At 62.9% G+C, this 53,119-nt stretch carries 68 protein-coding genes and 2 pseudogenes (1 of these 70 cut by a window edge); 32 read left to right on the top strand and 38 right to left on the bottom strand.

What is annotated here, in order from left to right; translation table 11 throughout:
• On the top strand, positions 1-219 hold the final stretch of the coding sequence (locus NKI25_RS29890; RefSeq protein ID WP_352634581.1) for an RNA polymerase sigma factor. It extends 1,038 nt beyond the left edge of the window; 219 of the gene's 1,257 nt are visible here — the last part of the coding sequence; its start codon lies beyond the left edge, outside the window; it ends in the stop codon at positions 217-219.
• Positions 220-501: 282 nt separating this feature from the next.
• Here the strand turns inward: NKI25_RS29890 and NKI25_RS29885 are convergent, their stop codons facing one another.
• A complete protein-coding gene (locus NKI25_RS29885; RefSeq protein ID WP_352707342.1) occupies positions 502-930 on the bottom strand; it encodes a type II toxin-antitoxin system VapC family toxin in 429 nt (142 codons plus the stop codon).
• Positions 927-1,169, bottom strand: a complete 243-nt coding sequence (locus NKI25_RS29880) for a type II toxin-antitoxin system Phd/YefM family antitoxin (protein WP_352468031.1) — start codon at positions 1,167-1,169, stop codon at positions 927-929. Before NKI25_RS29880 ends, NKI25_RS29885 begins: the two co-directional genes overlap by 4 nt.
• A 193-nt stretch (positions 1,170-1,362) precedes the next feature.
• Between NKI25_RS29880 and NKI25_RS29875 the strand changes: the two genes are divergently transcribed.
• The 6 genes from NKI25_RS29875 to NKI25_RS29850 all read left to right on the top strand — a co-directional run bounded on the left by NKI25_RS29875 (position 1,363) and on the right by NKI25_RS29850 (position 3,840).
• Positions 1,363-1,686 carry an ArsR/SmtB family transcription factor gene (locus NKI25_RS29875; protein WP_023716560.1) on the top strand — a complete coding sequence of 108 codons (324 nt, stop codon included), beginning with the start codon at positions 1,363-1,365 and terminating at the stop codon, positions 1,684-1,686.
• Complete coding sequence (locus tag NKI25_RS29870) at positions 1,683-2,093, top strand: SRPBCC family protein (protein WP_353000164.1); 411 nt, start codon at positions 1,683-1,685, stop codon at positions 2,091-2,093. Before NKI25_RS29875 ends, NKI25_RS29870 begins: the two co-directional genes overlap by 4 nt.
• Before the next feature lie 71 nt (positions 2,094-2,164).
• Complete coding sequence (locus NKI25_RS29865) at positions 2,165-2,557, top strand: VOC family protein (RefSeq protein WP_352707337.1); 393 nt, start codon at positions 2,165-2,167, stop codon at positions 2,555-2,557.
• A gap of 87 nt (positions 2,558-2,644) precedes the next feature.
• Entirely contained in the window at positions 2,645-2,875 is a 231-nt protein-coding gene (locus NKI25_RS29860; protein ID WP_023716563.1) for a hypothetical protein, read from the top strand.
• Between the two features lie 4 nt (positions 2,876-2,879).
• Positions 2,880-3,350, top strand: a complete 471-nt coding sequence (locus NKI25_RS29855; protein ID WP_352451013.1) for a DUF1801 domain-containing protein — start codon at positions 2,880-2,882, stop codon at positions 3,348-3,350.
• Positions 3,351-3,459: 109 nt separating this feature from the next.
• Entirely contained in the window at positions 3,460-3,840 is a 381-nt protein-coding gene (locus tag NKI25_RS29850; protein ID WP_353000162.1) for a DUF1801 domain-containing protein, read from the top strand.
• Here the strand turns inward: NKI25_RS29850 and NKI25_RS29845 are convergent, their stop codons facing one another.
• Positions 3,841-4,749 carry a dihydrodipicolinate synthase family protein gene (locus NKI25_RS29845; RefSeq protein ID WP_352707334.1) on the bottom strand — a complete coding sequence of 303 codons (909 nt, stop codon included), beginning with the start codon at positions 4,747-4,749 and terminating at the stop codon, positions 3,841-3,843.
• 10 nt (positions 4,750-4,759) lie between these two features.
• Positions 4,760-4,987: a hypothetical protein gene (locus NKI25_RS29840; RefSeq protein WP_352707332.1), complete on the bottom strand. Its 228-nt coding sequence runs from the start codon at positions 4,985-4,987 to the stop codon at positions 4,760-4,762.
• Positions 4,988-5,013: 26 nt separating this feature from the next.
• Here NKI25_RS29840 and NKI25_RS29835 point away from each other — a divergent pair, with 26 nt between their 5' ends.
• The 6 genes from NKI25_RS29835 to NKI25_RS29810 all read left to right on the top strand — a co-directional run bounded on the left by NKI25_RS29835 (position 5,014) and on the right by NKI25_RS29810 (position 10,756).
• On the top strand, positions 5,014-6,111 hold the full coding sequence (locus tag NKI25_RS29835) for a Gfo/Idh/MocA family protein (RefSeq protein WP_352707329.1): 1,098 nt from the start codon (positions 5,014-5,016) through the stop codon (positions 6,109-6,111).
• A 10-nt stretch (positions 6,112-6,121) separates the two neighbouring features.
• Positions 6,122-6,781, top strand: coding sequence for a ThuA domain-containing protein (locus NKI25_RS29830; protein ID WP_352707327.1), 660 nt, complete (start codon positions 6,122-6,124; stop codon positions 6,779-6,781).
• Between the two features lie 152 nt (positions 6,782-6,933).
• Positions 6,934-8,133: a mannonate dehydratase gene (gene uxuA, locus NKI25_RS29825; RefSeq protein ID WP_353000160.1), complete on the top strand. Its 1,200-nt coding sequence runs from the start codon at positions 6,934-6,936 to the stop codon at positions 8,131-8,133.
• Positions 8,130-9,044: a PfkB family carbohydrate kinase gene (locus NKI25_RS29820; protein WP_352784064.1), complete on the top strand. Its 915-nt coding sequence runs from the start codon at positions 8,130-8,132 to the stop codon at positions 9,042-9,044. Before uxuA ends, NKI25_RS29820 begins: the two co-directional genes overlap by 4 nt.
• A 97-nt stretch (positions 9,045-9,141) precedes the next feature.
• On the top strand, positions 9,142-9,924 hold the full coding sequence (locus NKI25_RS29815; RefSeq protein ID WP_352623163.1) for an SDR family NAD(P)-dependent oxidoreductase: 783 nt from the start codon (positions 9,142-9,144) through the stop codon (positions 9,922-9,924).
• A 70-nt stretch (positions 9,925-9,994) separates the two neighbouring features.
• A complete protein-coding gene (locus NKI25_RS29810) occupies positions 9,995-10,756 on the top strand; it encodes a GntR family transcriptional regulator (RefSeq protein ID WP_352623164.1) in 762 nt (253 codons plus the stop codon).
• Here the strand turns inward: NKI25_RS29810 and NKI25_RS29805 are convergent.
• The 3 genes from NKI25_RS29805 to NKI25_RS29795 are packed head-to-tail and all read right to left on the bottom strand — an operon-like array spanning position 10,742 to position 11,288.
• The gene (locus NKI25_RS29805) at positions 10,742-10,930 is read right to left on the bottom strand and encodes a hypothetical protein (RefSeq protein WP_352623165.1); all 189 of its coding nucleotides are present in this window, start codon (positions 10,928-10,930) and stop codon (positions 10,742-10,744) included. The two genes, NKI25_RS29810 and NKI25_RS29805, sit on opposite strands and share 15 nt — an antisense overlap.
• Before the next feature lie 8 nt (positions 10,931-10,938).
• Positions 10,939-11,067 carry a hypothetical protein gene (locus NKI25_RS29800; protein WP_280952094.1) on the bottom strand — a complete coding sequence of 43 codons (129 nt, stop codon included), beginning with the start codon at positions 11,065-11,067 and terminating at the stop codon, positions 10,939-10,941.
• A gap of 5 nt (positions 11,068-11,072) precedes the next feature.
• The gene (locus NKI25_RS29795; protein WP_352623166.1) at positions 11,073-11,288 is read right to left on the bottom strand and encodes a DUF2934 domain-containing protein; all 216 of its coding nucleotides are present in this window, start codon (positions 11,286-11,288) and stop codon (positions 11,073-11,075) included.
• Positions 11,289-11,507: 219 nt separating this feature from the next.
• Between NKI25_RS29795 and NKI25_RS29790 the strand changes: the two genes are divergently transcribed.
• From NKI25_RS29790 to NKI25_RS29750, 9 genes are all read left to right on the top strand, one after another.
• A complete protein-coding gene (locus tag NKI25_RS29790) occupies positions 11,508-11,906 on the top strand; it encodes a hypothetical protein (protein ID WP_352623167.1) in 399 nt (132 codons plus the stop codon).
• The gene (locus NKI25_RS29785) at positions 11,903-13,123 is read left to right on the top strand and encodes an Nramp family divalent metal transporter (RefSeq protein WP_352623168.1); all 1,221 of its coding nucleotides are present in this window, start codon (positions 11,903-11,905) and stop codon (positions 13,121-13,123) included. The genes NKI25_RS29790 and NKI25_RS29785 overlap by 4 nt, the downstream gene beginning before the upstream one ends.
• Complete coding sequence (locus tag NKI25_RS29780) at positions 13,123-13,485, top strand: hypothetical protein (protein ID WP_352623169.1); 363 nt, start codon at positions 13,123-13,125, stop codon at positions 13,483-13,485. Before NKI25_RS29785 ends, NKI25_RS29780 begins: the two co-directional genes overlap by 1 nt.
• The gene (locus tag NKI25_RS29775) at positions 13,482-13,823 is read left to right on the top strand and encodes a hypothetical protein (protein WP_352824173.1); all 342 of its coding nucleotides are present in this window, start codon (positions 13,482-13,484) and stop codon (positions 13,821-13,823) included. The genes NKI25_RS29780 and NKI25_RS29775 overlap by 4 nt, the downstream gene beginning before the upstream one ends.
• A 34-nt stretch (positions 13,824-13,857) precedes the next feature.
• Positions 13,858-15,144, top strand: a complete 1,287-nt coding sequence (locus NKI25_RS29770) for an SDR family oxidoreductase (protein WP_352707320.1) — start codon at positions 13,858-13,860, stop codon at positions 15,142-15,144.
• Complete coding sequence (locus NKI25_RS29765; protein ID WP_352593714.1) at positions 15,144-15,617, top strand: DUF2269 family protein; 474 nt, start codon at positions 15,144-15,146, stop codon at positions 15,615-15,617. The genes NKI25_RS29770 and NKI25_RS29765 overlap by 1 nt, the downstream gene beginning before the upstream one ends.
• A 358-nt stretch (positions 15,618-15,975) precedes the next feature.
• Complete coding sequence (locus tag NKI25_RS29760; protein ID WP_352593713.1) at positions 15,976-16,614, top strand: hypothetical protein; 639 nt, start codon at positions 15,976-15,978, stop codon at positions 16,612-16,614.
• The gene (locus NKI25_RS29755) at positions 16,611-17,006 is read left to right on the top strand and encodes a phage holin family protein (RefSeq protein ID WP_352707318.1); all 396 of its coding nucleotides are present in this window, start codon (positions 16,611-16,613) and stop codon (positions 17,004-17,006) included. The genes NKI25_RS29760 and NKI25_RS29755 overlap by 4 nt, the downstream gene beginning before the upstream one ends.
• A complete protein-coding gene (locus NKI25_RS29750; protein WP_353000157.1) occupies positions 17,003-17,932 on the top strand; it encodes a hypothetical protein in 930 nt (309 codons plus the stop codon). Before NKI25_RS29755 ends, NKI25_RS29750 begins: the two co-directional genes overlap by 4 nt.
• Positions 17,933-18,227: 295 nt before the next feature.
• On the opposite strand, the gene NKI25_RS29745 is transcribed toward NKI25_RS29750, so the two are convergent.
• The 10 genes and pseudogenes from NKI25_RS29745 to NKI25_RS29700 all read right to left on the bottom strand — a co-directional run bounded on the left by NKI25_RS29745 (position 18,228) and on the right by NKI25_RS29700 (position 27,244).
• Entirely contained in the window at positions 18,228-18,749 is a 522-nt protein-coding gene (locus tag NKI25_RS29745) for a ferritin-like domain-containing protein (protein WP_352707404.1), read from the bottom strand.
• Between the two features lie 107 nt (positions 18,750-18,856).
• Positions 18,857-19,051 (bottom strand): annotated as a pseudogene (locus tag NKI25_RS36570) (c-type cytochrome); the annotation flags it as partial.
• 199 nt (positions 19,052-19,250) lie between these two features.
• Positions 19,251-20,135, bottom strand: coding sequence for a cytochrome c oxidase assembly protein (locus tag NKI25_RS29735; protein ID WP_352593709.1), 885 nt, complete (start codon positions 20,133-20,135; stop codon positions 19,251-19,253).
• On the bottom strand, positions 20,132-20,473 hold the full coding sequence (locus NKI25_RS29730) for a hypothetical protein (protein ID WP_352593708.1): 342 nt from the start codon (positions 20,471-20,473) through the stop codon (positions 20,132-20,134). Before NKI25_RS29730 ends, NKI25_RS29735 begins: the two co-directional genes overlap by 4 nt.
• 1 nt (position 20,474) lies before the next feature.
• Positions 20,475-21,080 (bottom strand): cytochrome c oxidase subunit 3, encoded by a 606-nt coding sequence (locus NKI25_RS29725; protein ID WP_352593707.1) that lies wholly within the window; start codon positions 21,078-21,080, stop codon positions 20,475-20,477.
• On the bottom strand, positions 21,077-23,053 hold the full coding sequence (gene ctaD, locus NKI25_RS29720; RefSeq protein ID WP_352707316.1) for a cytochrome c oxidase subunit I: 1,977 nt from the start codon (positions 23,051-23,053) through the stop codon (positions 21,077-21,079). The genes NKI25_RS29725 and ctaD overlap by 4 nt, the downstream gene beginning before the upstream one ends.
• On the bottom strand, positions 23,050-24,066 hold the full coding sequence (gene coxB, locus NKI25_RS29715) for a cytochrome c oxidase subunit II (protein WP_352707314.1): 1,017 nt from the start codon (positions 24,064-24,066) through the stop codon (positions 23,050-23,052). The genes ctaD and coxB overlap by 4 nt, the downstream gene beginning before the upstream one ends.
• Complete coding sequence (locus tag NKI25_RS29710) at positions 24,063-24,596, bottom strand: c-type cytochrome (protein WP_352707311.1); 534 nt, start codon at positions 24,594-24,596, stop codon at positions 24,063-24,065. The genes coxB and NKI25_RS29710 overlap by 4 nt, the downstream gene beginning before the upstream one ends.
• Position 24,597: 1 nt before the next feature.
• Positions 24,598-25,461 carry a substrate-binding domain-containing protein gene (locus tag NKI25_RS29705; protein WP_352593704.1) on the bottom strand — a complete coding sequence of 288 codons (864 nt, stop codon included), beginning with the start codon at positions 25,459-25,461 and terminating at the stop codon, positions 24,598-24,600.
• Entirely contained in the window at positions 25,442-27,244 is a 1,803-nt protein-coding gene (locus NKI25_RS29700; RefSeq protein ID WP_352593703.1) for a methanol/ethanol family PQQ-dependent dehydrogenase, read from the bottom strand. Before NKI25_RS29700 ends, NKI25_RS29705 begins: the two co-directional genes overlap by 20 nt.
• A 322-nt stretch (positions 27,245-27,566) precedes the next feature.
• Between NKI25_RS29700 and NKI25_RS29695 the strand changes: the two genes are divergently transcribed.
• The 5 genes from NKI25_RS29695 (at position 27,567) to NKI25_RS29675 (ending at position 30,126) form a co-directional block, all read left to right on the top strand.
• On the top strand, positions 27,567-28,397 hold the full coding sequence (locus NKI25_RS29695) for an SIR2 family NAD-dependent protein deacylase (RefSeq protein ID WP_502897040.1): 831 nt from the start codon (positions 27,567-27,569) through the stop codon (positions 28,395-28,397).
• 84 nt (positions 28,398-28,481) lie between these two features.
• On the top strand, positions 28,482-28,667 hold the full coding sequence (locus NKI25_RS29690) for a hypothetical protein (RefSeq protein ID WP_352623173.1): 186 nt from the start codon (positions 28,482-28,484) through the stop codon (positions 28,665-28,667).
• A 49-nt stretch (positions 28,668-28,716) separates the two neighbouring features.
• On the top strand, positions 28,717-29,307 hold the full coding sequence (locus NKI25_RS29685) for a LysE family translocator (RefSeq protein ID WP_352641024.1): 591 nt from the start codon (positions 28,717-28,719) through the stop codon (positions 29,305-29,307).
• A gap of 82 nt (positions 29,308-29,389) precedes the next feature.
• A complete protein-coding gene (locus NKI25_RS29680) occupies positions 29,390-29,887 on the top strand; it encodes a hypothetical protein (RefSeq protein WP_353000155.1) in 498 nt (165 codons plus the stop codon).
• A gap of 71 nt (positions 29,888-29,958) precedes the next feature.
• On the top strand, positions 29,959-30,126 hold the full coding sequence (locus NKI25_RS29675; RefSeq protein ID WP_352623176.1) for a hypothetical protein: 168 nt from the start codon (positions 29,959-29,961) through the stop codon (positions 30,124-30,126).
• Between the two features lie 159 nt (positions 30,127-30,285).
• Here NKI25_RS29675 and NKI25_RS29670 read toward each other — a convergent pair whose 3' ends face one another.
• Together NKI25_RS29670 and NKI25_RS29665 are read right to left on the bottom strand one after the other, a co-directional pair.
• The gene (locus tag NKI25_RS29670; RefSeq protein WP_023676145.1) at positions 30,286-30,579 is read right to left on the bottom strand and encodes a DUF982 domain-containing protein; all 294 of its coding nucleotides are present in this window, start codon (positions 30,577-30,579) and stop codon (positions 30,286-30,288) included.
• 125 nt (positions 30,580-30,704) lie between these two features.
• On the bottom strand, positions 30,705-30,908 hold the full coding sequence (locus tag NKI25_RS29665; RefSeq protein WP_023676144.1) for a hypothetical protein: 204 nt from the start codon (positions 30,906-30,908) through the stop codon (positions 30,705-30,707).
• A gap of 312 nt (positions 30,909-31,220) precedes the next feature.
• Between NKI25_RS29665 and NKI25_RS29660 the strand changes: the two genes are divergently transcribed.
• Together NKI25_RS29660 and NKI25_RS29655 are read left to right on the top strand one after the other, a co-directional pair.
• A complete protein-coding gene (locus NKI25_RS29660; RefSeq protein WP_023676143.1) occupies positions 31,221-31,784 on the top strand; it encodes a sigma-70 family RNA polymerase sigma factor in 564 nt (187 codons plus the stop codon).
• Positions 31,785-31,834: 50 nt separating this feature from the next.
• Complete coding sequence (locus tag NKI25_RS29655) at positions 31,835-31,963, top strand: hypothetical protein (protein WP_352569237.1); 129 nt, start codon at positions 31,835-31,837, stop codon at positions 31,961-31,963.
• 189 nt (positions 31,964-32,152) lie between these two features.
• On the opposite strand, the gene NKI25_RS29650 is transcribed toward NKI25_RS29655, so the two are convergent.
• From NKI25_RS29650 to NKI25_RS29605, 10 genes and pseudogenes are all read right to left on the bottom strand, one after another.
• The gene (locus NKI25_RS29650; protein WP_023676213.1) at positions 32,153-32,371 is read right to left on the bottom strand and encodes a hypothetical protein; all 219 of its coding nucleotides are present in this window, start codon (positions 32,369-32,371) and stop codon (positions 32,153-32,155) included.
• Between the two features lie 225 nt (positions 32,372-32,596).
• Positions 32,597-33,298 (bottom strand): annotated as a pseudogene (locus tag NKI25_RS29645) (class I SAM-dependent methyltransferase); the annotation flags it as partial.
• A 59-nt stretch (positions 33,299-33,357) separates the two neighbouring features.
• Positions 33,358-34,347, bottom strand: a complete 990-nt coding sequence (locus tag NKI25_RS29640; RefSeq protein ID WP_353000154.1) for a GNAT family N-acetyltransferase — start codon at positions 34,345-34,347, stop codon at positions 33,358-33,360.
• Between the two features lie 7 nt (positions 34,348-34,354).
• Entirely contained in the window at positions 34,355-35,419 is a 1,065-nt protein-coding gene (locus NKI25_RS29635; protein ID WP_352623177.1) for a glycosyltransferase family 4 protein, read from the bottom strand.
• A gap of 20 nt (positions 35,420-35,439) precedes the next feature.
• On the bottom strand, positions 35,440-36,372 hold the full coding sequence (locus NKI25_RS29630) for a glycoside hydrolase 5 family protein (RefSeq protein WP_352623178.1): 933 nt from the start codon (positions 36,370-36,372) through the stop codon (positions 35,440-35,442).
• Entirely contained in the window at positions 36,365-37,126 is a 762-nt protein-coding gene (locus NKI25_RS29625; RefSeq protein WP_352623179.1) for a TIGR04290 family methyltransferase, read from the bottom strand. Before NKI25_RS29625 ends, NKI25_RS29630 begins: the two co-directional genes overlap by 8 nt.
• A 2-nt stretch (positions 37,127-37,128) precedes the next feature.
• On the bottom strand, positions 37,129-37,929 hold the full coding sequence (locus NKI25_RS29620) for a nucleotidyltransferase family protein (protein ID WP_352623180.1): 801 nt from the start codon (positions 37,927-37,929) through the stop codon (positions 37,129-37,131).
• Complete coding sequence (locus tag NKI25_RS29615) at positions 37,929-39,032, bottom strand: CgeB family protein (protein WP_352623181.1); 1,104 nt, start codon at positions 39,030-39,032, stop codon at positions 37,929-37,931. The genes NKI25_RS29620 and NKI25_RS29615 overlap by 1 nt, the downstream gene beginning before the upstream one ends.
• Positions 39,033-39,046: 14 nt before the next feature.
• Positions 39,047-39,643, bottom strand: a complete 597-nt coding sequence (locus NKI25_RS29610; RefSeq protein WP_352623182.1) for a histidine phosphatase family protein — start codon at positions 39,641-39,643, stop codon at positions 39,047-39,049.
• Positions 39,640-40,743 carry an inositol-3-phosphate synthase gene (locus NKI25_RS29605; protein ID WP_352623183.1) on the bottom strand — a complete coding sequence of 368 codons (1,104 nt, stop codon included), beginning with the start codon at positions 40,741-40,743 and terminating at the stop codon, positions 39,640-39,642. Before NKI25_RS29605 ends, NKI25_RS29610 begins: the two co-directional genes overlap by 4 nt.
• 238 nt (positions 40,744-40,981) lie before the next feature.
• Here NKI25_RS29605 and NKI25_RS29600 point away from each other — a divergent pair, with 238 nt between their 5' ends.
• On the top strand, positions 40,982-42,727 hold the full coding sequence (locus NKI25_RS29600; protein WP_352641019.1) for a hypothetical protein: 1,746 nt from the start codon (positions 40,982-40,984) through the stop codon (positions 42,725-42,727).
• On the opposite strand, the gene NKI25_RS29595 is transcribed toward NKI25_RS29600, so the two are convergent.
• From NKI25_RS29595 to NKI25_RS29555, 9 genes are read right to left on the bottom strand one after another with little or no spacing between them, the layout of a single operon-like run.
• Positions 42,664-42,957 (bottom strand): hypothetical protein, encoded by a 294-nt coding sequence (locus tag NKI25_RS29595; RefSeq protein WP_031211608.1) that lies wholly within the window; start codon positions 42,955-42,957, stop codon positions 42,664-42,666. The genes NKI25_RS29600 and NKI25_RS29595 overlap by 64 nt on opposite strands.
• A 24-nt stretch (positions 42,958-42,981) precedes the next feature.
• The gene (locus NKI25_RS29590) at positions 42,982-44,028 is read right to left on the bottom strand and encodes a UDP-glucuronic acid decarboxylase family protein (protein ID WP_352623185.1); all 1,047 of its coding nucleotides are present in this window, start codon (positions 44,026-44,028) and stop codon (positions 42,982-42,984) included.
• A gap of 23 nt (positions 44,029-44,051) precedes the next feature.
• Positions 44,052-45,161 carry a CgeB family protein gene (locus NKI25_RS29585; protein WP_352623186.1) on the bottom strand — a complete coding sequence of 370 codons (1,110 nt, stop codon included), beginning with the start codon at positions 45,159-45,161 and terminating at the stop codon, positions 44,052-44,054.
• On the bottom strand, positions 45,158-46,252 hold the full coding sequence (locus NKI25_RS29580) for a CgeB family protein (protein WP_352623187.1): 1,095 nt from the start codon (positions 46,250-46,252) through the stop codon (positions 45,158-45,160). The genes NKI25_RS29585 and NKI25_RS29580 overlap by 4 nt, the downstream gene beginning before the upstream one ends.
• Entirely contained in the window at positions 46,249-47,379 is a 1,131-nt protein-coding gene (locus tag NKI25_RS29575) for a CgeB family protein (RefSeq protein ID WP_352623188.1), read from the bottom strand. The genes NKI25_RS29580 and NKI25_RS29575 overlap by 4 nt, the downstream gene beginning before the upstream one ends.
• A 2-nt stretch (positions 47,380-47,381) precedes the next feature.
• Complete coding sequence (locus NKI25_RS29570; protein WP_352623189.1) at positions 47,382-48,485, bottom strand: glycosyltransferase family 4 protein; 1,104 nt, start codon at positions 48,483-48,485, stop codon at positions 47,382-47,384.
• Complete coding sequence (locus tag NKI25_RS29565) at positions 48,470-49,762, bottom strand: TIGR04295 family B12-binding domain-containing radical SAM protein (RefSeq protein WP_352623190.1); 1,293 nt, start codon at positions 49,760-49,762, stop codon at positions 48,470-48,472. Before NKI25_RS29565 ends, NKI25_RS29570 begins: the two co-directional genes overlap by 16 nt.
• Complete coding sequence (locus NKI25_RS29560; protein ID WP_352623191.1) at positions 49,759-50,838, bottom strand: NAD-dependent epimerase/dehydratase family protein; 1,080 nt, start codon at positions 50,836-50,838, stop codon at positions 49,759-49,761. Before NKI25_RS29560 ends, NKI25_RS29565 begins: the two co-directional genes overlap by 4 nt.
• Entirely contained in the window at positions 50,835-51,941 is a 1,107-nt protein-coding gene (locus NKI25_RS29555; RefSeq protein WP_352623192.1) for an NAD-dependent epimerase/dehydratase family protein, read from the bottom strand. Before NKI25_RS29555 ends, NKI25_RS29560 begins: the two co-directional genes overlap by 4 nt.
• A 256-nt stretch (positions 51,942-52,197) precedes the next feature.
• Between NKI25_RS29555 and NKI25_RS29550 the strand changes: the two genes are divergently transcribed.
• On the top strand, positions 52,198-52,470 hold the full coding sequence (locus NKI25_RS29550) for a hypothetical protein (protein WP_352623193.1): 273 nt from the start codon (positions 52,198-52,200) through the stop codon (positions 52,468-52,470).
• 104 nt (positions 52,471-52,574) lie between these two features.
• A complete protein-coding gene (locus NKI25_RS29545; protein WP_352623194.1) occupies positions 52,575-52,904 on the top strand; it encodes a hypothetical protein in 330 nt (109 codons plus the stop codon).
• The last annotated feature ends 215 nt before the right edge of the window (positions 52,905-53,119 follow it).

Below are 53,119 nucleotides of genomic sequence, written 5' to 3'. Positions count from 1 at the left end.
ATGGCCTTCGGGCCCGAAGCGGGCCTGCGGTTGGTAGACGAGATTGCCGACGCCGCCGCCTTGCGCAATTATGCGCCATTGCCGGCGGCGAGGGGCGATTTTCTGTTTCGGGCCGGCCGGCTGGCCGAGGCCCGCGCCGAATTCGAGGCTGCGGCCAAGCTCACCCGCAACGTGCGCGAGGCGGCCTTTCTCCTCGCCCGCGCAGACGCTTGTGGTTGACAGCATCGCTCTCCGTGCCGGACACGCCGCTCGGCAACATCGAAAGCCGCCAGTTCGCTCCCGGCCAGCCCCCTTCAATGAGCGTGATCAGCTCGCAACGCGAAAGGGATTAACGATGCGCAAGCCTTCGTCGAGCGCCATTCCGTGCTGCATGTCCTCTGACCAGAGTGTATCGCAGCCAACGTGAACCGCCGCGGAGGCGATCATCGCGTCATAAGTGGAAAGGCCGTACCGCTCGGCGAGCCTCAATCGGTTTATTCATTTTGGAGGAGAGGGCCTCGATCATGCCAGCAACTGCGTCGGCACGCCGAGAATCGGTCCTGCCTCGGCGAGCCGCTGGTCGAGGGTCCACACCGTGGCGCCATGCTCCGATGCCGTCGCGAGGTGCAGGGCGTCGCCAGCACGAAGCCCGAGCATATGCTGATCGGCGAATTTCGCGGCGACCCGAAAATGCCCGCCCGTCACCGGCAGCACGGTGAAGCTCTCAGCGACAAGCTTATTGAACATCGCGAGCGCTGCCGCGCGTTGCTCCAGGTCGATCTGTCCGGTCCGAAGCTTGATCGCCATGGCGGAGGACATCTCGGTGATGGTCCAGTCGCTGATCACAAGTTGCGCTGGGTCCTGCTCCGCCAGCCAGCCCTGAACGCGCGCGGTCATGGCTTCGTTGGATAGTGCCGCGATGATCAGCGAAGTATCGAGATAGGACGTCAATAGCGATCGCCATCTCGCATCGATCGCACCAGATCGGCGGCAGCCTGGGCCTGCAGAGGCATGGTTGCGGTCAGGGATTGGAGCAGGACGGCGTCGATCCGTTTGCGAGGGCGGGCCACGGCCGTGAGCCTGGCGACGGGCTTGCCACGCCGGGTTATGTCGATCGAGTCTCCAGCCTCGACCCGGTCGACGAGCTCACTCAGATGTGCCTTGGCGTCCGCCAAATTGACCGCGTCCATCTCAGCTCCTGACCATGTAGATGGTCATGTAGCGTATAACGCGTGACAATTCCAGTGCAGAGCACGGCGAATAAGCAACTGGCTGCGTGAGCGAAGCAGGTGACCTGCAACGAGAATTATGCCGCTTCCCGCTTGACTCACACATATCCCGGTGGTTATACATCGATCAATAGCCGAAGGGTTATCGATCCCAATGCCAAACGCTCACGATGTACTCTTCAGAACGCTTGCCGATCCGACTCGGCGCGCTATTTTTGAGCGGCTGTGTCGCGAAGGAGAGCAGACGGTCGGGGCTCTGACGGCTCAGGCCGGGATCTCGCAACCGGCCGTGTCAAAACATCTCGGCGTTTTGAGGCAGGCCGGGCTCGTGCGCGACCGCCATGCAGGGCGACAGACCCATTATAGCGCGCAGCTTGCTGCGCTTGCCCCCCTGATTGACTGGACAAGCCAGATGACCGGGTTCTGGCAGAGCCGGTTCGACGACCTCGAAGACCTGCTCAAAAGGATGGATCAGTGAACGAAATGGCGACCGAAACGCTCTCCGTCGTTGTTGAACGGGAAATCGCTTATCCGCCCGAGAAGATCTGGCGCGCGCTCACGCAACCACACTTGATCGAGGAGTGGCTCATGAAAAATGACTTCAAACCTGTCGCGAACCACCGCTTCAATCTTCACGCAGACTGGGGCGCTGTCGAATGTCAGGTGCAGACGGTCGAGCCGAACAGAACACTGACTTACACGTGGGATACCAAGGATCTCAAGAGTATCGTCTCCTGGACCCTCACCCCCACGAGCACCGGAGCCCGCTTGCGCATGGAACAGTCGGGCTTCCGGCCGGATCAGCAGCCTTACTTCCGGGGTGCCAAAGTCGGCTGGCCGAGGTTCTTTGACGATCTGGAGCAGGTTCTGGCGCGGACGGACTGAGATCCGCTGGGCTATCCAAGCAAGGGCTCTGTTACAGAGCGACATCACGAGGCGATAATGGAGGCAAGCCAATGAAGATCAAGTTGGCCAAAGTATACGTGGACGACCAGGAAAAGGCACTGGGCTTTTACACCGAAACGCTCGGCTTTACCAAGAAGACCGATTTCAGCAATGGGCCGTTTCGCTGGCTGACCGTTGGATCACCCGACGAGCCGGACGGTGCCGAGCTGCAACTCGCGCTCAATGACAACCCCGCTGCAAAGACCTACCAGCAAGCCATTTTCCAGCAGGGCCAGCCCGCGGTCATGTTCTTCACCGATAACGTCAAGGGCGACTACGAGCGCATAAAAGCGCGCGGCGCCGAGTTCACGATGCCGCCGACCGAAGTAACCGGCTCGACCATCGCCCAGCTGAACGACAACTGCGGCAATCTCGTTCAAATCACCCAACTGGCGCGCTGGTAAAGCATGCGTTCAGTGGCGTGGCTGCCCGGCGGGAGTCGCCAAACGGGCCGCCCGATCCGCTTCGGTTCGTCTTCAGAGGAGGTCTCAATGGATTGGAACAAATGGGTTCGGCAGATCCACCGCTGGCTGTCGATTATCTTTGCGGCGGTCGTCGCCGCCATCTTCATCAGCCTGGGAGCAGGCAAGGAACCCGCCTACTGGGTATACCTCTTGCCGCTGTTTCCACTCGGCTTGCTCCTGCTTACCGGTCTGTACATGTTCGTGCTGCCTTACGCTCCCAAGTGGCGCAACGCAGGGGGCACCGGCGCATTGGAGTGAACGCATGGCCAACAAGACGTCCATCAAGTCAGCGGCGGTCGCGAAGAAGCCCGCCGCCAAGCCTGCAGCCGCCAAGCCGGTCCTCCTCGCAGGCGGCAACCCGCAGATCCCGAAGGGTGATGGTGACGCTCCTGTGCAGGCCTACATCGCGGCCATGCCGGGCTGGAAACGCGATGTCGGCCGCCGCCTCGACGCACTCATCGAGCGCAACGTTCCCAACCTGCGCAAGGCCGTCAAATGGAACTCGCCCTTCTATGGCGTAGAGGGTCAAGGCTGGTTCCTCAACTTCCATTGCTTCACAAAGTACATCAAGCTGGCTTTCTTCCGCGGCACGTCGCTGCATCCTGTCCCTCCAGGCGAGTCCAAGCACAAGGACGTGCGCTACCTCGACATCCGCGAGGACGACCAGCTCGACGAAGCTCAACTCACCGACTGGGTAAGGCAAGCCAGCCAGTTGCCTGGCGAGCGAATGTGAGTGGAATGCGAGTCATTCCCGCAAACCCGGTGCCGACTAGCGGTATTCATGTGACGGGCGAGCGGCAACAACCCTGGGGAAAGCGACAATGGTGATGAAGAGTGGCTCTATGGAAGGAAATGCAGAGAGCTCCCCCTCGCACCTGATAGATGCGAGGATCAGTGAGCTGGGCGATTGGCGAGGCAAGACGCTTTCCCATGTCCGCGCTCTCGTCAAGCAGGCTGACCCGGAAGTGGTCGAGGAGTGGAAGTGGCGAGGCGTTCCGGTGTGGTCGCACGCCGGAATAATCTGCACCGGCGAGACCTACAAGAACGTCGTGAAGGTGACCTTCGCAAAGGGCGCCTCCCTGCCGGATCCTTCAGGCCTGTTCAACTCCAGTCTCGAAGGCAACACCAGGCGCGCCATCGATATCCGTGAGGGCGAAGACATAGATGAGAATGCGTTCAAGGCGCTGATACGCGCTGCTGCCGCCCTGAACACGGCCCGATAGTCAGCTCCGGCCGATATGGTCGGCTAGCGGGCCGAAAGCGGCGAGCAAAGCTTCGCCGGTGGCTTGCGTCGCGTTCTCATGCGGCGCGCGCAGGTTCAGCCAGCGTCTGTCGCCGGACCGTACCGCCAGCACTGCCTTCATCGCGGAGATGAGGCCGGCGTCCTGGATGATTTTGCGGAACGCCTTGATGGCGGCATCCGCGTCAGTAATGTCCTCTCCCGCCAGCGCTGCGTCGTAGAGGGCCCGGATCGCTGCGGCATTCAGATTGACCGTCGCCGAGATGCACCCCGCAGCACCGTTGGCGAGGCCTTTCGTCAGCTGTGCTTCCGAACTAGGGAACACCGCGACCCTTGGGGCTGCCGCAATGACCGCCGCGGTGTTGTTCCAATCGCCGGCGCTGTCCTTGTAAGCCACCACGACATCCGGAAACGCTTGGCTCAAGCGGGCGGTCAGCGCCGGGCTCACCGATACGCCGGAATTCTGCGGGATGTGGTAGAGGATCATCCTCATCGCCGGGTTCGCCACCCGTTCGATCAGCTCGCCATAGTAGCGGGCCTGTCCGTTGTCGCCGGCGGCCGTATAGAAGAACGACGGCAGCACCATCACCCCGGCACAGCCGAGCCCGACGGCATGCGCCGTCAGCTCGACGGTCTCGGCAAGTGCTGTGACACCAGTGCCGGGCATCAGATGGCTTGGCGAAATGCCGGCCTCGACCAGCCACTCCAGCGCTTGCATGCGCTCGCGCAACGAGACGGACAAGGCCTCGCCCGTGGTGCCGAACGGCGACAGGAAATGCGCTCCCTGATCCAGCACCCATTTGGCGTGGGATATCCAGAGATCGCGGGCGATCCGGCCGTCGTTTTCGAACGGCGTCAGGATCGGTGCGATGGTTCCTTGTGGGCGGATCATGTGCGTCCTTCTACGGGTGAAAATCTGTGCTGTGCTCAAAGCCGGCATCAAAAATGTCGAGCAAGCTACATGAAGCAATGTTGCTGAGTACCGGCCGTTCGACCTCGAAAGCAAGCGGCTCGCGCATAGGCGCGCGATTGTGATCGGGCGGCGGTTCTGAGGCTCTCGAGGTATATCCTTGTACGGGATAACGTCGTCTGGCCGAAAGGGGGGTGACAAACGAGTTCTGCTGTTTCATCAATGCCGCCTTTTGAGGAGAAGCCCATGCGGAGGATCGGTGTCGGCATTATCGGCTGCGGCAACATTTCGGATGCCTATCTGAAGGCATCGCCACAATTCCCGGTGCTCGACATTGTCGGCGTCGCCGACGTCAACCGGACGGCGGCCGAGGCCAAGGCAGCGGCCTACGGCCTGGCTGCCATGCCGGTTGACGCGCTGTTGGCCGATCCGCGCGTCGAGATCGTGCTCAACCTGACGACGCCGCAGCATCATGTGCCGGTCGGCCTGCAGGCTGTCGGGCAAGGCAAGCACGTCTATTCCGAGAAGCCGCTGGCAACGACGCTCAGCGACGCCGAGCGGCTGGTCGCGGCCGCGCGCGAAAAGGGCGTGCGCGTCGGCTGCGCACCCGACACCTTTCTTGGCGGCTCCCACCAGACGGCGCGGCGGCTGGTCGATAAGGATACGGTCGGGACCATTGTCGCCGGCTCTGCCTTCATGCAGGTGCCCGGCCACGAACTCTGGCATCCCAATCCGGATTTTTACTATCAGCCTGGCGGTGGGCCGATGCTCGACATGGGACCGTACTATCTGACCTGCCTGGTCAATCTCCTTGGTCCGGTAAAATCCGTGACCGGGCAGGCGAAGTCATCCTACGCCACCCGCACCATCGGTTCTGGACCGCGCCAGGGCGAAACCATCCGGGTCGAGGTGCCGACCCATATTTCCGGCCTACTCGCATTCGAGAATGGCGCCGCGGTCTCGATCACCACCAGCTTCGACGTGTGGAAGCATGAACACAATCACATCGAACTTTACGGAACCACGGGCTCGATGATCGTCTCCGATCCCAACCAGTTCCAGGGCGACATCAGGACCAGCCAGCGCAAGGGCGACTGGACGGTAGCCGATCAGATCCATTCCTATGGCAACGGCAACTACCGGGGCCTCGGCCTTGCCGACATGGCGCAGGCGATCGTCTCCGGCAGACAACACCGCGCCAGCCTCGATCTTTCCCTCCATGTCCTGGAAATCATGGAATCGATCATCTCTTCATCTGAGACAGGGCGGCGTATCGATCTCAGATATGGCTGCGCCCGGCCGGCGCCGATGCGCGCCGATCTGCCTTTTGGAATTCTGGAATAGGAACAATGCGATGAGCAAGACGGCACTGATTTTCTGGGGCGGCTGGGAAGGTCACACCCCGGCCCGAAGCGCCGAAATCGTCAAGGAGATGCTGGCCGGCAACGGCTTCGACGTGCAGCTGGAGCAGGGGACTTCGGCGCTTGCCGATCCGCAGCTGAGCAAGCTCGATCTCATCGTCCCGGTGATCACCATGTCGACGATCGAAAAGTCGGAGCTGCAAAACCTGACCAGCGCCGTCGGGGCCGGCACCGGCCTTGCGGGCTTTCACGGCACGATGTGCGACAGCTTCCGCAACGAGCCGGAATACCAGTTCATGACCGGCGGCCAGTGGGTCGCCCATCCCGGCAACATCATCGACTATCACGTCGACATCACCAGGCCGGGCGATCCGGTCATGCAGGGCATCGACAGCTTCGCCTACCGTTCAGAGCAGTATTACATGCATGTCGATCCGACCAACGAGGTGCTGGCGACGACTACTTTCACCGGCGAGCATCTCGATTTCATCGCCGGCGTCGTCATGCCGGTTGTCTGGAAGCGCCGCTACGGCAAGGGCCGCGTCTTCTACAGCGCGCTCGGGCACACCGCCGACGAGTTCGCCGTGCCGCAAATGCGCACGATGTTCGAACGCGGCGCGATTTGGGCCAGCCGAAACTCGGATCTTGGATAGCCGTTCAATCTGAACGCCACGTACCGTTGTAATCTCTCATAGGGCGGCCGCCCGAACGCGGATACAGGCACTGGGCTGCGGCAAGCAATTGACTGCCATGGTAGTATCCAATACACCAGCGGTCATCGAGAAATTCCGCAGCTGGAGGTCGAATGGAGCAGACGTGGCGATGGTTTGGGCCGAGCGACGCGGCAACGCTTGCCCATGCCAGGCAGGCCGGCGCGACCGGCATCGTGACGGCACTGCACGACATCCCTTACGGCGAAGTCTGGCCGATCGACGCCATCAGGCAGCGCCAGGCGCTTATCGAGGCGGATCCGGCGATGGGCCTCAAATGGAGCGTCGTCGAGAGTGTGCCCGTGCACGAGGACATCAAGCTCGGCCGCGGCGATCTCGACCGGCTCTACGACAATTTCAGGCAGACCTTACGCAATCTCGGCGCCTGCGGTGTGCGCACGGTCTGCTACAACTTCATGCTGATCCTCGACTGGACCCGGACCGACCTGGCTGCGCCGCTGCCGGCCGGCGGACGGGCGCTCCGCATGAACATGCACGAGCTTGCCGCGTTCGATTGCTACATGCTGCAGCGCAAGGGATCGGAGCGGGACTATGCGTCCGATGTTCTCCAGCGGGCGAGCGAATGGTTCGAGACGACGCCGGATACGTCAAAAGAGCGTCTGCTCGCCAACATCATGGCCGGCCTGCCAGGCGCCTTCAAGCGCTATGACGTAGCGGAATTGCGCGAAGTGGTGGCCGAGCAGTCGAGCCTGTCGCACGACCGGCTGCGCGAGAACCTCGTCCGTTTTCTCGAAAACGTGCTGCCGGCGGCCGAAGAGGCGGGCGTCACGTTGGCGATCCACCCGGACGATCCGCCGCGCGATCTCGTCGGCCTGTGCCGGATCGTCAAGAACGCCGACGACATCGCCTTTATCCTGGACGCAGTGCCATCGGCTAATAGCGGTCTTACCTTGTGCACGGGGTCGCTGGGCGCCAACCCGGCCAATGACGTGCCCGCCATCGCCAGCCGCTTTGCGCACAAGATCAACTTCGTGCATCTGCGCAACGTCAGCAAGGACCCGGACGGCTCGTTCATGGAATCCGAGCATCTGAGCGGCGATGTCGACATGGTCTCGGTGGTTTCGATCTTGCTCGACGAGCAGCAACGCCGCCGCGACGCCGGCGAACCGGCGGCGTTGCTGCCGTTTCGCCCGGATCATGGCCATGAGCTGATCGATGACGCTGCGCGGCACACCCATCCCGGCTATCCCGTGATCGGCCGTCTTCGCGGCCTTGCCGAATTGAGAGGCGTGATGACGGCGATTGCCCATCAGCGCGGCTACCGGCTGCAATGACGGCGCCCCGCCTGCTTTGCGTCGGCGCGCTCACCTACGATACGATCTTGCGCCTCGATGTCCTGCCCTCCGGCGCCGGCAAGTTCCTGCCAAGCGAGGCCGTGCAGATCGCGGCCGGCATGGCAGCAAGCGCCGCCGCGTCGGCCAGCCGCCAGGGCGGGCAAGTCTGGCTATGGGCAAGCGTCGGCAACGATGCCGTCGGCCGCGACGTCATCGCCCAGATGGAGGCGGAGCGGGTCGACTGTTCGCTGGTGCGAAAGGTCGAGGGCGGCCGCTCGGCCATTGCCACGATCCTGGTCGATGCCGCCGGCGAGCGTATGATTGTGCCCTTCTACGATGCAGTCACGCAAGCCGATCCTGACCGTCTTCCGCCCGCGGATTTTTCCCGCTTCGACGTCGTGCTGGTTGATGTCCGCTGGCCCGGAGCCGCGGCCCTGGCGCTGGCGAAGGCTCGCGAGTGCGGCATCCCGGCGATCCTTGACGCCGATGTCGCTTCGCGACCGGTGCTCGACCGGCTGCTGCCGCTCGCCTCGCATGTCGTTGCTTCGCTGCCGGCGGCACGCATCCTTTGCGGTCCGGAGATATCCGCCGGTTCTGCCGTCGCCATTCTCGGCGAACGGACCGGCGCCTTCGTGGCGGTCACCGATGGCGCGAACGGCACCGTGTTCCGCTACTCGGGCAGCAATGACGTCCATCATCTGCCGTCGCCGCGGGTCGAAGCCGTCGACACCCTGGCGGCAGGCGACGTGTTCCACGGCACCTTCGCTCTCGGCCTGGCCGAAGGTTGGGACGAAGAGCGGGCGATAGCAGTGGCCAGCGCCGCCGCCGCCCTGAAATGCCTGCGCTTTGGCGGACGTCTTGGCGCACCGACGCGCGCGGAAACGCTGGCTTTCATGCAAGGAGCGACATGATGCCGAACACGCTTGGGCCGGCTCGGTGGAAAGAGCACGTCAAGTGCGCCCGTCGACTACCATGGCAGTCGCTGCGCAACTGTTCGAGGGAGGATAAATGGCTGAGTTCAAAAAACGCGCACTGGTCACCGGGGCGGCCATGGGCATCGGCCGTGCTGTCGCCGAAAGACTGGCCGAGCAAGGCGTCGACCTGATCCTGTTCGACCGGGCGGGCGATCAGTTGGATGAGGTAGCGGCGCAGCTTTCGGCGAGCGGCGTGACCGTGCACACCGTGCTTGGCTCGACCGCCGACACTGAGGCCTGTGGCCGCGCCGTCGAGCTTGCCCGGTCCGCGTTCGGCGGGCTCGACATGCTCTCCCACAATGCCGGCATCCAGCGTTACGGAACGGTGGAGACCACGGACGAGGCGCTTTGGGACGAGGTGATGAACGTCAACCTCAAGGCTGCCTACCTGCTCTCCCGCGCGGCGATGCCGCTGCTGCGGCAAAGCCGCGGCGCCATCGTCCATATGAGCTCGGTGCAGGGTCTGGCCAGCCAGGAAGGGGTTCTGGCCTACAGCACGGCCAAGCACGGCCTGATCGGCCTGGTCAAATCGATGGCCGTCGACTATGCGCCGCTCGGCGTGCGCGTCAATGCCGTCGCTCCGGGTGCGGTCGACACGCCGATGCTGCGGGATGCGGTGAAACTCAACGATAAGCCCGACGAGATCCTGCGCATCCTCGACAATATGCATCCGCTCGGCCGTACCGCCCGGCCGCAAGAGATTGCCGCAGTCGTCGCCTTCCTGCTGTCCGACGATGCCTCCTTCGTCACCGGCGAGGTCGTACGCGTCGATGGCGGCCTGCTGGCGCGCATCGGCGGTTCTCCGCGCAAGGAATAACCTCGGCGCTGCTGCTTGCGCAGGCATTTCATGAACGGCTTGAAGCTGCAGAGCCTATAAGGGGTCGCCGATGGCAGGGCTTTTGGGAATGCGGACCATCACCGAGGGGCGGTTGGGCGAAACCGGCCCCGGCGTATCGGTCGCGGCGAGGACGTTCGAGGTTCTGCTCGACCAGATCCTGACCTTCCGTCTGAAGCCGCATGAAGTGATCTCGGAAAAGGCGATGTCGGAAGCCCTCGGCGTGAGCCGCACGCCGGTCAGGGAGGCGCTCGCCCGGCTGGCCGGTCTTGGCTTGATCGACATTTATCCGCAGCGCGGCAGCATGGTGGCCCCGCTCCGGATCGCCGATCTCGAAAAATCGCAGTTCCTGCGCGAATCGCTCGAAGTCGGCCTGATCAAGCGTGCGGTCGAGAGCCCGCGTCGCGCCGACCTGCTCGCCATGCTGAAAGGCGAACTGGCCGTCCAGGAGACGTTCGCCTCCATCGCGGACGACAGGCGCTTTTTCAAGTCGGACGAGCTGTTCCACCAGCATATCGCCAGCCATGCCGGCTTCCCCGGAATCTGGGCCGACATCAGCGCGGCGAAGCTGCACATGGACCGCTTCCGTTTCCTGTCTTTCCCGCGCCTCGACAGCATGTCGGTGGTTCTCGGCCAACATCGGCGGATTGTCGATACGCTCGAGCAGGCCGACGCGCTTGCGGCGGAAGAGGCGATGCGAACGCATCTTCGCCGCATCTTCGAAGTGCTCGAAATCGTCCAGGAGCGCTATCCCTATTATTTCGAGGCAAACGGCAGTGTGAGCCCGCTTTCGGCCGGCTCAATCCAAGCTTGAGCCTTTCTTGCGCGCTTCCGAAGGCGTCTTGGTCTTGCTGCCGGATTTGTCGGAAGCTGGCTCGGCTTTGCGATTTTGACCCTCGCCGCCTTGCTCCTTGCGGAGCTGCTTTTCCACTATCGATCGCGATCCTTCTGCCGGGTCTTGTTCAGGATGAGTATCGGTTCCCGTCATGTCGGCTCCTATCCATTTTGATCAATTGCGTGCGGCGTGGGCTGACCTCCGCCGCCGGTTCTGTCGCGCCCGATCATCAGCCAGGCGGCGAACAGCACGACCAGTACGACCACGATCCAGGCGACGAAACGAGGCATCGGCCTCATGTCCCTCGCCGCCGCTTACTGCCACGCGCCTCGGGACTGGAGCCGGCCCCGACCGTTGGATCGGGCACGACCGGACCGCGTTCGGCCTCGGAACCCTCAGCTTCGATCTCCTGCACGGCCTGATCCCAATGCTCGCGCTCGCGTCCTTGGGGACGGCCTTCACGCTCCCAGATCTCATGGGCTCGCTGCCTGATACGCTCTTCCCTGTCCATGACTTTTGCCTCCTCATCCCCCTAATCCGGCGATCGGTGGTTTGTTCCGGGCTGCCAAGGCAGTTCATCGCGGTTAGTTGACGTGATCACCCAGCGCTCTAGATCAAACTTCGCGCCGAAGTCGCTTGGTGCGGGGAGAACAATCGTGTGGCAGCAACGCTACAAGCCCGTATTGTAAATGCCGTTACAGCCGTCGATCTTCGACCAGACCGCCCGTGCTTGCTGCTGATAATATTTGTATTGACGGCATGCTCGCCTTCCGACCAGGTCGAGCAGCAGTCGAAAACCGCGGCTTCCGCCACACAGACCGCATCGCTGGTGCTGGATGCCTGGGCTTCAGGGGCGGCCCCCTCGAAATACACGTCGCGCACCTTGCAATCGGTCGGCAAGACGCTCGCCGATGCCCGTGCGCAAATCCAGTCGGCCAAGTCGCCTGAAGCCAGCGAGCAAGCCGGTCTGACGGCGGCAGTCGGACAGCTTTCGACGGTGGTGACACGCGCCGCGGCGGCAGTGCAGGACGGCAATCGCCCGGAAGTGGAACACGCGCAGCACGATCTTTGGGCTGCCGCTGCGGCCCTGAACGCGTCCCAGGCCAAATATTTCGCGCCGAAACCATGAAGAAGCTGCTCGAAATATCGCTTGGCGTCGTTACCAGCGTTGGCGGCTTTCTCGAGATCGGATCGATGGCAACCGCCGCTCAGGCGGGCGCGGCGTTCGGGTTCCAGCTGATCTGGGCCGTCGTTCTGGGCGTGATCTGCATCATCTTCCTGGTCGAGATGGCCGGCCGGTTCGCCGCCGTAAGCCATCACACCATCGCCGACGGCATCCGGGAACGGTTTGGCTTCAACGCCTTTCTGTGGCCGCTGCTTGCGACTTTGCTGGTCAACTTCCTGGTCATGGCAGCGGAGATTGGCGGTGTTGCCATTGCGCTCGAGCTCGCCACCGGCATCGGCTTTCAGTGGTGGGCGCTGCCGGTCGCTTTTCTGGTATGGCTGTTCCTCTGGAAAGGCACGTTCGGCTTCATCGAAAAAGGCGTCTCGATCCTCGGTCTCGTCACGCTGTGCTTCGTGGTTGGCGCTATCATGCTGAGACCCGATTGGGGGCAGGTCGCGGCCGGCGCCGTGCCCACTCTGCCGGACCACGACGCGGCCAAATACTGGTTCATGGCGGTCAGCATTCTTGGCGCGTCGATATCGCCTTACCTGTTCATGTTCTATTCGTCGGGAGCGATCGAGGATCAGTGGGACAGGAGCTATCTCGGAGCCAATCGGGCGATTGCCGGCATTGGCATGAGTTTTGGCGGCACGATCGCGATCGGTGTGCTGATCGTGGCGGCGCTCGTGCTGGCGGCGCACGGCATAGAGCAGGTCGACGACTACCATCAATTGCCGCTGATGCTGATCCAGATCTTCGGTTTCTGGGGATTCATCCTGTTCGTCGCATCGCTCGGCATTGCCTGCTTCGGTGCCGCGCTCGAAATCGGGCTGCAGCAAGCCTATCTCGTGGCGCAGGGTTTCGGCTGGACGTGGGGCGAGGACCAGAAACCGCGCGACGATCCCGGCTTCAGCACCGTCTACACTGTCTCGCTGTTTCTCGCCGCCATTCCGATCGCACTGGGTCTCGATCCGCTGAAGCTAACCATCTTTTCCATGGCGCTGACGGCCGCCAGCCTGCCGCTGACCGTGGTGCCGTTCCTTTTCCTGCTGAATGACGAGCGTTATGTCGGCGAGCACCGCAATGGCATGATCGCGAATGCCGCGGTCATCTTCATCATTGCGCTCGGTTTCGTGCTCGCGATCGTGACCATTCCTTTGCAGATATTCGGAGGCACGTGATGGATTTGCTACGCGACATTCTGGACAAGCAAGTGGTCGACCGCGAGCAGGTCAAGATCGGCAAGGTGGACGGTCTGGTGGCGGAACTCAGGCCAGGCAAGCCGCCCAAAATCGTTGCGGTCGAGCTCGGCTCGATCACGCTGGCGCGTCGGCTTGGCGAGCGACCCGGGCGCTGGATGGCGCGGGTTGCGGCAAGGCTCGGCGGCAAGCGCCATGCCGAGCCGCACCGCATCGCCTGGAACAAGGTGCGCGACATCGGCGTCGACATCGAGTTCGATATCGACGTCCGCGAAACGGCGATTTTCGACTGGCAGGACTGGCTGCGCGATCATGTCATTGGGCGTATTCCGGGAGCTGGATGATGGCCACCGTCAATCTTGAGCAATTGGCTGGCAGGAATGTGCTTTCGCAGCGCGGCAAAAGCATCGGCCGTATCGAGGAGATACGCGCCGAACCGGATGGCGACAACCTGGTAGTTGCCGATTACCACGTCGGCATCTACGCGGCCTTCGAGCGTCTGTCCGCTTCGGCCATCGGCATTGCGGTCCTCGACGCCTTTCGATTGCGCAGTCGCGACAGCGTGTACCGCATTCCCTGGGACAAGCTCGACATCTCCGACCCGGCGCGGCCGCGGTTGTTATGCACGACGGAAGAACTTTCCGGTATGAAGGGGAGTATCGAGGGCGATAAACCGGAATGAACGATACTTTCCCGCCGTCGGAGAATGGGGTCCAGTGAAAGTCCTGGTTACCGGCGCCACCGGCCTGATCGGTGCCTCCGTCGTGGCACGCCTTCTTTCCGAAAGGCATGAGGTGATCGGATTGGTCCGCAGCCCCGGCGCAAGCCGGGCCGGCAATTATCAATTGCTGGTGCTGGACATGGCGGCGGCGCTGCAGCCCGAAGACTGGCTACCGCATCTCAGGGGTGTCGACGCCGTCGTGAATTGTGCCGGCGTCCTGCAGGACAGCCCTCGCGAAAAGACGCGCGAAGTCCATCGCGATGCGGCGGCAGCACTCTTCCTCGCCTGTGCGCGGGCAGGGGTTGCCCGGGTAATCCACTTCTCGGCGATAGGCGTCGATCGGGCGCAGCCTTCGGCATTCTCGGCGACGAAACTGGCCGGCGACCAAGCGCTTATGGCGCTTGATCTGGATTGGGTGATCCTGCGCCCGTCCGTGGTGCTCGGCCGGCCGGTGTTTGGGGCCAGCGCATTGTTTAGGGGTCTCGCCTCGCTGCCGGTGCTGCCGTCCATGCCCGGCACCGGCCGGCTCCAGGTGGTACTACTCGACGATGTGGTCTCAACAGTCGTCTTCCTTCTCGATCCCGACAGTCCATCTCGCGTCGTGTTGGAACTTGTCGGTCCCGAACAGCTGAGCATGGACGAGGTCGTCGGCAGCTATCGCCAATGGCTCGGCTGGGCTCCTGCAGCCAGGTTTGTCTTGCCGGCGGCTGTTGCAAGGCTTCTCTACCGCCTCGGCGACCTTGCCGCGATGTTCGGCTGGCGTCCACCGATGCGCACCAACGCGGCCAGAGAGATCGCCCGAGGAGCGGTTGGAGATCCCTCGGACTGGACCGCCGCGACCGGCATACGCCCGCAAACCCTGGCGGGCTTCCTCGCGCTCAATCCGGCAACGGTGCAGGAAAAATGGTTTGCCCGGCTGTATTTCATCAAGCCTGCGATCTTCGTCGTCCTGCCCGTCTTCTGGATCGTGACGGGTATTGTGACGCTGACCACCGGCTATAACGGTGGCATCGAGCTGATGCAAAGCACGGGGGCTGGCATCTTGTCGGCGCCGACCGTGATAGCCGGTGCTCTTGCCGACATCGCCGTCGGCGCGCTCCTAGCCTGGCGGCCAGCGACGCGAAAAGGCCTCTATGGCGGCATCGCGCTCTCGCTCTTCTACCTGGTCGTCGGAAGCTTCCTGAGCCCCGATCTGTGGAACGACCCGCTTGGGCCGTTGCTCAAGGTGTTGCCGATCCTGGTGCTGCACTTTGTGGCCTTGGCAGTGCTGGAGGAGCGTTGATGCTCTATTTCCTGCTGAAATTTCTGCATGTCATCGGCGCATCCGTGCTGCTTGGTACCGGCGCCGGTATCGCTTTCTTCATGCTGCTCGCCCACAGGACCGGCAATGCCGCGACGGTTGCGGCGGTGGCGCGTATCGTCGTCGTCGCCGACTTCCTTTTCACCGCGACGGCCGTGGTCGCGCAGCCTTTGACCGGAGCCGCGCTCGCCTGGCAGGCAGGCTACTCGCTGTCGGAGGGCTGGATCGTACTTTCGATCGCGCTCTATATCTTCACCGGAATGTTCTGGCTCCCGGTCGTCTGGATGCAAATGCAGATGCGCAAGCTGGCATCGCAAGCCGCCGCTGCAGGCGCGCCGTTGCCGCCGCGCTATCATAGGCTCTTCTGGCTGTGGTTCGCCTTCGGCTTCCCCGCCTTCGCTGCCGTGCTCGGGATTTTCTGGCTGATGATCGCGCGGCCTGCGATCGAGTGGTAGGTCGCAGGCAGGTCCCACTGCGATAATGCCCAGTCAAAGCACTACGGAAAAATTCCGGCCCATGCAGCGCCATGTGCCGGAGCGGACCTGCGCCTCGACCTGTAAGTCGCACCGGAGTCCGGTCTCGTATCATTTCCAACCGCGCGCTCACCGCCATCGGCACAGGACAAGATCCCGTCTTGAGGCTGGTTAGGCTTCGCTTACCAAAAAAGATGACGTCTGAGGGAACACGGGAAGCACAGGCAAGTTCGGTGCGCAGTGGAGGAGATTGCGCCATGAACAGTGTTATTTATCTCATCGGCCTTGTCGTCGTCGTGCTTGCAATCCTCTCCTTCCTCGGATTCCACTAGGAGACACCATGCAGGACCAGGACGATCAGGGCCGTCAGACGGCCGATTTCGAGACCGCCAGAAGCGAGCTTTCAGAAAGACTACAACGGGAAAAGCAGACCGCGACGGAAGCGCTCCACGATGCGCGTGACGAGATCACCAGGAAAGCCGGAGATTACGCATCGGAAGCAAAGCAAGCGTTGTTCAACAAGGCTGAGGGAACGCAGCGCGACGTGAGCGCCAATCTCAAGGCCTTCGGCGGCGCATTGCGCGCGGCAAGCGAGCATCTTGCCAATAATGATCAACGGACCGCTTCGAAATTCGCCCTTGACGCCGCAGGCGGGCTCGAGCGGCTTTCCTCGTCCCTGAAGGATAAACCGTTCGACGAGGTGCTTGGCGAAATTCAGTCGTTCGGCCGTGAAAACTCGGGGGCGCTGATCGCCGGTTCGGTATTGGCAGGCCTGGCGTTGGGGCGGTTCATCAAGAGCTCGCCACCCTCTGCCCAAACCGGAGCACCGGGCCAGTCGGGAACAGGCCGGGCGCCCGAGACGGGTCCTAGCTCGAATGAGTCGGGATGGCGATCGGTAGAGGCAGTTGAGCCGGCCCCGCTAGGATCCGATCAGTCCGGCGATGACTGGGCCAATGCAAGCCTGGAGCGAAACCCATGACTGACAATCAGGACACTCGCAGCCTGACAACCCTTGTCAGCGATCTGGCACAGCAGGTCACAACACTGCTTCAAACCGAAAGCAGGCTGTTGCGGACTGAAATGTCGGAAAAGGTAAGCAAGGCCGGCGCCGGCGCCGTGGAGGTAATGGGAGGCGCCATTTGCCTGCTCGCCGCCCTGATGGTGCTTTTGCAGGCGCTGGTGATTGCCTTGGCGAGCGCCGGGCTGGGAGCCGGATGGTCCTCGCTGCTCGTCGGCGTCGTGGTGGCAGTACTGGGCGTCATACTCTTGCGCTCCGGCAAGGCAAGCATGGCTCCCTCAGAGTTGACCCCCGACCGGACACAAGACCAACTTAAACGCGACGCACGCGTGATCAAGGAACAGATAAGATGACCGACAAATCCGCAGCCGAGTTGGAACGCGATGCTGATATTGCGCGCGCCAGAGTGGCAGATACCGCAGACTCGATCCGCAGCAAGATGACACCGGGCCAACTGATCGACGAATTCACCGGGATGTTCAGCGGCGAGGGATCCGCCATGCTCAGCAATCTTAAGACTCAGGTCAGGGACAATCCGTTGCCGCTTACATTGGTCGGCGCGGGCCTGGCCTGGCTGATGCTTGGCAAGGGCACCTCGGTAGACAGTTCAGCACCTGGTGCCTATTCGACCGGCAGGGAACCTGACGGCAGCCGAAACGTCTCTGACGAGCGGAGCTTGGGCGGGGCCTGGCAGGACTCACGCGGCGATGAGTACGGTGCCGAGGGCGAAGCTTCCGCCGGCTCCATGCTCTCCGATGCCGCTCGTTCGGCTGCGTCCGTGGCAGGCGGTGCGACTGAGGCTGTGGCAGACGTTGCGAGCGGCGCCACAGAAAGATTGAGAAGCACAGCCGGGCAGGTCGGCTCGGCCGCGACCGATATGACGGGCCGGGTGCGGCAGTCGGCGCAGGACCTGTTCCAGCGCGAACCTCTGGCAATGGCCGCGGTGGGCCTTGCCGTGGGCACAGCCATCGGCGTGATGCTGCCTCACACCGCCGCGGAAGACGCGCAACTCGGCCCTTACCGCGACAAGCTTCGTGACAGTGCCGAAGAAGTCTTTGAAGAAGGCGTGGAGCAAGCCAAGCAGGTCGCCGCCGAAGCATATGAGACTGTAAAGGAAGAGGCTGACCGACAGGGTTCCAGCGGCGACGCCGAGACGTTGGTCGACCGCGTCGAGAAAGTCGTGAAAAAGACGGCAAGCAAAACCGAGGAAGCCATTCGCGATCGTTTGCCGGAGACCGACGAGGCTCCCAAATCGAACGAGTCTCCCGAAACGACGTGATAGCGCTGCGGTCGTTCGTGGCGATTCCAACCGCGGGTCGCCTCGCGGTTGAACATCGAAGTCGGCGCAACCTTCCGCAGACAAATGTGATCGCGGCGCTGAAGTCATTAGCCGAGGCGCTCCGGTCCGTTCCGATTCTTCGCTTGAATCCGTTCGGTTCTTCGGGCTGCATGAAGCGTGTCTGGCCAACGGCGTGGCGTGCAGTCTTAGCAGCACTGTCCAATAAAAAAACAACCACCCCGTCAATTCGACTGGGTGGTTGCCAGGAATTCCTCTCGGCCAGCGGCGGGGCGGCTTAACTTTTGGCGGTCTCTCCCGCCTCACGCAGCCTGGCGTATTGCAAGGTGACGCCGCGCAGATTCTGCTTCAACCAGTCGGCCATTTTCTCTTCTTCGCTGAGATTCTGCTGAAGAGAGTTGATCGCCTGATTAAACCCTCCGGCCTCCCCGAGCACGAGCAATGAGTTGTAAGCCGCTATCTCGTAATTTTCGAATGCAAAGTTGGCGAAGCTGTTCTTGAGGATTTCGTCGCCGGCTACGGAATGTCCCATCGCGGCCATGCTGCCGACCATCGACATAGCCGTATCCTTCAATGTGGAATGGTCCTCACCGAGGCCATCCAGAATGGATTCCAGGCGGGCGATCTGCCCTTCGGTCTCCGTGATATGCTGCTGCAGGCGGTCGGCGACCTGCGGATAGTTCTCGATCCGCTTGACCTGAGGCTTCATGATCGACAGTGCTTGGTTCTCCATGGCGTGGGCATTGCGCAGCCCGACAATGAAGATCGAGCGGGTTTCGGAATTGACATCAGTGTCCATAGCATTTCCTCGCGGTTTGATCGGTAGAACCAAACCTCGGCCTTGCCGATTTGTTCCTGGCGAGATGTTGCAGCCAACCCTGCTCTTCAAGAAATGCTGCAACAAAGTCATTTCAGCGAGTAGAGGTAGGCAGCGACGTCCCGCGCCTCCTGCTCAGAAATCCTGGTCGAAGGCATTGCCGTATGCGGATTGATCTCCCTTGCCCCACGGATCCACCGAATCAGGTTCTCCGGCCTATTGCGCAAGACGCCGCCGACATAGACCCGGGTGGGCAGGCTTGCGTCGAGGCGTGGACCGACTAACCCTTGCGCACCGGGAACGCCGGTGATGGTGTGGCAACCGGCGCAGCCATTGGCCATCATGATCGGTATAGCGCGGGCGCTGACACCGCCGGTCGCATTGTCGGCCTTCTGCTCGACCCGACGGCTTTGCTCGAAGTACAACGAGATCCCGGCCAAGGCTGCAACGAGCACGACAATAACCGCAGCGCCAATTACGGCTTTAGACAGCGTGAAGCGCATGCGACGCCTCCCGGTCCTTTCGGCTGCTCGAGCGAATCCACAGGCCGGCCAGCAGCAACGCGGCCCCGCCATAAATCAAGCCGGCCGGAACCCACATCACCAGACCGGCGAGCTGCTGGTCCTCGAGCGGGCTAAGGTTCCACAATTCCGCGCCTGCTGCGTTTACCGGAAACCACAGCCTTGGCGAGACCAGCAGCAGCACCCCGAGCAGGCCGGTGTGCAGCGAGGTGAAGAAAAGGTGCATGACCGCGCTGCCATAGGCTTGTTCGCGGCCTGAACGCGGCAGCAGTACCCACCAGAACAGCAGCCCCGTACCGAAGAAGCTGGCATGTTGCGCATAATGCAGGACACTCTGTGCAAGCGCCGCCTCGAACAGCGCCGGAACGTGCCACGCCCATATCGCGACGCCGTGCAAGAAGGTCGCGGCTGCAGGGCGGCTGACGGCGGTCCAAATGGTTCGAAGCACCTTCGCGTGCCCGGCTGCGCCAAATGCCAGCCGCAGCCTGATCGGCAACGCCCACATCAGCGCCGCCGCCGGGCAGGAGGCGACCAGCAGGGGTGCCGCCACCGCCATCAACAGCTCGTGCTCGATCATGTGGGCGGTGAAGACGCGCTCACCCAATGCATGGAGCGGACTGACCAGTGCTGCCGCCAAAATGGCCCAGCCGGCCGCGAACAGCACGGCCTGCCGCAGTCGCAACGGCCGGCTGCGGGCGCTCCGCCGCCACAGCCGAAAGGCGCCTGCCGCGTAAAGCACTGCGACCACGGTTAGCGGCAGCGTGATCGGCAACGCCAGCGTCCAGCCGGCCTGCGGGGCGCCGGCACCGTAGCAGATCGAGGTCGAGAAGAGCGCGTCGAAGCTCATCGCAAGCAGCCGTCAAGAATGAGCGAGGCGGCGCCTTGCATGACGATCACCAGCGCAAACAGCACCGCGCTGAGAATGCCGATATTGGCGACGAAATCCTCGGTGGCGCGCGTACGATCCGGTTTAAAGGCGGCGCCGCCTTGCTGGCGCGCCCGCCACGACAGCACGCCGCCGAGCAAGGCCAGCACTGTCAGCACCAGCGCAATGACCGGTATGACGGGAATGCCATGAGCGCACTGCCACTCCACGAACGCATAATTCAGCTGCGTCGACACCGCCCAGGCCAAAGGCCCGGACAACAGCCCGCCCCATGATGTGCCCAAGCGAAGCGCACGCATCTCAGTCAAGCCTCGGCATCCAGTAGATCAACAGATACATCGGGATCCAGGTCGCGACCACGAAATCCCAGTAGAAGACGTTGTCGCCAACGTCCCCGAAACGCCGGCCGCTATAGCCATGGCGCGTGAACATCAGGACTGTCAGCACCAGCGTGTCGCCGACGTCGGTAATCAGATGCGTTGTGTGAAGGCCGAGCAGCACCCACAGCATTGAGCCGTACGCATTGGTATCCCAATAAATGTTGAGGGCCGGAAATTCGAACCACCGCACGACAAGCGGTGCAATACCGAGCAGCGACATGACGATCAGGCCGATGCGCACAGGCACCATGGCACAGGCTTCGGCGTAGCGGTTCAGTATGTGATTGGGCACCACGCTGGCGAGCAGCAACAGCGTGACGATGGTGCCCGGCCAATGGTTGGGCGGCGGCACGCCCAATGGCCATTCGGGCGACAGATAGGCAAGGTAAAGATAGGCGCCTGCGGCGAGCGCGAAACCGATGCCCTCGAGCGCCATGAAGGCGAGGGTGCCCCACCAGGTCGGGCTGCGTGGTCCGAGCCCGAAGGTCGGGAGTTCGGAAATGTCCGCGAACGGGCGCTGTTTCATTCCTCATCCTCCGGATCGCCTTTTGGCCAGAACCAGCCGATCAGAGTGACGGCGATCGGTCCGGCCCCCCAAACCACCGCCCACGGGCTGAAAATCGAATAAAGAAAGGTGGCGCCGATCGCGAGCGCGGCGAACAATGGCCAGATCGATGGCGTCGCCGACTTCTCGCGTACATCGGCATGCGCCTCTGCCACCGTCGAAACAACAAGTTCGCGAACGTCGACGCGAAGCCCGGTCGCAACCGGCAGCGCGTCGTGTTCGGCCCAGAGCGGCTCGGAGTGGGTAACCACCGGAATCCGGGCGAAATTATAGCTCGGCGGTGGAGAGCTCGTCGCCCATTCCAGCGTGCCGGCATTCCAGGGATTGTCCCCGGCCGGGGCGCCCCTCGAGGCGCTGTACACCAGGTTTGTAGTGAACAGAACGAAGCTTAGGAACAGGATGACCGCGCCGGCTGTGATGAACAGGTTGATGTTGCCCCAGCCGAGTTCCACCGGATAGGTGTAGACCCGCCGCGGCATGCCCCACAGGCCGACAATGTGCATCGGAAAGAACGCCGCATTGAAGCCTAGGAAGGCAAGCCAGAAGTGCCAGCGTCCGAGACGTTCGCTCATCATCCGGCCGGTGATCTTGGGGAACCAGAAATAGGTCGCGCCGAGCAGCGGGAACACCGACCCGCCGATCAGCACGTAATGGAAATGCGCGACCACGAAATAGGTGTCGTGTACTTGCAGGTCCAATGGCACCGACGCCAGCATCACGCCAGTCAGGCCGCCCGCAACGAACGTGAAGAAGAAGCCGAACACGAACAGCAGCGGCGTTCTGATTATCGGGCGTCCGTCCCACAATGTCGCCAGCCAGCAGAAGATCTGCAGCCCGTTCGGGATGGCGATCAACATGCTCGAGGCGGTGAAGAAGCTCGCGCCGAGCTTCGGCAGGCCGGTTGCGAACATGTGGTGGACCCACAGGCCGAACGACAAAAAGCCGACCGCAATCAAGGCCAGTACCATGCCCAGATAGCCGAATACCGGACGCCGGGCGAAAGCGGCGATGATCGAGGACACCATGCCGGTAGCCGGGAGGAAAATGATGTAGACTTCGGGGTGGCCGAAGAACCAGAACAGGTGCTGGAAGAGCAGTACGTCGCCACCCTCGGCGGGGTTGAAGATATGGGTGCCGACCAGCCGGTCGAGGATCAGGAACGTCGACGCGATCATGACCGCTGGCATGGCGAACACGATTACGAAAGAGGTGACCAGCATCGCCCAGACGTAGAGCGGAATCTTATCGAGCGACATGCCCGGCGCACGCTGCTTCAGCACGGTTACGATGGTGGCGACCGCGACCGCCAGCGATGACACTTCGGTGTAAGTGATCATCTGCGCCCACACGTCGGAACGCTTGCCTGGCCCGAATTCAGGACCGGACAGCGGCACGTAGGAGAACCAGCCGACGTCGGGCGCCATGTCGAGTGCAAACGACACCCAAGCGAAGAGGCCACCGGAGAGATAAATCCAGAAGCTGAATGCATTGAGGCGCGGAAAGGCGATGTTGCGGGTGCCGACCATCAGTGGCACGAGGTAGATGCCGGTCGCCTGAACGATCGGCACTGCAAACAGGAACATCATGGTCACGCCATGCATGGTGAACAGCTGGTTGTAGCGGTCGGGCCCGATCAGCCCACGCTCCGGCCCCGACAGTTGGATGCGCATGGCAACGGCGCTGAGGCCACCGAGGCACAGGAAGACGAAAGCGGTGATCAGGTAGCGCCGCGCGACAATTTTGTGGTCGACGCTCGAGAGCGCACCGATGATGCCTGGCGCCGTCTGCCATGTCCGCGCCAACCAGCCGTCAAGGCTGGCGTCGTCGAGGCCGGTATCGCGAGGACCGTCGCGTTCGGGAGCTAGGTCACCCTTTTGTGCTGCGGCGCGTTGCTGGGCGAGGTCACGCCCATGGGCCAGGTCGGCGCTACTCATTTCAAGCCCTCGAGATAGGCTACGATTGCATTCAGCTCGTCCCCGTTCAGTCCCACCACGGGCATGTGGGCACCTGGCTTGATCCCTTGCGGATCGGCTATCCAGGCTGCGAGATTGCCCCGGCTCATCGCCAGCGTTCCGGCAGCGAGCGTCCGCCGGCTTGCGATATGTGTAAGGTCGGGAGCGACCGTACCGCCGGCGATGGTGCCGCCGATCTTGTGGCACATCACGCATGGCCGTTTGAGGAACAGGTCGTGGCCGGTTTTGGCCTCGGCCGACACGGGGGCGGCCGCCGGCCGCAGCTGATCGTTCAGCCAGGCGTCGAATACAGGCCGAGGTTCGGCGATGATGAAGGTGCTCATATTGGCATGCTGCGCGCCACAGAACTCGGCGCACTGGCCGCGATAGACGCCGGGTTTGTCCGCCTTCAGATCGAGAACGTTCTCGTGGCCTGGAATGAGGTCCAGCTTGCCCGAGAGGTTCGGGACCCAGAAGGAATGGATAACGTCGGTCGAGGTCACTACAAGCCGCACCGGCTCGCCCGCCGGGATGTGGATTTCATTGGCGGTCGTCAGAATGCGGTTCGGCTGATCATTTTCGTAGCGCACCTCCCACCACCATTGATGCCCGGTCACCCGGATCGTCAGCGCCGCATCCGAGCCGATAGCAGCGAGCGTCCGGTTGGCGAAGTAGCTCAGCAGGGTCAGGCCTACCAGGATCAGGGCGGTAGCGGCGAGTGCGGCGACGACAATTCGCATTTTGCTGCGCTCGGCGGCAGCGTCGAGGACAAGCGGATCGCCGACCGGCGCCCGGCGTCGTGCCAATGGCACGATCAGCACGGCCATCACCCCAAGCCAGACCACCGCGCAGAGTGCTGTGAAGAACCAGATCAGCCATGCGAGTTCGCTCGCGGCCGGGCCCTTTGGGTCGAGCGCCGATTGCCAGCCGCTGCATCCTGCGAGGAGCAGGATGCAGGCGGTGCACCGGCACACTGTCCAGACACCACGGTTCACGGCGACTTCCCCAGCGTCGCGGCGTCCGGCAGCCGATTCTCGGATGGATGGGGCATCATGTCGTCGTCGCGGCCCGGCGCAGCGGATTTTGGCGCGTTGCCGCTCAACGCGCGGACGAAGGCGGCAAGCTCCCAGATCTGGTCGTCCGGGATCTTGTCGCGGAAGCTCGGCATACCGTTTGGCCGACCGTCCCTGATCGTGGCGTGGATGCTTTCGATCGAGCTGCCATAGAGCCACTTCTGGTCCATAAGGGCCGGGCCCATGCCGCCACCGCCATTGGCATGGCAGCCGGAACAGTTGAACCAGTTAAACAGACGCTTGCCCTCGCTGAGGTGGAAGGCGTTGGCCTCGAACACGCCGGCCTTGGTGTCGGACGAGGCCGGCCGTTGGCCGCCCGGCTCGAGGGCCGTTACGGCTGCCGGTTGGTCGCCCGAGCCGAGCGCCGACTGTGGACGCGTGTCGCGTTCCTCACGCTGGCAAGCGGCAACCGCGAGGATTGCGAACACCAGCAAGAGAAGACCGCGCTTCATTTCAAGGCGCTCCGACAGGATCGAGGCGGGGCACCTGGTAGGTCGCCAGGATCGCGTCGATCTCGGCGCGGTGTCTGGTCAGGGCGGCGTTCACCTCGCTGCGCAGCGTATCGTCGCCACGGCGCACGCCCATCGAGATGTCGAAGATCATCGGCAGTTGCGGGCCGTCCACGCGCGGCGAAACCGGCGTGATCCGCAGCGCCACCTTCTGCCTGGCTGCAAAGTAGCCGGCCAACGGTCCCCAGACGACGGCCATATCGATGTCGCCATTCGCGACCGCCTCAATGATGCGTGCTGGCGGGTTCGGCGCCGAATAGTCGCCATAGACGGGGAAACCGATGAGATGGCCGACGATGCCACGACGGCCAAGCGCCTGGACGGGGGGCGAGTTGGCGCCATCGTCGCCTATCAGCTGGACGCCGATGTGCAGATCGCGCAGGCGAGGATCGTTGAAGGACGTGATTTCGGGCACATCTTGGCGTGTCACGAACACATAAGAAGACCGGTAGTAGGGCGCGGTGGTGCGCAGCATCTCGAGATTGGCGGGCGTGCCGGGCACAAGATCGCACAAGCCAGCTTTCAACGTGTTGCGGACGAAGCCGCGCCGCTGTGCCCACCACGTGTAGGAAACAGTCGCACCAAGCTCCCGGGCGATGAGTTCGGCGATCTTGTTTTCAAAGCCCTGCCTGGCGGCATTGGAGAACGGCATGTTGTTGGGATCGGCGCAGATCCTCAACTCGCGCGCATTGGCAACGGCGGCAACGAGCGAGAGTGCCAGTGCGCCAACCGCGACGGCTAACCGCCGCGAACGCGTTCTCCGTGGCCCCGCAACTCGGCCGATCGTCTCAAGGCAGCCGGAACACATACAGCGTACCTCCCGGCGTGGTTACATCCTTCAGATCCTTCATGACGTTGACGAAGCCGAGCGCGGCGGTGGCGTCGCGCGGGTCGAGATCGCCGGATACGATCGCGCCGGCCCAGCCACCGACGCCCGAAAGAATCGCGACATATTGGTGCCCGTCCGGGCCGCGATAGGTGATCGGCTGGCCGATGATGCCGGACGACGTCTTGAACTGCCAAAGCAGTTCGCCGGTCCTGGCGCTGACCGCCTTGAACCAGCCTTCCATAGTGCCATAGAACACGACGTTGCCGGCGGTGGCGACGGCGCCGCTCCACACCGGAAAATTCTCCTTCAGGCTCCACGCCGGCTTGGCGGCGGCGACATCCCAAGCGGTGAAAGCACCGCGATTGCCGCCCGGCCCGGGAATCATTCGCACGTTCATGCCGACATAGGGCGTGCCGGCGATGTAATTCACCTCGACGCCTTCTTCGTCCATGCACATGTTATTGTGCGGAATGTAGAGCAGGCCGGTCTTTGGCGAGAACGCCGAAGGTTGCCAGTCCTTGAGGCCAGATGCGGTGGGACAGATGTCGCGGACGACCTTGCCGGTGCCGGTCTTCTTGTCCGGATTTACAATCAGCCGGCCGGTCTTCAGGTCGACGCCCTTGCTGGAATTGACAGGCCCGAACGGCACTGCCGACAGGACCTCGCCCGTGGTGCGGTCCAACAAATAGACGTAGCCGTTGCGTTCCGGCCGCACCAGCACCTTGCGGGGCTTGCCCTGCCAGGTCATGTCCAGCAGCACCTGCTCGTTGATGCCGTCGTAATCGTGCAAATCGTGCGGGGTCCACTGATAGAACCATTTGGCTGCGCCTGTGTCGGGATCGCGGGCAAAGATGCCGGCGGTCCATTTGTTGTCGCCAGGTCGCAGATCCGGGTTCCACGGACCGGGATTTCCGGTGCCATGGAAGATCAGGTTGAGGTCCGGGTCATAGGAGATCCAGCCCCATACATTGCCGCCGCCGATCTTCCAGGCGTCGGGCGGCCACGACGTCACGCCGAGATCCTTGCCCTTGTCCATGTCGTAATGCGGCTTGAAATCGGGGCCGATCAGCACCTCGGCGTCCGGGCCGGTATTGTGGGCCGTCCAGACGACGTGCCCGTCGCCGGCGTCGAGGGCCTTGATCCAGCCGCGTACGCCCATTTCGCCGCCGGAATTGCCAACCAGCACTTTGCCCTTCACCACCAGCGGCGCCATGGTGATGGTCTCGCCGATATTGATGTTGCCGATATGGGTGTTCCAGACCGGTTTGCCGGTGGCCGCATCGACGGCGATGGCATGGCCGTCGAGCGTGTTGAAATAGATGCGCCCGTCGAAGAAGGCTGCACCGCGGTTGACCACGTCGCAACAGGCAACGCCCTGCGCCGCGGGCTCGGGATTGGGCTCAAACTTCCACTTCATCGGCGCGCCGGGCTTGGTAAGGTCAAGCGCATAGAGGATGTTGGGAAACGGCGTCACGATGTACATCGTGTTGCCGACGACCAAGGGCGCAGCCTCCTGGCCCTTGTTGACGCCGGTCGAGAAGGTGAAGGCCACCTGCAGGTTTTTGACGTTGTCTTCGGTGATCTCCGCAAGTTCGCTGTAGCGGGTGGAGGCGTAGTTCTTTGCCGGCATCGCCCACTGGCCGTCGTCGGGCGGAGCAGCTGCGGCCGGCGGATTTATCGCAGGGCTTGATGCTGGCTGAGCAACCGCCGCGGTTATCAGTGCAAACCCCGCCAGCAGCCTCCATCCCAGTATTGCAGCCATTGGCCTCTTTCCCCTTTTGCCAGGCACCCTATTTTTCGCGGCCACCAGTCGCGCTTGCCTCATTTGCTGTCGAGTTGCCGACGTTGGCGCAGAGCTCCATTAGCTGCAGCTGCGCCGTGTTTGTTGAACACTCTCCAACGCGTGAGCGGCGCAGAAGTGCCAAATGCAACGAAATAAATGTCGGATTCGGTTGGCCAAAAGTCGGGGGCCGGGCGCTCGGGACAGCCGATCCGAGTGTCCGCACTCAAGTCGGAAGTAATTCTATTCCGGCAGTGGTCCTGGCTCGGCTGGAACGGAGCGGCACCTATCGCAGTTGTGTCGAATGCTGTCTGCAGTCGAGCAACTGGCTCAATCGGTGAAAGAGCGACGAGCTATCTTGTTCGTTGGAGCCGGGGTGTCGATGAGCGTCGGCTTGCCGTCCTGGCAAAAGCTCATCGAGCACATGCAAAACGAGCTCGGCCTTCACGAGGACATGATCGGCGCACCGGAGGCCAGCTATCAGGCCCTTGCCGAATACTACCGGCTGAAGCAGGGGAGCCTCGGCCCTTTGCGCAGTTGGATGGATCGTGAATGGAGCGTCTCGCGGGAAGAAGTGCAGCGGTCGGCAATCCACAAGCTCATCGTATCGCTCGATTTTCCGATCATCTACACCACCAATTATGATCGCAACCTCGAGGTAGCCTTCGAGATCCATGGCCGGCCCTTTGTGAAGGTGGCCAATGCAAAGGACTTGCCCAAGACGACCGGCGAGGTGACGCAGATCATCAAATTCCACGGCGATTTCGACGACGACAAATCGCTGGTCCTGGCGGAGACCGATTATTTCGACCGGCTTTCGTTCGATTCGCCGCTCGACGCGAAGTTTCGCGCCGACGCGCTTGGGCGCACCATCCTGTTCATCGGCTACAGCATGTCTGATATGAACATCCGTCTGCTATTGCACAGGCTTTGGCAGACCTGGCGGCGGTCGGGCTACGAGAAGAGCCGCCCGAAATCCTTTATCTTCATGTCGCAGCCGAGCATCGTCCAGGAGGCTGTTCTCGGCCACTGGGGCATCGAAATGCTGACCGAAGAGGCCGACGATCCTGAGGACGCGCTGCTCGCATTCCTGAACGAACTCAAGGACAAGGTCGGCCGGCCCGACGGCGCCTGAAAAGCCTGCGCAGCGACGAAGCAGTGGGGAACCGGTTGGCCCGATGTGAGTTGGGGACGCTAAGTCTCACGGGATCAAGCATGTATGAGCGGACGCAAACACAAGCGCAGAGTGCATGCCAAGGACGGCCTGTCGGCCGAGCAGGCCTATGAGGTCAATTTCTTTGCCCGCAGGTGCGGCCTGACCAGGGACGAGGCGCTCAAGATGATGCGAGATGCCGGTCGGTTGAAGGACGGCGCGAAGGCCTCCTACGAAACCGGGGCGAAGTAGCGGCATGGATCCTGCCTTGTGGGCGGCCTTTCTCGGGACGGTCATTCTGATGCAGATGCCCCCGGGGCCTGACAGTCTGCTGGTGATGGCGCGTGGCATCGGGCAGGGCCGTGACGTTGCCCTGTTCACCGTCCTGGGAATGACCATCGGCGCCGGCATGGTCCAGCTGCCACTCCTTGCCCTCGGCATATCGTCGCTGCTCCAGGCATCGCCCGTTGTCTTTGCCATGCTTCGATGGATGGGCGCAGCCTATCTGGTTTGGCTTGGATCGCGTCTGGTGCTGCTGCCGTCGGCCGGCGTCGCCGTCGAGGAGCCGCGCAGTGTCGGGCCGCTTGTGGCCGCACGCGAAGGAATGATCGCCAATCTGATAAATCCCTGGCCGATAACCTTCATGGTGGCATTCCTTCCACAGTTCGTCGATCCCGCGCGGGGATCGGTCACACTGCAATTGCTGCTGCTCGGCGGCAGCCAAAAAATAACCGGTGTGCTGGTGCTGGGCACATATGCGCTCGCATCCGGTACGCTCGGGGCCTGGATCATGAGACGACCGAAGGTAAGGCTCTGGCAGCAGCGCGTGGCAGGCTGCTTCGTCGTCTGTCTCGGTATCCGCATGGCAGTCGGTGGTGGCGCGCACCGCTGAGGATCGAGCGATGCAGCGGCCGCCGATGGAACATCCGCCGACAATTTTCGTTGACATGCTCCACAAGGCGAAGAGGTCGAGCATGTCGAAGTTCCAAGCCGCTACCCCGGAGCGTTTGCAGCAGCTCAGGCTTGAGACGACGGCGCACTTTGCGCCGCTCATACTGCGCGAGGCGCTGGTGCGTCTCTGCCGAGCGTGTGGAAGCGAGAGCCTCGAACGGTTCGAGAAGACCATGGTCGACCAAATCGAAGCATCGCGTGACGAAAAGGCCGATTTCGACACAATGAAGGAATTTGCCATCGAACAGCTCTATGGCTCGATTCGAGAAGTCAGGTCTTCACCGGACATGACACAGCCGCTGGAGAATGTAGACACCCGAAGGACCCCTGGCCGCTCGGAAGAGCCGCAGACGCTGGAAGACCAGCTGCAGGCGGGTCTGGAGGATTCTTTCCCCGCAAGCGACCCGCCGGCTGTTGTTTCCACCGCGATCCCTGGAGGATCGAAGAAGCTGGTCGGAACCGACGAGGTCCTCAGGCAGCAGCGGGAGAAAAAGGCCGAGGAAGCCAGCCATTCGCGATAAACGGCTCTGCGGGGAAGCAGCCTGCCGGTTCGCCCGCCGTCCGGCATGAAGGCTGTCCGGGCATGCGTGTCATGCGGCTCGCCTTCGACAAGTATCTTCGCTTCCAAAGCCGCGTCGATAAATGCTTCGCCGGCTTCCGCTGCCGTAATCTGGCCGATCTGGGCGCCGCCAATGCATCTGCCGCCATCAGCGACAACGGGGCATTGCGGGCAGGCCATTTCTCGCTTTTGAGGCAGTAAGAAGCCTCGAAAATGGAGCTGACCATTCGCGATCGTCCCGGCTTGCCGAAGTAGATGCAAACCGGAGCATCGAACTTTATCTCCAGCATGGCGGTCCTCCCGATTCAACCACCCTTGATATAAATTAGCGTCAGCGGGTCACATGGCCTGCTGGGCATTTTAGCCGACGTCGCGAACCGCAGTGGGATTGGTGCCTGCTGGTATTTCGGCGGCGACATCGTGCGCCAGAATGCCCGCCTTGCGGGCGAATGCTTCGAACGCCGCGCGCACGGTCTCGGCATCGACCTCGTCAGCCAGCCCGGCGCGACAGGCGTCGAACGCCGCCTTGTGCGCCGGGCCGCGACTCGGCCATTCGTTCAAGACGTCATAGGCCTGCCAGATATTTTCGACATGGCGAGGGAAACCAAGGCCGACGAGGATTGGAACGGGGCGGCCAAACGATTTTTTTGTCATCTGTGTCTCCGCGAAAGAGCCTGTCGCATCAACGCTGGGCGGACGCGAGGCCCATGCTCTTTAACGCGGGATTGCTGCACGGGTTGCAGCGGGTTTGTTCGATCGTGCGCCGGCCGATGCTGGCATCATTTGTTGGTCCGCATCTTTTGCCGGGGATTGATACCGCCTTGAGGCGTGGTGTCGTTCTCGACATCGCCTTCGAACGTGTTGTCGCCCTGATCGAGCCGGTCGCCCTCCTTGATCGTGCCCTTGGAACTGCCGATGCCGGGATCGTTGGCAAGGTCGCTGTCGGCCGGCGTTTTGCCTTTGGCGTGCTTGTTTCCTGTCATGGGTTCCTCCTGTTTTGAGGTGGCGGACTGTCCTTGAGGTGGCGGCCCAGGCTCGCTGCGAAAATCGCGTTTCGACACGCCAATGGCGGCGCCCCGGAATTTCGGACGGCCTGGATTCCAACTCCGCGATACCGGTGGTTGTTCCGTCAAAAATATCACCGCCGGCTGGGTTGCCCAGCCAAGCCGCTCCGGTTCCCGATCCGGGTGATTTTCGCCAGCCGGAACGATCTTTCGCCCAATGCATTTAACTGGTCTGCGCTCACGAACTCATTCTGGACGGGAGCTGGACCATTGCCACCTACAGCCTACGCCTTGGCGACTCGCGAAACCGAAGAAGTTTCCATCGTCGACCTCATACCCGCTTTGAGGGCTTTCGCCCGCACCTTCTGCCGCACTCCTGATGATGCCGACGACCTGGTCCAGGAGACGCTGACCAAGGGCCTGGCCAACATTGACAAGTTCGAAGCTGGAACGCGCATGAAGTCATGGCTCTTCACGATCATGCGCAACACCTACTACACGCGTGTCAGGGCCGCGGTGAGGGAAGCGCCCGGCCTACTCGACTGCGCTTCGCTGCGGCCGATCTCGGAAGCGACGCAGGAATGGTCCGTACAGGGCAAGGAGGTCCACCAGGCCATTCAGAGCCTTCCCGAGCACCAGCGCGAGGTTCTGATGTTGATAGGCGTTCTGGGCATCAGCTATGAGGAAACGGCCGAAATATGCGGTTGCGCGGTGGGAACCGTGAAGAGCCGGCTCAACAGGGCACGCGCCGGCGTGCTGGAATACCTTGGCGAAAGTTCCTCGCAAACCCTGATGGAAAGGCGCAGCTATCTGTCCGAAGGACAACTGGACTTCGAAGCCGAGAGGCGCCGTTAATACACGTCACGTTAGTTGCTGGTTTCGCGCAAGCGCCTTTCGATAAGCGCATGCTGCAATTCGATCGCAAGTTTGGTCAGCCGGTCAGGAACCCTTTCCTGCTCGATGGCCGCAAGCAAGGAAGCGATTTCCCGATCTATCGTCAGATCGGCACGCCTGCTGCCGGAATCTTCCCTTGAGCGAGACATCGCGTTCTCTTGGCAAATGTTGGTTCCTTCACCTCACTCTGGTGGCAACAGTGCGAGTTTGCAAGAATTTGCAGGGCGTCCATGCGACCGGCATCGGTCCTTGCACAGCTTCGTCAGCGGTTGGCTTCTCGCCGCCTTTCAATTGCTCACCGGCTGCAAGCTCGCATGCTGCCGCAACGATCAGTCTTCAGGCCGCCGATCCGCTGAATGATCCTGGTACTGCTCGGATTTGACCCGATTGCCGTCGAGCCCGCGCTCCTTGGTGTGCTGCTTCTTGTCTCTGTTGGACAAAACAGCGTTCTCGCCGATCTTGTCCTTGGGAAGATCGGTCATTGCGCCAGCGCCAGCGCCTTTGCCGTGACTGCCGCGACCGATGTGCTTCTTGCTGCCGGACGCCATCTTGTCCTCCTTCATACTGTCGAATAGCGGCTTTTCCCGTTCGGCATCCGAACCATCGTTGGGCCGCAATGTTCCGTCGGAAAGCGTAAGCAGGAAGGCATCGCCGTCCCAGTACCGGAACGGCTTTTCGCCGTCGACGAGGACTTGCATGCCATTTGCGTTGGCGAAGTTATGGACATCGGCGCGATCCAGCGCCGGCGATCCGCGATATGAATAATTCAAAAGCGCGGCCATGCCCGGCCTCTTCAGCACGCGCGCGATTTCCACGAAATGTCGCTCCGCAAGGCCGGCCAGCACCAGATAGGGAAAGCTGTCGACGGCCAGCACGCGGTCGAAGCTGGCATCGCAAAAATCGGCAAGATCGAAACCGCGCGCAGGGCGGAATTCTACATTGCCGAGCCCGGCGCATCGCCGGCGGGCGATCGAGATCATCGCAGGGGATATATCGCTGCCGACGATCCGGTGCGACAGAGCGGAGAGCGCCTGTTCGAACCGACCGATACCACAGCCGATATCCAGTATGTCGCGGTCACTGCCGGTAAAGCCTCGCCTCTCCAGCCAGGCAACGATCTCAGCCGTAGCGGCAGAGAGCTTTTCCTCATTGCCCAGCGATGACAGCTGGACGCTCGCCGCCGGGGAGATCGCCGCCGCCGCGTCAAACCCGGCCGCCAGCCGCTTGACGACCGCATCGTCGGTCTCGTCCTCGCCACGCTCGTGCCGAACAGCACCGCCTGTTTTGCGCAGCGTGGCGAAGATCTCGGGCCTGCGCCGAAGCAGGTCCGCAATCCGTTGCAGTTTTGCCGTGTTTCGCGGGTCAGCCGAGTGCGTGTTTTGCGCAATCTTCGCCAATTCTGCAGCATCGATTCCTGTCTCGAAACGGAGAGCCAGCCTTGCGATGACGGCTTCGACGCCGGCACCGTCTGCCATGCAATCCTCCAGCACCCGCCTTGCTGATGTCGACCGCCGAGATTCCGGTTGGGTCGCGCTCATCGCCCTTTGCTCCGCGTCCAGATCTTGCGCATCGTCCACCGGTCTACGGCGCCCCAGCTGTACTTGTAGGCCTCTTGTCCGCGCAGAAAATCGAACTCTTCCGCGCCTTCGCAGATCGCCTGCCTTATCGCCTGGCCGATGAGCAGCGCGCCGGGACTTTCCTCGGCATAGGCCGGATCGAAGCCACCGAGATAAGCGCAAGCGCGGCCACGATGATGGAACCCGTAATAGGCGCCCACGATCGCGTTACCGATCGTGATAAGCCAGCATCGGGCAAGCACCTGTGCCACCAGTTGCGGGAGCGCCTGACGGTGGAATGCTTCCACGCGGGAATCGGACAGAACGCCGTCGCCGTGTCCGGCCCAGCGCGCGCGGTGAAGGCGGATCAGGTGGTCGAGGAATGTCCGCGGATCGGACAAAGCGGGTTCGATGGAGACACTGCCGCGTCTCGACGCGGCCCTGTGGGCGCGGCGCAATTGGCGCCTCCGCCGCGCCGGAACACAGCCTTGAAGCGTCTGGTCGCCGGCGAGGGCGAGCACCGGGCAAGCGGCGTGACCGACGGCTTGGCACGATTCGAGCGCGGCATGCCTGATGGCAAGGCCGGCGCCGCCGGGAGGCAGGTCCTGCAAGATCCACTGTGACCAGCCCACGGAAAGAACGGCGCCACCGATGACTGCGCCGACCGGTTCGGCGATCTCGGGAAGACAAAGGACATCCAGATAGTCGCTCAACGAAATGCCGAGCGGAAGCAATCGCGCGCCGGCGTCGTGGCGTTCCAGATAGAGTGGCGCCAGGCCGACCAGATCGTCGCCACGCCAGATGGCGACCGTCGCTAGCTCGCCGGGAGCAAATGTTCGCCACCATGGCAGCAACCATGCGGGAGACTGGAACGGCGTCGCCGAGGGACTGCGCGACCAGAGTTCCCACCAGTGCGGCTCGAGGGCTTCGAGGTCCGCCGGATCGTCTATGATCTCACTGCGGAGCATGTCGCGCTCACTTTGCCGTCGCGAGCTGCTCGCTGTCTGTGCCGAGCCGTGCCAGCGCCCGATAGGCGTCCATGTAGGAGGAAACCATGCGGTCGAGTGAAAAGCGCCGCCGCGCCTCGGCCCGGCACGTCTCGGGGTCCAGGCTGGGTGCGGCAGCGATGGCTTCGGCCATCTCGTCGACATCCCCGACCAGATACCCGGTCTTGCCGTGCTCGACCACATCCGGCAGTGCGCCATTCGGGAAGGCCACCACGGGGGTGCCGCAGGCGAGCGCCTCCATGGCGACGAGCGAACTGGTTTCCGCGGCAAGGCTCGGGATGACTAGGCAGCGGGCTGTGTTCAGCAGGCGCCGCTTGGCGACAAAGCCGAGCGGACCAAGGAAGCGGCGCCGGTCGTCCAGGCGGGATTCGACCTCGTCGCGAAAATACGCTGTGTGCGTTTCATAGGGGTAGACCTTGCCACCGATGACCAGCGGGACGCTGGCCTTGTTGGCTGCGTCCAGCGCCAGATGGATGCCCTTTTCCGGGCAGACGCGGCTGAGCACGAGCGCAAAGTCGTGTTTGGCCTGCGGCTCGCTCAGCGCGTCGACGTCCACTCCGTTGGGAATCGGCCCGATCAGCCTGGCGCCCGGCGGCGCGGTTCTTTGCTGAGCCGCCGATACCGCATGCAGCCACAGATCCTCCCGCGCCGGATTGAGAGCGTCGGCAGGATACCAGTCGAGCGGCAAATGCAGGGTCACCAATGTCGGCCCGTCGCCCGGCAGATAGGCATCGAAATCGATACCGTGCAAATGGACCACGTCGATTGGCCAGCGAGCGCGTGCGGTAGCAATTGCGGCGCAATGAGAACGCTGCGCCCGGCGCTTCGCCGCTTCGTCGAGCACGCCCGGTTCGGCCGGCGTCTCGATGAGGACACCCGCAGCGCTCGAGCCCTGGCAGCCGATCACGATCGAGCGGTGTCCGGCCTGTACGAGCGCCTGGTCGAGCATCGACAGCACCTGCTCGGCACCACCGACCGCATCCGGCCCGACCGGGGCGAGGGGATAGGCGACGTTGAGGACGGTGAGCATCATGGCTGGAGAGCCGAAGCTCCTCACGCTGCGGAGGCGCGCAGCCTGCCGACCGAAGGGGCAGCGATGCTGCCGGCATATCGGCGCGTCATTGCCGCGCAGAAATCGGCGAATTCCTCCGGCACCAGCGGCGGACTGCTGTGGTGCGGCATCATTCCGCGGTGTTCCGGCGTGAAGCAGAAAGTAACCGTCACGTCGAAGTCGGCCAAAGCCTCCATCTGCCGGTCGAACCAGTCAAGTGCGTTCGGCCTGAAGCTGTCGGCCCAGGAAAGCCCGGTGCGCAGATTGGTGACGCCGAGCCGTTTCATCCAGGCGACGGCGTCACCCAGCCGGTGATCTTCGAAATGGAACCACTGCACCAGTCCCATTGCCGGCGTGTGGTGCAGGAACTCCTCGAGCGCGGGCTTTGGCGTGCCGTCCTGGCGGAGCAGGCCCATGTAGAAATGGCGGTAGTAAGACGAGCCTTCCGCCTCGCGATGGCGCGTCGTCGCTTCCCACTCGCGCGGCAGGTCGTAGAGGCTATACCATTGGATGCGCGGTGCGTTGCCGATCAGCAATTCCGCGGTCCGGCGCAGGCCCCAGACCTGTACCTCCTCGGCGCCGAAGGTCGACACGCCGACCTCGCTGACCCATACCGGAAGATCGGTGACAGCCGAAATCTCGCCGATCTTCTGCGGCCATTCGTGGATCTGCCAGAGGTTCCAGTCGAGCGGAAAGCCGTGCACGGCGACAGCATCGACATGATCGAGCACGTCGAACTCCTTCATCCGTGTCATGAAACCGGCATCGATCGGCGAGATGCCGCCAAGGACCTTGGTCAAGGCCGGATTCTCCGACGCGATCGCGTCGGCGGCCAGGGTTGCCATGTTGGCGAAGCGGCTCCAGTCGGGGTCGAGCTCGGGATCCCAGTGGGATTTGTTGTTGGGCTCGTTCCAGATCATCGCGGCTTCAATCATTTATTTGTCCTTTCGACGGGTAGACGACGCCGCCACCGGCCGGCACGTCGGCGGTGCGGCAGAAATAGACCTCCTGCTCCGGTTGCAGGACGATCTCGAAGCCGGCGCTGCGCAGCATGGCTTCGGTGCAGGCGCGATTGGGAATCCACCAGTTGGTCGGGTCGTCGGCATAGCGATGCTCGATGAAATGCAGCTTTGGGAACTCCGGCCGGTCGAACAGGTCGTGGGTCCAGAAATGATAATTCTGCTCGAGCGCCGGCACGTTGGTGCTGCCGCGCTGCATCGACTGGAAGATCATCAGGTCCCGGGCGACGTGCTCCCGGATCAGATCGAGTGCGAGCAAGGGATGGCGCAAATGGTAGAGCACGCCCATGAACAGCACGATGTCGAACCGCTCATGCAGGGCGCCAACGTCGTAGACCGAGAGCTGCCGGAATTCGATGTCGCAGTCCGCCACCTCAGCGGCAAAGCGCGCCTGCGCCAGGTAAGCCTCATCGAAATCGATGCCAAGCACGCGGCCAGCGCCGCGGCGTTTCATCTCGATCGAATAGAAACCCGCATTGCAGCCTATGTCGAGCACCGCCTTGCCGGAAAGATCGGCGGGAATCGCGTCCGCGAATTTGCGCCATTTGATCAGCGGATAGTTGCCAAGGAAATGGTCGGGAGCGGTTTCGATGCCGGCCAGTTCCATATTGTGGAACCATGGGCCGAGCGCATCGATACGGCGGCGGATTTCGGCATCGGAATGCAGCATGGCTAGCCTCCTTCGCCTGCGAGGACAGGGACGTGCTGGTTGCCGGGCAGCGTAATGGCGACTTGGTCGTCCTTGGTACCGGCGGCGCTTTCAAGCAGGCGAAGTGCGGTGCGGTAGCCGTTGAAGGTGCCGACGTCGACATAGGCGGTGCCAGCCTTGATGCCATAGGCATCGCCTCCGGCGGCGAGATAGGCATTGACCAGCGTGCCGATATATTCGTCGCACCGGTCCCGTTCCCGCCACAGCGCGGCGAGCTGGTGAAGGGTGCGGCCGGGCATCTTGAACGCACCCCAGATCCAGTTCGATTGGGCATTCTGCTGCTTGACCTGGATTTGCTTCACCCGGCTGTCCTGGTCGACAACGACGGCGTCGAAGAACTCCGGCTGGTCCACCGGAAACAGCAGGAAGGACAGGCCGTCGTCCGGGAGGGCAAGGAAGCCGTCTTCGGGAAACCAGATCGTATCGGGCAACCCGACCAGAACGGTCTCATCGGCTGTGACGAGCGGTGCGGCACGGAAGATGGCGTCGCAAAGGCCGACCGGAGAGGGCTGCACCACAAACAGCGCAGTCGCGTCGGCATAGCCGGCAGAATAATATTCGAGGATATCCGACTTACCCGAGCCGATGACGAAACATATCTTGTCGGCCCCCGCGCGCACCATGCGGCGCACCAGGTATTCGCTGACCGCGCAAGGCCGCTCGGTGTTGCCGTCGATGCGGCTGCCGACCGGCAGAAGCTCCTTCGAAAAGCCGAGCGGCTGGATGCGGCTTCCCCGTCCGGCTGCGGGCACGATGCCCAACATCAAACTGCCTCCTTCAACGGCTCGCCATGCGTGGAGCCGTGCAGTGCATCGGACAGGATGCGGTCGAATTCCTTCGCGCGCCGCGCCGAGGTGTGTTCGTCCAGCACCCGCTCGCGCGCTCGGCGGCGGATAGCGTCAAGCTCGGCGTCGGACAGGTCGAGCGCGGCGACCACGTCGTCGGTGCTGTTCGCCACGACGATCTCTTCGCCGGGCCGGAAAAAGGACTCCAGTCCCGGCCATGTGTCGCTCACCATCGCGGCACCGCAAGCGGCGGCTTCGAACAGCCGGCCGGAAGGACACCAGCCCCTTTCGGCCATCGCCTCGCGGGTCACGTTCAGCGTCAGCCGTGATGATGAAAAGAAGGCGGGGTGGTCGGCCGGCGGCAGATGCCGGACGAAGAAAATATTGTCGCTCCACGGGAATTCCTGCGGATATTGTGCGCCGCCAATGATGAAGCGGCGCTCCGGCAGGCGCGCAGCCGGACTGACCAGCAGCCTCTCGACCCCGGCCTGGCGGTCTGCCGCATAGGTCCCGAGATAGGAAAGGTCGCCGGCAAACTCCGGCCTGGGCGGGGCGGGCCGGTGTCGCTCTGGATCGACATGGCCGTAGAGCGGCATGACGCGGCGCGCACCCAGCATCGACCTCAATGCGTCGATCGCGGTTCCTCCCGTGTAGCTCAGCACGAGATCGAAATCGCGAAGCCCTTCCGGCCCGAAATAGGCCGGAGGCTCACCCTGTTCGATCCGCGCCAGCGTCACCGGCGTATCCAGATCGTAGAACACCTTCAGCCCGCGACAGGCCTGGTGGGCAAGGCGCGACGCGCTCACGGCATCGGGGCAATAGGAGGTGACGATGACCACATCGGCCTCATTCATCGCCTGCTCGGCAACGCGCTGGATGTCCTCCCAATCCTGATAAAGGACGAGGTTGCCGCCATCCAACTGGTCGAGGTCGCGCGTCCCGGCATAATAGGGAGTGTTGCGTTCGAAGAAGGTGATAGACCAGCCCAGCCCGGCCATCGCCCGGATCAATCCGCGCCACAGCGTGGCGTGCCCATTGCCCCACGACGATGTCACGGTAAGACCGAAAATGACCATGCGCATCCGGCAATTCCTCGTCAGGCAGCTTCGTTGAGTCTGATCAGCTTCGACCCCCAGTCCCCCCAAACAACCGTGGTGATCGACGCTGGGTCGATATCGAAGCGAAAGCAGTTTCCCAGCGACAGGCCGAGCACCTTGCACACGGTGGCCTTGATGACGTCGGCATGGCTGACCAGTGCGACGCCCTGGTTCTGGTAGGTGCCGCGGACCTGCTCGATCAATGAGACGACGCGTTGCTGCACGTCCAGCATGGTCTCGCCGCTCGGTGTTCTCGCCTGCTGACGCTGGTCGTTCCACACTCGCCAGTCGGCATCCTGGTTCAGCTCTTCGAAGGTCTTTCCCGACCAGGTGCCGAAGTCGATCTCATCGAGTTCCTCGCGGATCACGATCTCTCCGGCATTGCAGGCGAGCGCGATCGGGTTGGCAGTCTCCTGCGTGCGTTCGCGCGGGCTGCAGAAGATTGCCGCTATCGCCTCGCGTGCCATGCGGTCTGCCAGATGCGAGGCCTGTGCCTTGCCGGCTTCGCCGAGGCAAACGCCGGCCATCCGTCCGGCAAGATAACAGCCGACATTGTCGTGCGCGGCGTGGCGCACCAGAAAGAACGTCGTCGTCATTCCGCGGCATCGAGCATCGGCTCGTCCTTGCCGGCGATGAAAGAGAGCGTGCGCTGGCGGGCTTCCGCGTCGGTGAACTGCTCGGGCGGCGATTTCATGAAATAGCTGCAGGGACCGGTCAGCGCGCCCGCGATACCGCGGTCGAGCGCCAGCTTGGCGCAACGCACCGCATCGATGACGACGCCGGCCGAATTGGGCGAATCCCACACTTCCAGCTTGAGCTCGGCATTCAGCGGCACACCGCCGAAGGTCGTGCCTTCGACCCGGATATAGGCCCACTTGCGATCGGTCAGCCACGGGACATGGTCGCTCGGCCCGACGTGAATGTTGCCGGGCTCCAGGGGAACGTCGATCTGGCTGGTGACGGATTGCGTCTTTGAGATCTTCTTCGATTCCAGCCGCTCGCGTTCCAGCATGTTGAGGAAGTCGGTGTTGCCGCCGAAATTGAGCTGGTAGGTGCGATCGATGCGCACGCCGCGCTCGCGGAACAGGTTGGCGAGCAGCCGGTGGACGATCGTCGCACCGACCTGGCTCTTGATGTCGTCGCCGATCAGCGGCAGGCCGTGCTGCTCGAAGCGCCGGCGCCACTCCGGCCGCGAGGCGATGAAGACGGGTATGCAGTTGACGAAGGCACAGCCCGCCTCGAGCGCGCACTCGGCATAAAAGCGCGTTGCCTCCTCCGAACCGACAGGCAGATAGGACACCAGGATTTCGGCGCCGCTTTCGGCGAGGATCTTGCCGACATCGGCGACCGGCTCGTCGGCCTCCTCGATCTCGTCGCGCAGATATTTGCCGATGCCGTCCAGCGTCGGCCCGCGTTCGACGCGGGCGCCGGTAGGCGCCACATCGGCAAAGCGGAAAGTATTGTTCGGCGCGCTGTAGATCGCGTCTGCCACATCGCGTCCGACCTTGCTCTTGGCGACATCGAAAGCGCAGACCACCTCGATGTCTTTGACATGGTAGCCGCCAAGATCGGCATGCATCAGCCCGGGGATGGGCTCATTGCTCCTTGCGTCACGGTAATAGGTGATGCCCTGAATAAGGGAGGAGGCGCAGTTGCCCACGCCTACTATTCCGATCCGAACTTTCTTCGATCCCACGAAACCGCTGCCTATGCTGTTGAAGGTAAGTTCTTCGTGCCAAACCGCCTGCCTCGCTGATTGTTCCTTGCCGGCTGCAAAAATCGTGCAACCGATGGTGGATCAAAGTAGCGCTCGCCGAGTTGTGCAGTGAGGCCAACCGGGACGGACAATGATCGTCTATGGCGACCACAAGCGAATGCAGAGCGCGCAACATGTTCGCGGCTCAGCCTGCAAAGCGGCCGAGCACATTGCGGACATGCCAAGTGGGACCGAACGCCACGCAGCCCTGGTCGGCCTGTTCATCAAGGTCTCGGAACTGGTCCAGGGCCTTGCCGATGCTGAATTCGAGGCCAACGGCATGGACAGGAATTCCCGACAGCGGATCGCGGGCGCAAATCTCCTGGTCGGCTTGGCCCGGGACGTGGGCAGATCGTGGGCGGCCGGATTCGCCATCGACGGCCCGGTCGATGCCGAAGTGCCGCGAATGCTGGCCGAACTCGATTGCGATGGCGAAATCCTCATCGGCACGGCCGAGGGCTACGCCCATTACGCGCTCTATCCGGAGAGCTATTTCGTCGCCGCACGGCAGTCGGGTCTCGATGCGAACACATGCGTAATCGGCATCCGCAGCATCGGCCTGGGATTGGCAGCGATGGTGGCGGCAGCCATCGGCGCGCCGGCACCCGTCAGCGTCCGTCCGACCGGTCATCCGTTTCGCAGGCGGCTTGCCGCCGATCCGGAACTGATCGGCGGCTGGAGGACAAGGCCATCGGCCCATTTCGCTGTCGTCGATGAGGGCCCGGGCCTGTCCGGCAGCTCGTTTCACGCCGTCGTCGCATGGCTGCAAGCGCTGGATATCGATGCCGGGCGCATCCATCTGTTCCCAAGTCATTTGGGTGGGCCGGGTCCCGAGGCATCGGCGGACAGTCGTGAGGCATGGACGGTTTGCCAAAAACACACCGCGGATTTCGAACGGACTTTCCCCGCTGGATCCGCTGTCCCGACGTTGCGGGATTGGGTGGCCAGGACGGTCGGCCGCACAGCGGCCAGCCTGACCGAAACATCCGCCGGAGAGTGGCGTCGCTTGCACTATGGCTCGCTGGATCATTGGCCACCCGTCCACCGCAGCTTCGAGCGGCGAAAGTTTCTTGCTTCTGCGGGCCGGGAAAACTGGTCGGTCAAATTCGTCGGCCTCGGTGAAATCGGAATGCACAAGGCCGAGACTGCCAGGAGGCTGAATGACGCAGGCTTTGGCCCGGACATCGCCGGGCTGTGCCACGGCTTTCTCGTTGAACGCTGGATCGACGGTACAACGCTGGAGCGGGCAAGGCATTCGAAAGAAAAGGTGGTCGCTCATCTCGCGCGCTATCTGTCCTGGCGCGCAGCCAATCTGCCCGCCTCCCAACCGGGCGCCTCGCTGGAGGCGCTTGCCGACATGGCCGTGCAGAATACAAGCGAGGCTTTGGGCGAAAGCCGCGCGGCGGAGCTGCGGAACTGGTTCTCGAAACAGGCTCCACCAAAGACCATGCAGCGGGTCGAAATCGACGGGCGGCTTCATCCGTGGGAGTTCATCCTTTCGCGCAGTGGAACGCTGGTCAAGACGGACGCCCTCGATCATTGCCGATCGCACGATCTGATCGGCTGCCAGGACATCGCCTGGGACATTGCCGGCGCCCGTGTCGAGTACAGCCTCTCCGACGCAGCGACTGCGGCACTGTGCAAAGCTGTCGAGGCGACTACGTCTCGTCCCGTCGATGCCAATCTGGTCCACTACTACGAGCCCTGCTATCTCGCCTTCCAGCTTGGCTTGTGGAGCATGGCTGCACGATCTGGCGATGATCGGGAACAGATCCGGCTGGCGGCCGCGGCAAGACGTTATACCTCGATGTTGCTTCGTTTCCTGGAGAACCAAGGGGAGCTGCGGCCCTTCGACCAGGATCAGTCCAGCCGGCGCAGCATATCCGCTTCCTTTTCGAGGATGGCCGCTACCTCCTCGCGCTGAAGATGCGTCATCATCAGGCTAACACAACATTCCAGATAGGTGATGGAGGCGCGCCGCAGGAAGGCAGCCGTCTCCTTTGCGGCCATTTGTTCGATGTCTTTGGCGGATCGCTTCGGATGCACAATCGTCTCCATGCCGGTACCTTGACAGAACCAGAAGCTGGACGGGTTGTTCCCGCGACGAGAAAAAGTGACCAAATCCGAGACGACGGCGCTTTCCGTCGTGACCAAGCAGCGGCCAGACGCTCCCCGCCTTCAGGCCGGCAGGTTTTGCAGCCGGCCTGATGCAGAACGCACGGTGGCGGCAATTCGACGTCTTCTGTCGATCATCTGCGCCGTCTCAAGCTCGGCAAAATAGCCGATTGTGCGCACCAAACCCTGCCTGAGCGGCACTTTTGGCGACCAGCCGAGAAGCTTCCTTGCGCGGGAAATGTCGGGTTGCCGACGACGAGGATCGTCTTGCGGCAGAGGCAGGAATTTCAAGCCCGATTTGGTTGCGGTCATGTCTCTCACCAGGCTCGCCAGTTGCAGGATGGTGAACTCCCCCGGATTGCCCAGATTGACGGGCTGGCGCGGATTGGGATCGACCTCCATCAACCGGATCAAGCCGTCGACCAGATCGGAAACGTAGCAGAACGATCTGGTCTGCAGCCCGTCGCCGAATATCGTCAGCGGCCGTCTCTCGAGTGCCTGCATGATCAGATTGGAAACGATCCGTCCATCCGCAGGATCCATCCTGGGACCATAGGTGTTGAAGATGCGCGCTACACGGATATCGGCCTTTCCCATTCTCAAATAATCGAAGCACAAGGTTTCGGCAGTGCGCTTGCCTTCGTCATAGCAGGCGCGGGGGCCGATGCAGTTCACGTGGCCGACATAGTCTTCCTTCTGCGGATGCTGTTCGGGATCGCCATAAATTTCGCTGGTGGACGCCTGCAGGAACCGGGCGCCATTGCGGGCGGCGAGCTCCAGCAGATTGAGTGTTCCGATGACGCAAGTCCGCGTCGTATGGACCGGGTCGGCCTGGTAACGCGGCGGCGAGGCCGCGCACGCCATGTTGAAAATGCGGTCAACCGGTTCGCCAAGCTCCAACGGTCGGCAAATGTCTTGCTTGATCAGCCGAAAATCCGGACGATCGGCGATCGATGCTATGTTCTCCATGCGGCCGGTAAGGAAATTGTCGACGCAGATCACGCGCCAGCCGGCCTGGAGCATTGTCTCGCAAAGATGCGAACCGAGGAAACCTGCGCCGCCGGCGACAAGCACGGTCTTGGTCCGTCGCGCCTTTCTTGATAGCTGCATCTCTATCTTCTCCCGTCTGCGGGTCATGCTGCGCTCTCGACGTCCAGATCGAGAACAGAACGTGGCGATTTGGCCTGCGCCAGCAGCGAAACGAATTCGCGCGCTCTTGCGATGCTTGTGTGAGCCGCGAGGATGAGCAGGCGCGCCTGCCTGGCCATGGCAAGCCGGGCGCTGTCGGATTCCCCAGACAGGATGCCGATCACGTCCTCGGTCCTGCGCGCCGTGTGGATCGTTTGCCCCGGAAACAGGCTGTCCAGTCCCGCCCAGCTATCGCTGATGATCGCCGTGCCGCAGGCGGCTGCCTCGAAGAGGCGCACGCTGGGCGACCATCCGGCCGCGATCATGGAACTGCGCGTGACGTTCAACGTATAGCGTTGGCGGCTGTAAAAGGCGGCGTGATCTGCCGGCGGCAGGTGTTCGATGCGATCCACATTGTCCGGCCAGGCGATTTCGCGCGGATATTGCGAGCCTGCCACGACGAAGCGGCGCTCCGGCATGCGACGCGCCGGTTCGAACAGCAGGGCCTCCAGCGTCGCCTGGCGGTCGGGGCTGTAGGTGCCGAGATAGCCGAGATCCCAGCGGATTGGATCACCGGTTCCGTGATGCCGTTCCGGGTCCACGGAGCAGTAGAGCGGCTCGGCCCGCCTCGCGCCGAATTCCGCCGTCAGACGGGCAAGCGTCGGCCCGCCGGTGAAGGAGAAGTAGACGTCGAAATACGGGACCTGCCGCCTGGCAATGTACTCGCAATCATCGGTCGAAAGCTTTGCCAGAGTGATCGGCGTGTCGATGTCGTAGAAGCAGAACTGACCCATGCACAGCGATGCCACGACGTCGATGATTTCAGGGCCTTCGGGAACGAAGGAGCCGACGACCACGATATCGGCATCGCGCAGGCAGCGCGCAAAATTGCGGCGAAGATCATCGGTCGTTTCGTAGTAGCGCAAGGCGCAGAAATCGGGATCGCGCAGATCCCGGTGACTTGCGTACCACGGCACGTCGCGTTCGAGAAAAGTGACGCGGTGACCGAGTTCGTGGAGACCTTTAAGCAGCCCCCGAAAGGTGGTGGCGTGGCCGTTTCCCCAGGATGAGGAGAGCGACAGGCCAAGAAAGACGATGTCGAGCGGCTTCGTCATTCGGCCGCCTCCACGGTCGGACGCTCGAAATGGCGCCTGAAGATGGCGTCGGCTAGAACGGCACGTGTCGTATAGGTATGTTCGCCAAGCACGCGCCGAAGCGCCGATGTCCCGATCGCCTTAGCCCGTTCGGCACTAAGGCTTTGCATGATCTCGGCGACGTCCTCGCCATCGCGCGCGACCAGGATTTCCTCGCCGGGTTTCAGGAACAGGTCCACGCCGAGCCAGGCGTCGGTGATGAGGCATGCGCCGGCGCCCGCCGCCTCAAAAACGCGCGTCGCAGGTGAAAAGCCATTGGCCGCCATGCTGTCGCGGCTGATGTTCAGCACCGCCTTGGCCGTGACGTTCAATGCATTGTGGTCACGCGTGCCGACATGGCCGAGCCATCGGACATTGGCGGGCATCTGCTTGTCGCCCCAGCCCGATCCGCCGAGCAGGAAGCGCTGATCGGCCGAGCGGAGGGCCGGGTCGAGGAAGAAGGCCTCGACGCGCGCCTCGCGATCCGGCAGCCGGTTGCCGAGAAAGGCGAGATCGCACGCAAAGCGCATATCCTTGCCGACCGGATGATGCGTTTCCGGATCGAGCGCGTTGTAGATCGGCACGCATTCGGCCGCCCCCATTGCCCGATAGGCCCAGACCACCGGGTCGCCGCCGCCATAGGTCAGCACGAGGTCGATTTCCTGCAGCGCGCGATGCAGCGGATGGTCGGGCTCGTCGCGCAACTGGCCAAGCGTCGCCGGCGCATCGACATCCCAGAATACGGTGAGCGCATCGGCACGGGCGTGATCGAGCACCGCCCGCAACAGCGCGTCGTCGGCGAAACCGACGCCGCTCGCCTTGACGACGATATCTGCCTCCGCCGCCCGCGCCGCCACCTGCATCATGGCATGCGGAGTGGCCTCGTAGACGACGACGGCACACCAGTCCGGCGCCTCGATATCGCGGTTCTTCTGGCGATCGTAGACGTCCGGCTCGTAGAAGGTGATGTCATAGCCGAGCCTTGCCAGGGCCTTGAGCAGTCCGCGGTAATAGGTGGCCGCGCCGTTCCAGTAGGACGACAGCAGGCTTGACCCGTAAAATGCAATCTTCATTCGGCGGCCTCCGTTGCAAGGATCGTGTCCGCGGCTTGGCGGCGCCCGCATTCGGCGAGCACGCCGAACAATTGATCCGCCCGGTGCCGGCATGTGTGCCGCAAGCGGATGGTCTCGAGGCCCGATGTCGCCAGAGAAGCGGCGAGATCCGCGTCGTGCAGCACGGCGCGAAGATGACGCCGCATCTCGGAACCGTTGTTTGCAAACAGAAAATCTACGCCGGGCCTGAACAGGCGTTCGACATCGGACCACGGCGCCGAAACGAGCGGGATGCCGCAGGCGAGCGCCTCGAACATGCGGATGGTCGGGATGCCGGGCAGGCTTTCGCGGTATGGACGCCTGGGGATGTGCACTGTGATGCGGTTTGCTGCAAACGCCTTCGGCACGTCGGCGTTGGCGATCCAACCTTCGTAGTGCAGGCCGGCGGCCGCAAGGTCGGCGAGCGCTTCCCGTGGATAGCGAACGCCGTGGACAGTGCCGCTCAATCCGAGCTCACGCACCGGCTCGACCAGGAATTCCCTGATTTCGGCGCTGCGCTCGTCGTCGCCCCAATTGCCGATCCAGATCAGGTCGGCGCTGCGCTCGATTTCAGGATGGGGCTGGAACAGATGGTCATCGGCTGCCTCGTGCCAGGTAAAGACCCGCTTGCCCCATCCGGCGCGAAGATAGCTTTCCCGCAGGGCCTCCCCAAAGGCGAGCACGCCGTCGTAATGTTCAAGCTGCAAGGCAGAAATCGCTTGCGTTGCCGAGATGGCGCGATGGTGCGTGTCGTGGAACAGCAGCGTGAAACGGCCGCCAGTTGCTTTCGCCCTGCCCAGCCGCGCAACAAGGGCCGGCTCGGTCCACTCATGCACGATCACCACATCGGCGTCGGAGATCCAGGCTTCGTGGTCGAAGGCGGCGTCATAGGTGACCGGCATCAACTCGGGAAAGTCCTTCCGGAATCGCTCGATTGCGAAGGACCCTTTCTCGGCCAGCAGGTTCGACCGGCTCCAGCCGTCGGCGGGCTCCAGCGCGATAGCCTGGTGCCCGCGCGCGACCAGCTCGCGCATGATGCCGCGCAGGAAATGTGCGTTGCCGTGGTTCCAGTCGGAAACGATCGAATGGGTGTAGAATAAAAATCGCATAATCAATTATCCGCCATGGTGGCCAGGGCCGCCTTGTCGTAGACGCCGCGCATGGCGGTCGCCTGCCTTGCCAGTGAAAATCTGCGGCTTCGGCGCGCCGCCGCCTCACCGAGCTCTCGCCGGCGCTGCGCGTCATTGCAAAGGCCATTGATGCAGCTGGCGAGATCACTCGGATCGCGCACGTCGTAGAACAGGGCCGCGCCGTCCCACAGTTCCTGGTAGGTCGCGATATCGGCGAGCACCAAGGGCGTTGCCGACATTGCGGCTTCCAGCGTGGCCAGGCCGAACGGTTCGTAGAGCGACGGCGATACGAAGATACCGGCCCGCGCCATCAGCGAGCGCACTTCCTCATGTGGCACCGGACCGACGGGAACGGCGTGACTGAAGCCAACATGCTGGCCGTCCGGGCCTTGCTGCGAGCCGGCGACGAAGACCGGCCATTGCGTCAGGGAGGCGGCCTGGTCCAGCACCGCCGCATTCTTTCCTTCGTCCCACCAGCGCGCGGCGGCGAAAGCGACCGATTCCCGTCTTTCGCTCTTCGCGCCGGGCCGCGCCCCGTTGCCGACGACGCTCAGGCGGGCGATCGGCCCGTAGCAGGTTTCGAGCATGTCGGCATGGCTGCGGCTGGGTGCAACGACAATGCCTGCTTTGTCGAAACCGCGCCGGTTGCGGTCCTTCTGCCAGGCCCATTCGCCGTCCGCCGCCTGTCCCTTGACGGCGTGGAACCATGTCACCACGCAGGAATGCGACACCGCCACGACGGGGCAGGGCACGTCGAGCCCCGCGGCCTGCGTCGGCGCGTTGAGATGGACGATTTCGACGGCGTAGTCACGTATGAGCGGGTGCAGCTCCTGCTGCAGTGTGTCGAGGTCGTGCTCGTTGCGGGTCATCCAGTCCGGCGGCGTGTTGAGCCATGTCAGCGCCGCAAACGACTGGGCCTCCTCGGCCTGCTGCCTGGACGGTTCCGGACCAAGCCCGGCAAGCACGACGCTGTCCCCGCCGGCGACCAGTTGTCTGGCCAGATCGAGCGCATAGCGCCAGACGCCGCCAACGGCATCGACAGTCATCAGGATGCGGCGCGGCCGCGGGCTCAGTGTCCGCAACATGTGGCCTCCAATTCGGCCAGCGGACGCGGACGCTTCTCCTGGATGTCGCTGAACGTTCGGAAGGATGCGAGATAATGTTCATGCGCGCGCTCCCAGGCGAGATCGTCCGGCTCGCCCCAAAGTTCGCGGTAGCTCGGCGAACTCGGATAAGGATAAAGCGGCACCGGTTCGTTGGCCCAAACACCGTTGTCGATCAGGTGCTTTCGCCAATAGTCGACCAGCGCGGGATCGTCCTCGACCACGCCGATCAGGTTGGCCTGCACGAACGGCACGTGGCGCCTTGCGTCGACCAGCAGCGCGGCCAGCTCCTCGGTGCCCAGCCGGCAGCGTTTTGCCAGCATGGCGCGGCCTTCCACCGTCAGGCTTTCGAGCCCCGCCTCTATGGAGACGCAGCCGGCGGCGCCGAGCAGTCTCAGCAGTTCCGGTTTCCAGAGGTCGATACGGGTCTGCACGCCGAACTTCACATCGCGATCGACCAGTGCCTCCAGCAAAGCCTTTTGCGGCAGGAAGATCTCGTCGATGAAGTAGATGTAGCCGACGCCCTGTGCGATCAGCCGGTCGATCTCGGCGATCACTGCTTCCTGGTTCCGGCGGCGATAGGCATCGCGGAAATCGATCTTGGCGCAGAAGCTGCAATTATACGGGCAGCCGCGCGACGCCTCGACCTCCGCACCGAAACCGACCTGGTTGTCGTCGAAGCGGTGATGGTGGTGCGAATGCGCGGCAATCCAGTCCGACGGCCATTCGAGCGGTGGGTGATCGATGAACGAACTCGCATGGACGCCGCCGTTCGAGACCAGTTTTCCGTTCTCGAAACGGGCGGTGGACGGCACCGCGCTCCAGTCGTCGCGCCGGGCAAGTTCCGCGACCACTTCCTCGCATTCGCCGCGCACGACAATGTCGACGCCAAGCTTGCGCAAAGTCGGCGTCGGCGTCGCAGAGCCATGCGGCCCGACGGCGGCGGTGCGACCGCCGCGCCCGGCAAGATGATTGAGGAAATCGGCCGGCACGCGCAACTCGGGCGGTGCGCAGCGCCAGAACAGGTAGGTCGGCGCGGTGCTGACGACGGTCATGTCAGGCTCGAATGCGGCGACGCGATCGGCGAGCGCGGCGTTGTCGAGCTTCTGGATCTGCCCGTCCAGCATCAGCACCTCGTGGCCGGCTGCTTCGAGCAGCGCTTTCGAATAGCCGAGTTCGAGCGGCAGATGCGGCTGGCGGCAGCCGAAATAGATGCTGTCCTGGTACGTCCAGGACGGATTGACCAGAGCGACCCTCATGCCACGTACCTCGCCGGTTCGGGATGCGGGTCGAGGCGATGACGCTGCAGCCAGTCGGCGAGGTCGCGGATGCCGTTTTGCCACGGGACGTGCGCTTTCCACCCCAGCGCCGCCTCGATCGCGCGTGTGTCGGCGACGAAGAACGGTTGGTCGCCGGTGCGTTCGCGGTCGTAACGAATCGGAACGTCCCGTTTCGTTATGTCGCAAATCTCCTTCAGCAGCATGCGCAGGCTGACGGCGTTTTCCGGTCCGCCGCCGAGATTGAATGCTTGGCCCTTGATCGCCTCGATCCGGTCGAGCACGGCGCGGTAAGCCGCGACCGCGTCGGCAACATGGAGGATGTCGCGCACCTGCTTGCCGTCACCGTAGATGGTGATCGGCCGGTCGGAGAACGCGTTAAGCAGGAAATGGGCGACCCAGCCCTGATCCTCCGTGCCGAACTGGCGCGGTCCATAGATGCAGCTCATGCGCAGCACCGCCGTCGGCAGATCGTATGACTTGGCGTAATCGAGGACATACTGGTCCGCTGCGCCCTTGGAGCAGCCATAGGGCGTGCAGAAATCGAGGCCGCGCGTCTCGTCGACGCCGTGCGCTCGGATGCCCGCGTCGCGAGGCGCGTATCTGCCGTCTTCTTCGCGCATAGCAAGGTCGGCGAGGCGGCCATAGACCTTGTTGGTGCTGGCGAAAACGACGGGGATGCGCTTGCCGCTGCGGCGAGCGGCTTCCAGGACGTTGAACGTCCCGCGCAGGTTGATGTCGAAATCCTCGTCCGGCCGAACCAGGCTCGTGGTGACGGCGGTCTGCGCGGCAAAGTGGAAAACCGCCTTCGAACGCGCCACCAGCGGCATCAGCGCCTCGGCGTCACGGACATCGGCGATTTCGACGGCGAGGCGGTTGCCGTGCTTTTGCGTCAGCCATTCCAGGTTCTGTTCGACGCCGGGACGGCTCAGATTGTCGATGACCAGCACCGGCTCGCCGTCCGACAACAGACTGTCGGCGAGGTTCGAGCCGATGAAGCCGCTGCCGCCGATAATGGCGACGGGCGCTTCGCGAAAATTGCGTGAATCCGGTCTCATGATACCAGCCCTCGCGCTTCGAGTTCCCGCTTCATCTCGGCGCTGCGATCGATGGCGACCGTGTTACGCACCCAGGCGACGAAATCGCCGAGCGAATGCTCCAGCCGGTGCTGCGGCTGGAAGCCGAGCAGTTCGCGCGCCTTGGAGATGTCGGCAAAGCAGTTGCGGATATCGCCGGAGCGTGCCTTGCCGAGGATTTCCGGCTGGCGGCCAGGCACGCCCATTGCTTCGGCGAGCAGCCGGGCGACGTCGCTGACCGCGTAGGCTCGCCCGCTGCCGATGTTGATGACGTGGCCGCGCGCCTGGGGCTGTTCCAGCGCCAGCCGGAAGGCGAGGGCGACATCGCGTACATGAACGAAGTCGCGCTGCTGTTCGCCGTCTTCGAAAATCAGCGGCCGCTGGCCATTGGCGATGCGCGAGGCGAAGTTCGCCAGGACGCCGGTATACGGGTTCGAGAGCGCCTGTCCGGCGCCGAAGACATTGAACAGGCGCAGCGCCACCGCATCGACGCCGTAGGCCTCGCCGAAGATCAGTACGGCGCGTTCCTGGGCGTATTTCGTCAGCGCGTAAATCGAGGCGAGATCGACCGGTTTCTGTTCGTCGGTCGGCAGCGGCGACAGGACTTCACCTTCCGGCGACAGGGGATTCCATTGGCCGCTACGGATGTCGTCCGGCTGCCGTCTTGCATTGTCGATGCGCCGGCCGTCCGGCGTCGCATAGAGACCCTCGCCATAGACGCTCATCGATGAAGCAACGACGATCCGTTCGATCGGGCGTTTGATCAGCGCTTCCAGCAACGTGGCGGTGCCGAGGTCGTTGGCGCCGACATAGCGGGCGATCTCGTACATGGACTGTCCGACACCCACTTCAGCCGCCAGGTGAATGATCGCGTCGACATCGTCGACCGCCTCTGCGATGGCGTCGCGATCGCGAACGTCGCCTTTGATCAGCTTGGCGCCTGGCGGCAGGCTGATTGCCTCGCCACCATGCACCTGGTCCAGCAGCGCATCGAGAATTGAAACCCCATAGCCATGTTCAACGAGTTCCTGGGTGACGTGGCGGCCGATAAAACCGCAGCCTCCCGTGACCAGTATACGTTTCACGACAACTCCTCATACGAATGGCTTTGCCGCCCCAAACTTCCGGGCGAAAGGTTTGTTCCCTTGCTTCAACAAAGTTCAGGAGGCTCGCAGGGGTAAGTTCAACCAGGCGTGGGAACATCGAAGGCTGCTTGGTGTTAGGAGCTATGTTCGACCAACCGCGCGCACATGCCGGGCAGCGATGCATCTGCTGGTTGTGTGGAGGCAGACCGGCAACGCGGGGTCTCGCGGTCTGCGGTGGAATCGAAGGGAGATTGCGATGTCTGAATCGAAGACGACCACCGATCACGACGAAATCCGCCGTTGGGCCGAGGATCGCGACGGGCGGCCGGCGGTGGTGCGCACCAAGGGCGAGGGCGGCATACTGCGCATCGACTTCGGCGAGCCTGAAGAGACGTTCGAGCCCGTTGAATGGGACGAGTTCTTCAGGATCTTCGATGAGAACGAACTAGCCTTCCTCTACCAGGATGAGACCAGCGGCGGAAAGACCAGCCGCTTCAACAAGTTCATCGAGCGCAGCCGGAAAGGCTAACATCGTCTAGTACCCCTGCACAGAGGATTCGACGGGTTCGATGGGTTGTAGCCTGGGTAGGATATCGGGTTTGACGAGCAGTTCAATGCTGCGCGCGAGGCCCGGTGCCTGCGGATCAATCCGGCCCGCTCGAGGGTGAGCACCATCTGATGGACGGAAGGCGCGGTGACGCTGAAGAAGCGCTGCATGTGGCGTTGGCCGCAGAACTATTCGAGACGACGGAAGCGATCGAGCGCGTCCTCGTCATAAGGGATGCCTCCCAACTCTCGGGGTGCGCCGAGGCTAGACTTCGCCTGGAAAAGGCGACGACGCGCATCATCGACCATGGCGGCGGCGACTGGAGCGCTACGACTGCGAGTACAAACGCAACGGCACCGCAAACCTGTTCGTTTTCCTCGACGCGCAGCGTAAGCGCTGTTTGCCTCGCACCTTGACCACGACGCCGTTGTGCCGTTTCGAAGACTGCCGCTGTGACGGAGATGGCAACAATGCGCCAGCGAACGAACCCGCTCGCGGGAGGGGCGCGGGGTTTGAGGCGTGAGCTTCGTTGGCAGCGTCGGTGAGGCTTTAATCGATCAGGGGTGACGGACGGCCATCGGCCTCCGAGCATGAAGTGTCAACCTTCAGCTTGAGAGGAGCATCCGATGAC

Origin of the sequence: Mesorhizobium sp. M0808, from assembly GCF_040320025.1 — a bacterium.
Taxonomy (GTDB): Bacteria; Pseudomonadota; Alphaproteobacteria; order Rhizobiales; family Rhizobiaceae; genus Mesorhizobium.
Note: the sequence above shows the minus strand (reverse complement) of the source record. Positions and strands in the feature narration are given on the sequence as shown.

Coding starts and splice junctions, on each gene's coding strand:
- NKI25_RS29745 (WP_352707404.1), bottom strand. CDS start 18,749: ATGGACACTGATGTCAATTCCGAAACCCGCTCGATCTTCATTGTCGGG.
- NKI25_RS29700 (WP_352593703.1), bottom strand. CDS start 27,244: ATGGCTGCAATACTGGGATGGAGGCTGCTGGCGGGGTTTGCACTGATA.
- NKI25_RS29585 (WP_352623186.1), bottom strand. CDS start 45,161: ATGACGAAGCCGCTCGACATCGTCTTTCTTGGCCTGTCGCTCTCCTCA.
- NKI25_RS29730 (WP_352593708.1), bottom strand. CDS start 20,473: ATGCGTGCGCTTCGCTTGGGCACATCATGGGGCGGGCTGTTGTCCGGG.
- NKI25_RS29650 (WP_023676213.1), bottom strand. CDS start 32,371: ATGGCGTCCGGCAGCAAGAAGCACATCGGTCGCGGCAGTCACGGCAAA.
- NKI25_RS29590 (WP_352623185.1), bottom strand. CDS start 44,028: ATGCAGCTATCAAGAAAGGCGCGACGGACCAAGACCGTGCTTGTCGCC.
- NKI25_RS29625 (WP_352623179.1), bottom strand. CDS start 37,126: ATGCTGCATTCCGATGCCGAAATCCGCCGCCGTATCGATGCGCTCGGC.
- NKI25_RS29835 (WP_352707329.1), top strand. CDS start 5,014: ATGCGGAGGATCGGTGTCGGCATTATCGGCTGCGGCAACATTTCGGAT.
- NKI25_RS29795 (WP_352623166.1), bottom strand. CDS start 11,288: ATGGACAGGGAAGAGCGTATCAGGCAGCGAGCCCATGAGATCTGGGAG.
- NKI25_RS29620 (WP_352623180.1), bottom strand. CDS start 37,929: ATGTTGGGCATCGTGCCCGCAGCCGGACGGGGAAGCCGCATCCAGCCG.
- NKI25_RS29630 (WP_352623178.1), bottom strand. CDS start 36,372: ATGATTGAAGCCGCGATGATCTGGAACGAGCCCAACAACAAATCCCAC.
- NKI25_RS29865 (WP_352707337.1), top strand. CDS start 2,165: ATGAAGATCAAGTTGGCCAAAGTATACGTGGACGACCAGGAAAAGGCA.
- NKI25_RS29800 (WP_280952094.1), bottom strand. CDS start 11,067: ATGCCTCGTTTCGTCGCCTGGATCGTGGTCGTACTGGTCGTGCTGTTC.
- NKI25_RS29685 (WP_352641024.1), top strand. CDS start 28,717: ATGCAGATGCCCCCGGGGCCTGACAGTCTGCTGGTGATGGCGCGTGGC.
- NKI25_RS29860 (WP_023716563.1), top strand. CDS start 2,645: ATGGATTGGAACAAATGGGTTCGGCAGATCCACCGCTGGCTGTCGATT.
- NKI25_RS29690 (WP_352623173.1), top strand. CDS start 28,482: ATGAGCGGACGCAAACACAAGCGCAGAGTGCATGCCAAGGACGGCCTG.
- NKI25_RS29765 (WP_352593714.1), top strand. CDS start 15,144: ATGCTCTATTTCCTGCTGAAATTTCTGCATGTCATCGGCGCATCCGTG.
- NKI25_RS29785 (WP_352623168.1), top strand. CDS start 11,903: ATGAAGAAGCTGCTCGAAATATCGCTTGGCGTCGTTACCAGCGTTGGC.
- ctaD (WP_352707316.1), bottom strand. CDS start 23,053: ATGAGTAGCGCCGACCTGGCCCATGGGCGTGACCTCGCCCAGCAACGC.
- NKI25_RS29830 (WP_352707327.1), top strand. CDS start 6,122: ATGAGCAAGACGGCACTGATTTTCTGGGGCGGCTGGGAAGGTCACACC.
- NKI25_RS29815 (WP_352623163.1), top strand. CDS start 9,142: ATGGCTGAGTTCAAAAAACGCGCACTGGTCACCGGGGCGGCCATGGGC.
- NKI25_RS29855 (WP_352451013.1), top strand. CDS start 2,880: ATGGCCAACAAGACGTCCATCAAGTCAGCGGCGGTCGCGAAGAAGCCC.
- NKI25_RS29810 (WP_352623164.1), top strand. CDS start 9,995: ATGGCAGGGCTTTTGGGAATGCGGACCATCACCGAGGGGCGGTTGGGC.
- NKI25_RS29820 (WP_352784064.1), top strand. CDS start 8,130: ATGACGGCGCCCCGCCTGCTTTGCGTCGGCGCGCTCACCTACGATACG.
- NKI25_RS29640 (WP_353000154.1), bottom strand. CDS start 34,347: ATGCTCCGCAGTGAGATCATAGACGATCCGGCGGACCTCGAAGCCCTC.
- NKI25_RS29875 (WP_023716560.1), top strand. CDS start 1,363: ATGCCAAACGCTCACGATGTACTCTTCAGAACGCTTGCCGATCCGACT.
- NKI25_RS29845 (WP_352707334.1), bottom strand. CDS start 4,749: ATGATCCGCCCACAAGGAACCATCGCACCGATCCTGACGCCGTTCGAA.
- NKI25_RS29580 (WP_352623187.1), bottom strand. CDS start 46,252: ATGAAGATTGCATTTTACGGGTCAAGCCTGCTGTCGTCCTACTGGAAC.
- NKI25_RS29805 (WP_352623165.1), bottom strand. CDS start 10,930: ATGACGGGAACCGATACTCATCCTGAACAAGACCCGGCAGAAGGATCG.
- NKI25_RS29670 (WP_023676145.1), bottom strand. CDS start 30,579: ATGACAAAAAAATCGTTTGGCCGCCCCGTTCCAATCCTCGTCGGCCTT.
- NKI25_RS29610 (WP_352623182.1), bottom strand. CDS start 39,643: ATGACGACGACGTTCTTTCTGGTGCGCCACGCCGCGCACGACAATGTC.
- NKI25_RS29850 (WP_353000162.1), top strand. CDS start 3,460: ATGGAAGGAAATGCAGAGAGCTCCCCCTCGCACCTGATAGATGCGAGG.
- NKI25_RS29695 (WP_502897040.1), top strand. CDS start 27,567: ATGCTGTCTGCAGTCGAGCAACTGGCTCAATCGGTGAAAGAGCGACGA.
- NKI25_RS29550 (WP_352623193.1), top strand. CDS start 52,198: ATGTCTGAATCGAAGACGACCACCGATCACGACGAAATCCGCCGTTGG.
- NKI25_RS29665 (WP_023676144.1), bottom strand. CDS start 30,908: ATGACAGGAAACAAGCACGCCAAAGGCAAAACGCCGGCCGACAGCGAC.
- NKI25_RS29655 (WP_352569237.1), top strand. CDS start 31,835: ATGCTGCAATTCGATCGCAAGTTTGGTCAGCCGGTCAGGAACCCTTTC.
- NKI25_RS29735 (WP_352593709.1), bottom strand. CDS start 20,135: ATGAGCTTCGACGCGCTCTTCTCGACCTCGATCTGCTACGGTGCCGGC.
- NKI25_RS29635 (WP_352623177.1), bottom strand. CDS start 35,419: ATGATGCTCACCGTCCTCAACGTCGCCTATCCCCTCGCCCCGGTCGGG.
- NKI25_RS29725 (WP_352593707.1), bottom strand. CDS start 21,080: ATGAAACAGCGCCCGTTCGCGGACATTTCCGAACTCCCGACCTTCGGG.
- NKI25_RS29570 (WP_352623189.1), bottom strand. CDS start 48,485: ATGTTGCGGACACTGAGCCCGCGGCCGCGCCGCATCCTGATGACTGTC.
- NKI25_RS29755 (WP_352707318.1), top strand. CDS start 16,611: ATGACTGACAATCAGGACACTCGCAGCCTGACAACCCTTGTCAGCGAT.
- NKI25_RS29840 (WP_352707332.1), bottom strand. CDS start 4,987: ATGAAACAGCAGAACTCGTTTGTCACCCCCCTTTCGGCCAGACGACGT.
- NKI25_RS29575 (WP_352623188.1), bottom strand. CDS start 47,379: ATGCGATTTTTATTCTACACCCATTCGATCGTTTCCGACTGGAACCAC.
- NKI25_RS29760 (WP_352593713.1), top strand. CDS start 15,976: ATGCAGGACCAGGACGATCAGGGCCGTCAGACGGCCGATTTCGAGACC.
- NKI25_RS29780 (WP_352623169.1), top strand. CDS start 13,123: ATGGATTTGCTACGCGACATTCTGGACAAGCAAGTGGTCGACCGCGAG.
- NKI25_RS29560 (WP_352623191.1), bottom strand. CDS start 50,838: ATGAGACCGGATTCACGCAATTTTCGCGAAGCGCCCGTCGCCATTATC.
- NKI25_RS29680 (WP_353000155.1), top strand. CDS start 29,390: ATGTCGAAGTTCCAAGCCGCTACCCCGGAGCGTTTGCAGCAGCTCAGG.
- NKI25_RS29565 (WP_352623190.1), bottom strand. CDS start 49,762: ATGAGGGTCGCTCTGGTCAATCCGTCCTGGACGTACCAGGACAGCATC.
- NKI25_RS29705 (WP_352593704.1), bottom strand. CDS start 25,461: ATGTGTTCCGGCTGCCTTGAGACGATCGGCCGAGTTGCGGGGCCACGG.
- NKI25_RS29775 (WP_352824173.1), top strand. CDS start 13,482: ATGATGGCCACCGTCAATCTTGAGCAATTGGCTGGCAGGAATGTGCTT.
- NKI25_RS29675 (WP_352623176.1), top strand. CDS start 29,959: ATGCGGCTCGCCTTCGACAAGTATCTTCGCTTCCAAAGCCGCGTCGAT.
- NKI25_RS29710 (WP_352707311.1), bottom strand. CDS start 24,596: ATGAAGCGCGGTCTTCTCTTGCTGGTGTTCGCAATCCTCGCGGTTGCC.
- NKI25_RS29750 (WP_353000157.1), top strand. CDS start 17,003: ATGACCGACAAATCCGCAGCCGAGTTGGAACGCGATGCTGATATTGCG.
- NKI25_RS29600 (WP_352641019.1), top strand. CDS start 40,982: ATGCCAAGTGGGACCGAACGCCACGCAGCCCTGGTCGGCCTGTTCATC.
- NKI25_RS29880 (WP_352468031.1), bottom strand. CDS start 1,169: ATGGACGCGGTCAATTTGGCGGACGCCAAGGCACATCTGAGTGAGCTC.
- uxuA (WP_353000160.1), top strand. CDS start 6,934: ATGGAGCAGACGTGGCGATGGTTTGGGCCGAGCGACGCGGCAACGCTT.
- NKI25_RS29615 (WP_352623181.1), bottom strand. CDS start 39,032: ATGCGCATGGTCATTTTCGGTCTTACCGTGACATCGTCGTGGGGCAAT.